40 protein-coding genes and 3 pseudogenes are annotated in these 49,092 nt (G+C 71.0%); 13 read left to right on the top strand and 30 right to left on the bottom strand.

Annotated features, from left to right (window positions below; all coding sequences use genetic code 11):
• Window positions 1-406: 406 nt before the first annotated feature.
• Genes ACIP4P_RS44125 through ACIP4P_RS44115 form a run of 3 tightly spaced genes read right to left on the bottom strand, consistent with a single transcriptional unit; the run spans window position 407 to window position 4,121 of the window.
• Window positions 407-1,540 carry a hypothetical protein gene (locus tag ACIP4P_RS44125; RefSeq protein ID WP_400929883.1) on the bottom strand — a complete coding sequence of 378 codons (1,134 nt, stop codon included), beginning with the start codon at window positions 1,538-1,540 and terminating at the stop codon, window positions 407-409.
• Window positions 1,541-1,581: 41 nt separating this feature from the next.
• Window positions 1,582-2,361, bottom strand: coding sequence for an AAA family ATPase (locus ACIP4P_RS44120; RefSeq protein WP_400929880.1), 780 nt, complete (start codon window positions 2,359-2,361; stop codon window positions 1,582-1,584).
• Window positions 2,358-4,121 carry a Mu transposase C-terminal domain-containing protein gene (locus ACIP4P_RS44115; protein WP_400929877.1) on the bottom strand — a complete coding sequence of 588 codons (1,764 nt, stop codon included), beginning with the start codon at window positions 4,119-4,121 and terminating at the stop codon, window positions 2,358-2,360. Before ACIP4P_RS44115 ends, ACIP4P_RS44120 begins: the two co-directional genes overlap by 4 nt.
• Window positions 4,122-7,751: 3,630 nt before the next feature.
• Between ACIP4P_RS44115 and ACIP4P_RS44110 the strand changes: the two genes are divergently transcribed.
• Window positions 7,752-8,228, top strand: coding sequence for a hypothetical protein (locus ACIP4P_RS44110; protein ID WP_400929874.1), 477 nt, complete (start codon window positions 7,752-7,754; stop codon window positions 8,226-8,228).
• Window positions 8,229-8,407: 179 nt separating this feature from the next.
• Window positions 8,408-9,211 (top strand): SAM-dependent methyltransferase, encoded by an 804-nt coding sequence (locus ACIP4P_RS44105; protein WP_400929872.1) that lies wholly within the window; start codon window positions 8,408-8,410, stop codon window positions 9,209-9,211.
• A 9-nt stretch (window positions 9,212-9,220) separates the two neighbouring features.
• On the opposite strand, the gene ACIP4P_RS44100 is transcribed toward ACIP4P_RS44105, so the two are convergent.
• The 4 genes from ACIP4P_RS44100 to ACIP4P_RS44085 form a co-directional block, all read right to left on the bottom strand.
• Window positions 9,221-10,171, bottom strand: coding sequence for a DUF5753 domain-containing protein (locus ACIP4P_RS44100; RefSeq protein ID WP_400929869.1), 951 nt, complete (start codon window positions 10,169-10,171; stop codon window positions 9,221-9,223).
• 88 nt (window positions 10,172-10,259) lie between these two features.
• Window positions 10,260-10,493, bottom strand: coding sequence for a DUF397 domain-containing protein (locus tag ACIP4P_RS44095; RefSeq protein ID WP_400929866.1), 234 nt, complete (start codon window positions 10,491-10,493; stop codon window positions 10,260-10,262).
• Window positions 10,494-11,832: 1,339 nt separating this feature from the next.
• On the bottom strand, window positions 11,833-12,204 hold the full coding sequence (locus tag ACIP4P_RS44090) for a hypothetical protein (protein ID WP_400929863.1): 372 nt from the start codon (window positions 12,202-12,204) through the stop codon (window positions 11,833-11,835).
• A 43-nt stretch (window positions 12,205-12,247) separates the two neighbouring features.
• Entirely contained in the window at window positions 12,248-13,858 is a 1,611-nt protein-coding gene (locus tag ACIP4P_RS44085; protein WP_400929860.1) for a restriction endonuclease fold toxin-2 domain-containing protein, read from the bottom strand.
• A 703-nt stretch (window positions 13,859-14,561) separates the two neighbouring features.
• Between ACIP4P_RS44085 and ACIP4P_RS44080 the strand changes: the two genes are divergently transcribed.
• From ACIP4P_RS44080 to ACIP4P_RS44060, 5 genes are all read left to right on the top strand, one after another.
• A complete protein-coding gene (locus tag ACIP4P_RS44080) occupies window positions 14,562-14,906 on the top strand; it encodes a hypothetical protein (RefSeq protein WP_400929857.1) in 345 nt (114 codons plus the stop codon).
• A 188-nt stretch (window positions 14,907-15,094) separates the two neighbouring features.
• Window positions 15,095-16,174 carry a beta-propeller fold lactonase family protein gene (locus ACIP4P_RS44075; protein ID WP_400929854.1) on the top strand — a complete coding sequence of 360 codons (1,080 nt, stop codon included), beginning with the start codon at window positions 15,095-15,097 and terminating at the stop codon, window positions 16,172-16,174.
• A 92-nt stretch (window positions 16,175-16,266) separates the two neighbouring features.
• Complete coding sequence (locus ACIP4P_RS44070) at window positions 16,267-16,971, top strand: hypothetical protein (protein WP_400929851.1); 705 nt, start codon at window positions 16,267-16,269, stop codon at window positions 16,969-16,971.
• On the top strand, window positions 16,964-18,088 hold the full coding sequence (locus ACIP4P_RS44065) for a DNA glycosylase AlkZ-like family protein (RefSeq protein WP_400929848.1): 1,125 nt from the start codon (window positions 16,964-16,966) through the stop codon (window positions 18,086-18,088). The genes ACIP4P_RS44070 and ACIP4P_RS44065 overlap by 8 nt, the downstream gene beginning before the upstream one ends.
• Window positions 18,085-19,353: an MFS transporter gene (locus ACIP4P_RS44060; protein WP_400929845.1), complete on the top strand. Its 1,269-nt coding sequence runs from the start codon at window positions 18,085-18,087 to the stop codon at window positions 19,351-19,353. Before ACIP4P_RS44065 ends, ACIP4P_RS44060 begins: the two co-directional genes overlap by 4 nt.
• A 521-nt stretch (window positions 19,354-19,874) precedes the next feature.
• Here ACIP4P_RS44060 and ACIP4P_RS44055 read toward each other — a convergent pair.
• Together ACIP4P_RS44055 and ACIP4P_RS44050 are read right to left on the bottom strand one after the other, a co-directional pair.
• A complete protein-coding gene (locus ACIP4P_RS44055; RefSeq protein WP_400929842.1) occupies window positions 19,875-21,257 on the bottom strand; it encodes a tetratricopeptide repeat protein in 1,383 nt (460 codons plus the stop codon).
• Between the two features lie 76 nt (window positions 21,258-21,333).
• Window positions 21,334-21,663, bottom strand: coding sequence for a hypothetical protein (locus tag ACIP4P_RS44050; protein ID WP_400929839.1), 330 nt, complete (start codon window positions 21,661-21,663; stop codon window positions 21,334-21,336).
• 596 nt (window positions 21,664-22,259) lie between these two features.
• On the opposite strand from ACIP4P_RS44050, the gene ACIP4P_RS44045 reads away from it, so the two are divergent.
• Window positions 22,260-22,679, top strand: a complete 420-nt coding sequence (locus tag ACIP4P_RS44045; RefSeq protein WP_400929836.1) for a hypothetical protein — start codon at window positions 22,260-22,262, stop codon at window positions 22,677-22,679.
• Window positions 22,680-22,851: 172 nt separating this feature from the next.
• Window positions 22,852-22,971, top strand: a pseudogene (locus ACIP4P_RS44040) (AAA family ATPase); the annotation flags it as partial.
• A gap of 13 nt (window positions 22,972-22,984) precedes the next feature.
• Here the strand turns inward: ACIP4P_RS44040 and ACIP4P_RS44035 are convergent.
• Entirely contained in the window at window positions 22,985-23,530 is a 546-nt protein-coding gene (locus ACIP4P_RS44035; protein ID WP_400929833.1) for a hypothetical protein, read from the bottom strand.
• Between the two features lie 160 nt (window positions 23,531-23,690).
• On the opposite strand from ACIP4P_RS44035, the gene ACIP4P_RS44030 reads away from it, so the two are divergent.
• Window positions 23,691-24,332: a dihydrofolate reductase family protein gene (locus tag ACIP4P_RS44030; RefSeq protein WP_400929830.1), complete on the top strand. Its 642-nt coding sequence runs from the start codon at window positions 23,691-23,693 to the stop codon at window positions 24,330-24,332.
• 4 nt (window positions 24,333-24,336) lie between these two features.
• Window positions 24,337-25,203 (top strand): alpha/beta fold hydrolase, encoded by an 867-nt coding sequence (locus ACIP4P_RS44025; protein WP_400929827.1) that lies wholly within the window; start codon window positions 24,337-24,339, stop codon window positions 25,201-25,203.
• A 245-nt stretch (window positions 25,204-25,448) separates the two neighbouring features.
• Here ACIP4P_RS44025 and ACIP4P_RS44020 read toward each other — a convergent pair whose 3' ends face one another.
• The 10 genes from ACIP4P_RS44020 to ACIP4P_RS43975 all read right to left on the bottom strand — a co-directional run bounded on the left by ACIP4P_RS44020 (window position 25,449) and on the right by ACIP4P_RS43975 (window position 34,316).
• A complete protein-coding gene (locus tag ACIP4P_RS44020; protein ID WP_400929824.1) occupies window positions 25,449-26,018 on the bottom strand; it encodes a DUF2165 domain-containing protein in 570 nt (189 codons plus the stop codon).
• Between the two features lie 92 nt (window positions 26,019-26,110).
• On the bottom strand, window positions 26,111-27,502 hold the full coding sequence (locus ACIP4P_RS44015) for an amidase (RefSeq protein WP_400929821.1): 1,392 nt from the start codon (window positions 27,500-27,502) through the stop codon (window positions 26,111-26,113).
• A complete protein-coding gene (locus tag ACIP4P_RS44010; RefSeq protein WP_400929818.1) occupies window positions 27,489-27,728 on the bottom strand; it encodes a hypothetical protein in 240 nt (79 codons plus the stop codon). The genes ACIP4P_RS44015 and ACIP4P_RS44010 overlap by 14 nt, the downstream gene beginning before the upstream one ends.
• 71 nt (window positions 27,729-27,799) lie before the next feature.
• Window positions 27,800-28,738 carry an MBL fold metallo-hydrolase gene (locus ACIP4P_RS44005; RefSeq protein ID WP_400929815.1) on the bottom strand — a complete coding sequence of 313 codons (939 nt, stop codon included), beginning with the start codon at window positions 28,736-28,738 and terminating at the stop codon, window positions 27,800-27,802.
• Between the two features lie 54 nt (window positions 28,739-28,792).
• Window positions 28,793-30,028: an MFS transporter gene (locus ACIP4P_RS44000; protein WP_400929812.1), complete on the bottom strand. Its 1,236-nt coding sequence runs from the start codon at window positions 30,026-30,028 to the stop codon at window positions 28,793-28,795.
• Between the two features lie 83 nt (window positions 30,029-30,111).
• A complete protein-coding gene (locus ACIP4P_RS43995; protein WP_400929809.1) occupies window positions 30,112-30,690 on the bottom strand; it encodes a TetR/AcrR family transcriptional regulator in 579 nt (192 codons plus the stop codon).
• A 10-nt stretch (window positions 30,691-30,700) separates the two neighbouring features.
• On the bottom strand, window positions 30,701-31,672 hold the full coding sequence (locus ACIP4P_RS43990) for a LysR family transcriptional regulator (protein WP_400929806.1): 972 nt from the start codon (window positions 31,670-31,672) through the stop codon (window positions 30,701-30,703).
• 84 nt (window positions 31,673-31,756) lie between these two features.
• Window positions 31,757-32,713 carry a hypothetical protein gene (locus ACIP4P_RS43985; RefSeq protein WP_400929803.1) on the bottom strand — a complete coding sequence of 319 codons (957 nt, stop codon included), beginning with the start codon at window positions 32,711-32,713 and terminating at the stop codon, window positions 31,757-31,759.
• Window positions 32,714-32,874: 161 nt separating this feature from the next.
• Entirely contained in the window at window positions 32,875-33,828 is a 954-nt protein-coding gene (locus ACIP4P_RS43980; protein WP_400929800.1) for a hypothetical protein, read from the bottom strand.
• Window positions 33,829-33,905: 77 nt separating this feature from the next.
• Window positions 33,906-34,316: a peptidase inhibitor family I36 protein gene (locus ACIP4P_RS43975; protein ID WP_400929797.1), complete on the bottom strand. Its 411-nt coding sequence runs from the start codon at window positions 34,314-34,316 to the stop codon at window positions 33,906-33,908.
• A gap of 457 nt (window positions 34,317-34,773) precedes the next feature.
• Between ACIP4P_RS43975 and ACIP4P_RS43970 the strand changes: the two genes are divergently transcribed.
• Together ACIP4P_RS43970 and ACIP4P_RS43965 are read left to right on the top strand one after the other, a co-directional pair.
• Window positions 34,774-35,388: a TetR/AcrR family transcriptional regulator gene (locus ACIP4P_RS43970; RefSeq protein ID WP_400929794.1), complete on the top strand. Its 615-nt coding sequence runs from the start codon at window positions 34,774-34,776 to the stop codon at window positions 35,386-35,388.
• 260 nt (window positions 35,389-35,648) lie between these two features.
• Complete coding sequence (locus ACIP4P_RS43965; protein ID WP_400929791.1) at window positions 35,649-37,514, top strand: hypothetical protein; 1,866 nt, start codon at window positions 35,649-35,651, stop codon at window positions 37,512-37,514.
• A gap of 111 nt (window positions 37,515-37,625) precedes the next feature.
• On the opposite strand, the gene ACIP4P_RS43960 is transcribed toward ACIP4P_RS43965, so the two are convergent.
• The 10 genes and pseudogenes from ACIP4P_RS43960 to ACIP4P_RS43915 form a co-directional block, all read right to left on the bottom strand.
• Window positions 37,626-37,850 carry a ferredoxin gene (locus tag ACIP4P_RS43960; protein ID WP_400929788.1) on the bottom strand — a complete coding sequence of 75 codons (225 nt, stop codon included), beginning with the start codon at window positions 37,848-37,850 and terminating at the stop codon, window positions 37,626-37,628.
• Entirely contained in the window at window positions 37,841-39,058 is a 1,218-nt protein-coding gene (locus tag ACIP4P_RS43955; RefSeq protein WP_400929785.1) for a cytochrome P450, read from the bottom strand. The genes ACIP4P_RS43960 and ACIP4P_RS43955 overlap by 10 nt, the downstream gene beginning before the upstream one ends.
• A 1,991-nt stretch (window positions 39,059-41,049) precedes the next feature.
• Window positions 41,050-41,562 (bottom strand): hypothetical protein, encoded by a 513-nt coding sequence (locus tag ACIP4P_RS43950; RefSeq protein WP_400929782.1) that lies wholly within the window; start codon window positions 41,560-41,562, stop codon window positions 41,050-41,052.
• 303 nt (window positions 41,563-41,865) lie between these two features.
• Window positions 41,866-42,435, bottom strand: coding sequence for a transposase (locus ACIP4P_RS43945; protein WP_400929779.1), 570 nt, complete (start codon window positions 42,433-42,435; stop codon window positions 41,866-41,868).
• Between the two features lie 572 nt (window positions 42,436-43,007).
• Window positions 43,008-43,295 carry an acyl carrier protein gene (locus ACIP4P_RS43940; protein ID WP_400929776.1) on the bottom strand — a complete coding sequence of 96 codons (288 nt, stop codon included), beginning with the start codon at window positions 43,293-43,295 and terminating at the stop codon, window positions 43,008-43,010.
• 19 nt (window positions 43,296-43,314) lie between these two features.
• Window positions 43,315-44,535, bottom strand: coding sequence for a ketosynthase chain-length factor (locus ACIP4P_RS43935; RefSeq protein WP_400929773.1), 1,221 nt, complete (start codon window positions 44,533-44,535; stop codon window positions 43,315-43,317).
• Window positions 44,532-45,827 carry a beta-ketoacyl-[acyl-carrier-protein] synthase family protein gene (locus ACIP4P_RS43930; RefSeq protein WP_400929770.1) on the bottom strand — a complete coding sequence of 432 codons (1,296 nt, stop codon included), beginning with the start codon at window positions 45,825-45,827 and terminating at the stop codon, window positions 44,532-44,534. Before ACIP4P_RS43930 ends, ACIP4P_RS43935 begins: the two co-directional genes overlap by 4 nt.
• Window positions 45,824-46,153, bottom strand: a complete 330-nt coding sequence (locus ACIP4P_RS43925; protein WP_400929767.1) for a TcmI family type II polyketide cyclase — start codon at window positions 46,151-46,153, stop codon at window positions 45,824-45,826. The genes ACIP4P_RS43930 and ACIP4P_RS43925 overlap by 4 nt, the downstream gene beginning before the upstream one ends.
• A 1,416-nt stretch (window positions 46,154-47,569) precedes the next feature.
• Window positions 47,570-48,005 (bottom strand): annotated as a pseudogene (locus ACIP4P_RS43920) (transposase).
• A gap of 276 nt (window positions 48,006-48,281) precedes the next feature.
• Window positions 48,282-48,908, bottom strand: a pseudogene (locus ACIP4P_RS43915) (transposase family protein).
• Between the last annotated feature and the right edge of the window lie 184 nt (window positions 48,909-49,092).

Raw genomic sequence — 49,092 nt, 5'->3', positions numbered from 1 at the left:
TTCGACTTTCCCCTGGTGGCTGCGGGCGAACCGGCCGGCCACTCACCTGCCATTGCATTCTGTTACCAGATTGGCCAACGGTACAACCCCTCCCGCGGGGGGCAAGGTGGCCAGCCACCCGGCCAAGGTGGTCTAGACCCATGGCCTCGATCGGCGACCCCGTGCAGCCTTGATGACGCCACCGATGCAGCATGAGAATCACATCATCGGATGATCTCACCATGTTCTGTCCCCTCATTCGGAAGCAACCATGGAAATACTTCACCGCCCCGGATGTGTCACGGTCAGTTGTGTAACGTCATCAGTTTCCATTCGTTACTTGTCAGGCCGTCAGCTCCCTCCGTATAAAGCGAAGTGACGTTACAGAATCCGGTCCTCTCAGATTTCGGCCCCTCACGGAGATCCGTCATCGGCGCCGCCCCCGGACGGCCTCGGTGAAGGTGAGACCGTTCCATAGCCGCCCGGTCTGCAGTGTGCGCCCGCGGTGTGACGGGGGTGGGGGCGGGCAGCCTCGCATGTCTTCGGTGACGGCCCAGGGATAGTAGTAGCGGGCGGTACTCAGGGGCCAGACGGTCTGTTGCTGCGTCTTGTGTCGTGTGGGGCCTGGGCGTGGTGGCTGGGGCGGGCGCAGTTTGCAGGACTCGGCGAAACGGGTCACGAAGGGCAGGCCGGTGGTCGGGAAGGGCGGAGTGAACAACGGCCCGTCGGGGGCTACGGCGATGCGCCGCAGGTACACGGTCGCCAGAAGGAAGGGGCGGGCCCAGGCCGGCACGGGGTGGGCCATACAGCCCTGTCGCAGGCGGCGGGGGTCGTGCAGGGTGATGGCGGCGGCGTCCGGGGCCAGGTCGCGCGGGTGGACGGTGTTCAGTTGGGTGGTGGAGGCAGCGGTGAAGACCGCGGTGGCCAGCAAGGCCGCCAGGCGCGGGTGCGCGGTGGCGGTGTGGAGGCGGCGCGCGATCTCCTCGGCAACCGTGGAGCGCACCTGCGGGGACCTGAAGCCACGCGCCTCGGTGGTGGGTGCGGTACAGCGGCAACGCTGGTCACGGCCGTCGATCGCGACCAGGGTCGTCAGCGCCGACAGCGAGAGCCAGCGGTTCGTGAGCGGTCCCGGGCCTGGAGGTGGGGGTTGTTGGTCCGTGTCGGGGAGAACTGCGCGGGCCTGCGCGAGGTGGTAGCCGTGTGGGTGGAGCGCGCGGGCCATTGCGACTGGGACGCTGGGGCGGTGGCAAACCAGCATCAGGCGTATACCGGTGCGCGAGCGCAGGGTGAGGAGGTCCTCGATGCGGCGGCGGGTGAGGAAGTGGGCGCGCAGCACGGTGAGGTGGGTGATGCCTGAGGCGAGGGTCCAGGCGGCGGCCGTGGCCCAGGGTGGCTGGGTGCCGGTGAGTGGGACTGGTTTGCCGAGGGTGGCCAGGAGGTCGTAGGCGAGGCAGGTGCTGGAGTCGGTGGCGGGTGTGGGGTGGATGGTGATGTGGCCGATGGCGGGGTGGTGGGCTGCCAGGGCGGCGCGGGTGTGGGGCAGGTCGTCGTGGGGGTCCATGATGACGGTGACTGGTGGTGGGTCGGGGCAGGTCGGCATGGTCAGGCTGCCCGGCGGCCGAGTTTGCTGTAGGCCCAGCGCAGCAGGTCTTCGTCGACGGTGGTGCGTGCTGTCTGCTTCAGGCCGGCGGTGAGGTGGTGGGTGATCTTCGCCCAGGCGCGGAAGTTGCCGTGGGCCGCTTCGCGGTCGCACATGGCGATCAGGTCGGGGTCGGCCTGGGTCCAGACGGGGTGGAAGGCGGGGATGACGGTGAGGACCTCGTCCAGGGCCATGGGGTCGATCTCCTGCCAGGCGTAGACGCGGGATTCGAGCATCGGTTCGCTCTGCAGCATCTCGAAGCAGCCGTTGCCGCCGGTGAAGATGATCGTCAGGTCGGTGCTGGTGTCGTCCCACAGGTAGCGCAGGTACTCGAAGCAGAGTTTGGACAGCCACTGGGCCTCGTCGCAGACCAGGACGCGGGGTTCTTCCAGTGCGCCGCGCAGGGTGCGGTCGAACTCGATCGCGTGGGAGGGCGGGCGGCCCGGGAGGCCCAGGGCGTGGAACAGTTCGTGGCGCAGGTCGCGGGTGGAGGGGCGGGCGCGGAACTGGATGCGGTGGGTGATCTGTGGGGCGAGGTCGCGCAGTGAGGCGTTGACGGCCATGGACTTGCCGTGTCCGGTCGGTCCGTAGATACAGATCATGGCCTTCGCGTCGATCGCGGCGCGGATGTTCTCCCGTACCGCCAGCAGGGCGCGGGTGCCGACCACGTGGGCGCCGCGCAGGCGCATGTAGTGGTCCTCGCGTTCGGCCGGCAGCCGGCCCTGACGGCCTGCAGTGGTCACAGGCGTCCTCCCTCTTCTGTTTCTTCTCCGTTGGCCCCGTCCAGTGCACTGCCGGCGCCCGGGGTGTGTGCCGCCCCGGGCGCCGGCGGGCCGACATCGGCATCGGTTCCGGGTGTCGCCGGACGGGGGCGGCGAACCGGGCGGGCCCACGACGCGGGTGCCTCGCGCGGCGGGATCAGGTCCGGCAGTGCCCGCTTCGCCAAGTCGCTCCGGGCGGTCGCGGCGAGTTGCTCCTCGGCCTCGGCTGCGGTCAGCGCCGCCAGTGGCTCGGGCTGCCCCGGCTCGGTGACTGCGCCGTAGCGGCCCAGTCGGCGGCGCTGGCGGTCCGCGGAGGCCAGTGCCCGCACCATCGTGCGCCGCTGGGCGTCCTTGGCCCGGCGCAGCGCGGCGCGCTGGGCAGCTGTGGCGGCGTTCGCGAGGTGGGCCGGCCCAAGGTGGGCGCCGGTGGCGGTGTCGAACACCTCGATCTCGTGGTCGTGGTGGGGGACGAAGCGCACGCGCACGCGGGTGCCGTTCATGCCGTGCATCCAGGGGCCGACGTAGTAACGCCCTCGCCAGTACACGCCTTTCGTGGAGAGGATCTTGTCGCCTCCCGCGTCCTCGAGGGTGAAGGAGTGCAGCAGGGCGGGCGGGACGTCCTCGATGGGGGTGGGGTCGTCCTGCCATGCCTGGAGCGGTGTGCGGCCGCCGAGTGGCTGCGGGCGGTGCTCGGTGTTCCACCACCGCACCCAGTCCAGAAGCCGTGCGGTGAACTCGGTGAACGGCAGCAGGCCCTCCAGGTCGCCGCGTCGCGCCCGCGGGCGGGTCGTGGTGGTGGGGGCGTGGAGGTATCCGGGCTGCGCGACTAGGAACATGTCGACGACGCAGTGGTTGAGGTTCTCCACCGTGCCCTTCAACTCCGGCCTGCGCGCGGGCAGATCCTGTACCGGGACCGCGAGCGCGCCCAGTGCCCGGGTCACCGTGGCACACAGGAACTCCTTGCCGCGGTCGACCCGTACCAGTTCCGGCAGTCCTCCGATCGGCCCGTACGGGCCGCCGCTCTCGTCGCGTGACAAGGCGATCCGCAGAGCCGCGAGCACCGCGTCCCGGGAGGGTTGGTGCGGGGTGACGGCCGCGCCGGTGATGGCGTTCCTGGCGCAGTCGATGAACCACGTCACCCACGGACGCACCGTCTGCCCGTCCAGCTCGACCTCGACGGGCAGGTGCTTGTGATCGCCCTCCCAGCATGCGTTGCGCCACTTCACCGGACGGGCGAGATGCACATCGTGGGCGCGCCTGGCCTTCTCCCCGTCCTTGAGCGCGGCGCGCTGACCTGCGTTCAGATCCCGGCGCACCGCCCGTTGGACCGTCGCCAACGACGGCACGCCCGCTCCCCCACCATCCCCGGTGCCTGCGGCTGGCTCATCGCCGGCACTCCCGTCCACGGAGCCGTCTGCCGACGCACGGGCCTGTGCGAGAAGCTCCCGGTGGACCGCCGCGGCGTTCCCGCACCACAACGCCAATCGCGCGTGGACCTCGTCCGTGACCGTGAACCGCGGCCGGGACTTGCGCGCTGTCCGGCCCTCCTCGCGTGCCGTCTGTAGCCAGCGCTGGACCGTTCGTACCGACCTGCCCGCCGAGGAAGCCGCAAGGCGCACGTGACCAGGTGCCAGGAGACCGCGTTCCTGAAGGGTCAGGAGCCTGTGCACCACCTGCTCACGCACCACCCACGCCGGAGCGCCGGCCCCTGCCGCATCGCTCCCGCCACCGCCGTGTGCCATCCACGCCCTCCCGGCCCGCCCGACAGCCCCGGGCACCCACCGGACCCGTACCTCGCCCGTCCAGGAAGACAGCGAACGCACCACGATGGCGCCTGAAACCGCATTCCGACGACGCCCGGCAGGACTATCTGGTACAAGCCGGACATGCCATCGGTGCTAAGGAAACCGCACGAACCTGGCCAGGGAACACATCATCTCGATGACGCCGAAAGCTGCACGAAACTGACGCACGGCCAGCCACCACCGCTACCGAGCAGCCAAAACACCTCCACACCCCGCGACAGAAAACCGCCACACCCGACGACAAATAAGCACAGCTTCACACCCGGACGGCGGACGAGCCGGCTGTCCCCGCGGACCGCGGCCCCCACCCGGACGGCGGCCTGGCGAGGCCTGCGGCACCCTCCAGCGAGCACCACCACCCCCCATCCCAGACGGCGACCCGGACGGCAGCGAGCAGGACGGCGGGCAAGGACCACCGTCACCCCAACTCAATGCCCCACGCGAGGCATCCCGGCGACGAGCAGGCCGACCGCTCCATGCCCCACGCGAGCCATGGCAGCGACGGCCAGGCCGGCGACGACGCGGGCGAGAACGCACATCGCCCCCGCGCCCGGCAGCGGACACGGGGGCGACAAGCGGCCGACCTACGGGTGACTCTCGATCACGTCCGCGAAGGCCCCGGCAGCGGTGGCCATGTAGCCGACGGTCACCACCACGGCCGACACCGCAACCACGACAACCCGACGAAACCTGCTCATACATCCCCCTTCGAGCTGACCAGCCCCGCCCTGAGCGGGGCCAGTTCCGATGCTAAGCACCGTCACGCCCCCTACCCCAGAGACGGCGTACAAACTGCCGGTAGACAGGGTTGGGACGACGCCGGAAACGGGCACGGCGGGCCGGCGGGCGAGCAAGCCGACGCCCCCACCCCCAGGACGAGCAGCACGGCCAGCACCACCGCGGCGGCCGCCACCAGGCGGACGCGGAAAGGGAGAAGCACAGCACAGCGACCCACCCCACCGGCCAACGCCCCGGCCAGGGTTGGGGAGCATCCGAACGGCGGCGTGTGGGGGTCTGGATGGGCCACGGGTGGTGGGCGGTGCGGTTGGGTGCGGGTCGACGATGGCTGTGGGCTGGTGAGGCTGGATCAATGGGGTCTGGGCGGCTGGTTCGTGTTCTGACGAGGAGGCGGCGGTGCGTGCGGTGGTGGGATCGGATGGCCGGGTGGTGTGTCGGTCGGGTGGTGGTCGGCGCGGTGCCCGGGTGGTGGCGGTGGTGGGCGCGTTGGCGCTCGGTTGGACGTCGTTGGGTGGTTCGGTGGCGGTGGCGCGGGTCGCCGGGGTGTCGGCTGGTCTGGGGGCTGGGGGCAGCAGGCGTTCACGGAGTCGGGGACGTTCACCGTTCCGGACGGTGTGAGTGCGGTGACGGTCTACGCGTGGGGTCAGGGTGGCCGGGGCGGCCCGGGTGCGGGTGGCGGGGGTGGGGGCGGCGGGGGTCAGGCCGAGCCGCTCGCCTCGACGTCCGTCGGTGGTGGGGGCGGTGGGGGCAGCGCGGGTGGCAGCGGCGGCGGCAGTGGGGGTGGTGGCGGGGGCGGGAGCTATGTGCAGTGCGTGCTCGCGGTGACGCCGGGGACGACGCTGACGGTGATGCTCGGTGGCGGTGAGACGAACGGGACGCCTGGCGGTGGTGGCAGTGGGGGCAGTGGGGGCCCCGACGGAAGCCTGTTTGAGAGCGGGCAGGCCGGCGGTGCCGGTGGCGGCGGGGGGAATGCGGGCACATCGGCCTTGACCGGTTTCACGGGGACCCGGGTCGGGGTGTCCGGGGGAGCCCCCAGGGTCGTGGCTCCCGCCGGTTCCCCGGGAGGATGGGTGGTGGGTTTGTCGGAAGCGGGCGGTGGCTCCGGCTCGGGGGCGGGCGGTGGCGGTGAGAACGGCAAGATCTCCGAGAGCGGCGGTGCCGGCACGGCGGGTTCCGGCGGCCGTGGGACCTGCCTGGGTGGCACCTCCACCGTCCTGCAGAGGGGCGGACAGGGTGTGGACGGGAGCCCCGGCTCGGCGGGCTCTTCCGCCGCCGACGGGCAGAACGGGATCGTCGGACGCGGCGGCTCCGGCGGCAGCGGAGGTTCGGGCGGACCGGGTGGCACCGGCGGCTCGGGCGGGACACCGGCGGTGGGGAACGTGAGTCCGCCGGTCGGCGTCGCGGTCGGAGGTAGCGGTGGCGGTGGCGGTGGCGGGCAGGGCGGCGCCGGCGGGGCGGGTGGCAAGGGCGCGACCCGCAGCGGCCAGAGCGACACCCCCGGCGCTGACGGCGCCCCGGGATCGGCCGGACAGCCCGGCGCCGCGGGCGGTCCCGGCTATGCACTGATCACCTGGTAGACCCTGGCCGCCAGGGTGGTCCAGTACTGAGGCAGGCTCCTCACCACGTCCCTTGACCGGACACGGGGAGTCTGCCTCGCGCAACGGGCTCGGGCCCGGGCCCGGGCTCGGGGCGCGGGCTGGCGAAGGAGCAGGACCCGGACGGCGGCGAGCAGGACGTCCCCGCGCATCGCGGACCACGCCCGGGCGGCGGCGAGGATCTCCCGGACGGCGGCCTACCGAGGCCTGCGGGGCGGCGGCGAGCACCACGGTCACCCCGGCCCGGACGGCGACCTGGACGGCGACCTGGACGGCGGCCCGGACGGCAGCGGGCAGGCATCGAGGAGGACCACGGCCACCCCAACCCAATGCCCCACGCGAGGCATCCGACGCGGCCGTCCCGAGGCCCCGTCGCCGCCCCGGGACGGCCCGTCAGGAACCGCCCCGGGCGCCCTCACCACCCCCTGGCACAACCACCCCGATCTCCCCGAGCACCTGCGCCCCCTCCTCAACCCCACACCCCACCCACACCCCTGACCGGCCACACGTCGACGGCCGACGGCTCGTACGGCGCTCCCCTACCGGCGGGCGAGGCGGAGTGGGGGCGCATGATCCCGGCACGCGCGCCGTCGTACCCGATCGAAATCACGCGGAAGCTGATTGATGGTGACCGGACTGCGGCCCCGCTCGTGGTTCCGCCAGCGTTGCAAATCCGAGCCGCCAACGTGGTTTCCCACGAGGTGAGTTAAGCGTGCCGGACGGTGCAGTGGAGCCGTTCGCGGGCGGTAGCGTTTTCGGTGGCTCTGGTGAGGAGCTGCCTCGGACGGTGGTCGCACACCGTCCGAGGCGTTGGTCGTCCGATCACGTGAAGGTTGGGACCCATGCATGACCGAACTGCCCGCAGGCGGGCTTACCCGCCCTCCCGGGCCCCTCAATCTAGCAGCGGCCCGCGGAGGGCCCTGGGATTGCGAGCGGCTACTCAAGCCGCGTCCGGGCTGCTGTGCGGCAACGCCACGCCTGTGCTCGTCGTCGCCTGGATGGCGCTGCGCGGGCTGCGTATCGATGCCGAACAGGCACTGCTGGTAGCCCTGTTGACCCAGGCCGGCGCCCCAGCGGGCAGGAGCGACAGGCCAACCCCGCGGCGCTGACCAAGGCGCCTGTGCGGCCGGTCCCCAGGAGGGGCCGGCCGCACCCCGGGTATGCACGCTTCCGCGTGCCAGTGGCCCGAGGCACCTGTCCGTGTTCATTGGCGAGTTGACGTGGGGAGGCCGAGATGCCTGCTGACCGAACCCGACCGTCCCGAAACCCGCGCTGTTGCGCCGTCGGCTTCACCGCCTTCGTCGCGCTCCAGGAAGAGGGCTATCTCCGCTACGCACAGGCGAGGTTGGGCGATCGTAATCGGAGCCTGGAGGCCGTCGAGGTGGCGTTCGAGAGCATGGAAGACCACTGGGAGCAGGCTCTGCTGGAAGAGCGCCCGGGCGCGTACGCCTGGTGCATTCTGCGGGCGGCCGTCACCGCGGCCCTCGGAGCCGCTCCCGCCCCGGTGCAGGGGGACAGGCTTCACCCGACTCTGCCGCCGACAGAGGCCGATGTCGCCCTTCTCCATGACGGGCTCGGCATGCCCGTCGGAAAGACCGCCCAGCTGCTGGGAGTTGACGAGCCCCAGGTGCGCCTGGGCCTGTTGACGGCCCGGCGCCTGCTGGGTGCGGAGACCACCGCTCCAGGGAAGGAGTACTTCTCGAAGCTCTAATCGCATACCGAACGGACCGGCGCGTACTCCGGGGCGTGATCGCTCCTGATGGGCGCGCACGTCGCCGTGCAGGCACCGCGTCACCCGATTCGGCGGTGGTGCGCTCGTTGCTGCCCCTCTACGATGGGCTGATCAAGCCGCCGGGACCAGACCGGGGTTGCCGGACACGGAGGGGTGCCGTGGGCGAATCCGATCTGACGAGCCGGGTGAATGTGGAGATCCCGGCCGCAGCGAGGATGTACGACTTCCTGGGGGGCGGGACCAACAACTTCCCTGCCGACCGGCGGACCGTCGAGGACCTGCTCGCGATCGCCCCCAGCAGTCGCGAACTCGTGGGCCAGAACCGCGCGTTCCTGCTGCGCGCGGTGAAGAGCGTCGTCCGCGACTACGGGATCAAGCAGCTTGTGGATCACGGGTCGGGGTTTCCGACCGACCGTAACGTCCATCAGGTGGCCCAGGCTGTCGACCGGGACACCAAGGTCGTGTATATCGACAACGATCCGACGGTGGTGCTGCACAGTCGGGCGCTGCTCGACGAGAACGAGAATGTGCGGATCCTCGACGCTGACATCGTGGCCCCGGCAGTGATCCGTGAAAGGACTGACGGCTTCATCGACTTCGGCGAGCCGGTCGCGATGCTGTTCGTCTCGGTCTTGCACTGCTTCGCGGATGATCTTGAGGCCGCGGCGGTGGTCCAGGAGAGCGTCCGGGGTCTGTGTCCGGGCAGCGTGGTAGTCCTGTGTCAACTGGTCAGTGACCGCGCGGACTTCCGCCGGCAGGTGACCGGTTTCATGCGCGAGCGCACCCAGGGCACGTGGGGCCGGGTCCGGAGCCGGGACGAGGTCGCCGACCTCTTCGACGGCTTGGAGGTCCAGGAGCCCGGGCTCGTGGACGTCAGCGAGTGGTGCCCGGACACCGAGGTGCTCACCCCCCAGCGCAGCCACGAGTGGATCACTTACGGAGGCCTGGCCGTGGTGCGGTGACGGCCGCCCTCAGAGCTGCTTGAGGTAGTGCCCCGCAGCAGCGAGCAGCCGCTCCTGGCTCGCGGCGCGGTCCAGGGAGTGACCCATCAGGCGCCAGAGCATCTCCTTGGCGTAGGTGAATGGCGACGGCCCTTTGGACTGCGCGTCGTCGTCGTCGGCCGGCACCAGGTAGTCGGCGGCCATCAGGCCCTCGTTGTAGATGAGTTCCGGCAGGCCGGTGGTGCGGAAGTCGAGGTGGGTGACGGAGGTGATGCTGGAGGCGGCGGTGCAGGTACGGGGGATGACGCGGATTCCGTAGCCGGGCGTCTGGGTCAGGGCGATCAGCCGCTCAAGTTGCTCGATCATCACCCGCGGAGAGCCCACGGTGCGGGTGAGGACACCCTCGTCGATGTAGTGCACGGTGCGGACCTCGGCGTCGCGCACCCTGTGCTGGCGCTGCATCCGCAGCACCACCCGCCGGTTGATCTCCGATCCCATGGAGCCGGGCAGGTCATCGGTGATCAGCGCACGGGCGTACGCCTCCGTCTGCAGCAGCCCGGGGAGTACGACGCGCTCGTACCCGTACAGTTTCCAGGCCTTCGACTCCAGCGCGACAAGCCGCTCGACGAAGCGAGGCAGCAGGTCCCGGTAGGGGGCGGTCCACTCGGGCTGCATCGCATGGCGAGCCAGCTGCTCGAACTCGCGGACGACCTCCGGGCAGGCCTTGTACGTGCGCAGCAGGGCACGTACATCCTTGAGCGTGACGGGGTTGTTGGCCGTCTCGAAGCGGCTGAGCTTCGACACCGAGAAGCCAGCGGTCCTGCCCGCGACCTCCTTGAGGGTGGCATCGTTGCGCAGAAGGCGGAGGCCGATACCGAGCAGAATGCGGGAAGCGGTCGGACTGTCCGCCCCGGAAACCGCCCTGAGGGCGAATCCGAATACATTTTCGCCAAGGCCGGTAACATCACTTGCGGCCGACACGCGGGACCTCCCCAATGGCGAGCATCGACGCTCGATTGTGGCACAGCGCGGCCCCGCGTGTCGCATGCCGAATTACCGGCTCAGCGGATCACCTGATGTACATGTGGTCGAATTCCCCGGATTTTGCCCCATGGATGAATGTCCTGACCTCGTCAGGCGTAAACACGAGTGCCGGACCGTCCTTGTGCCGGCTGTTCCGCATCGCGACATCCCCTCCCGGCAGTGCGGCGACTTCGACGCACTGGCCCACCCCGTTGCTCGCCGCCGCCTTGACCCACTTTACGCCCGAGATCGTGTCCGCCTGAACCCCATTGGCGATCATGGCTCACCGTCCTTCCCGTCATGACTGAGAGGCACCTCCGCAGGGACCTTGAATATGCTCAAAGCAGCAGCTCAAGAACCCCATGCAATCCCACCGTGCAATTGCGGCGGGTCCCGTGAATCCTAGGCCGGAAAGAATCGAACACGCCTGCCGCCGATCGGGTGAAGGGTGGAATTTCAGATGGGAGATGAATTTGACAGAATTTGCCAAGAATTGACCACTATGGAATTGGTCGATGCCGGTCGCGGCACATCGGAACACTGCCACGCCCCAGCACGGTGTCGGAGCCCGCGCGGAGCAGCCGGTGCGTCATCTCGTCAGCGGCGCGCGTGGGCCGGGCGGAGACCGGGTCTTGGGCCGCTGCCCACGCGACGGCTCGTGCGCTGGTGGAGGCGAGCATGAGAGCCAGAAGGATGCGGAGGACGTTGGGGACCGAGGGCGCAACGGCAGGCACGGCCACGGTCACGGCCAGGCATTGGCAATCCCCGTCGACCCCGCATGGGCACCGACGGATGAGCGGATTGGCAGCCCGCACGCTGAATCGCTGATCTGCGACGAAGTCCAGTTACCTGTCGCCCGAAAGTGCTGCCGCCACCCCGAGGGCAGACGCGGGCAGCCCGGTCCGCAGAAGTTCGGGAGAGTCCAGAACGCTGCCGTCGGCCACCGGGTCGGGCTACCAGCCCGAGTCGACCAAGATGATGCCGGAGTATGCCCGGCCCCAACCGTCTTCCCACGTCGGGTCGACCACGACTGCGTCAGCGGCGACACACCAGGCCAGGCATGGACGGTCGGCACCATCCTGCCGGTGCCGACCGTGGTCAAGGCGAAGCCTTCGATGTGACGAGGCCATGGCGCCGTCGGGCGGTCGCGGAGACTGGCGTCGTCGGAATGGCTTCCATGACGACCCGATCACCGGTCTCCCGAGCGTGTCCGCCGCCGGTGCCGGGCTCCTAACGCGTCCACGTCCGAGGCCGCAACAAGTGCCTTGGCACAGAGGACCGCTAGGGCGACCCGGTGGAGTTCTACCCGGTCCAGGGATGGCCGCGCCCGGTCGCACCGGAGATCCGGCACAAGCTGACCGACCGGCGCAGAGAACTCATCCGCACAGCCTGACAGTCATGGTGCCCGGCCGGTCGGTCCGACCGTACCGCGGATCGACCGGCCTGCTCTGGCAATCGGAAAGCGCACTGCCCCACACTGTCTGGCGTCGAGTGCCGATCCCGCCGTTGCATCCGAGGCAGGAAACGACGGTCGACAAGAGCCTTCCGCCCGTTGGGATCGCGGGGTCCTACGGGCGCTGCGCATCGAGAAGTGACCGAGCCGCGCAGCGGCCAGTGGGTCACGCGAACCCGCGAATGAAGCCTTGCAAGCCGTCGTGAAGGTTCATCCGTGTCAGCTCTGCGTCGTAGTCGATCCACCGCACGACGGGCACGTCGGGCGCCAGGTCGCGCAGCACCTCGTAGATGACGGTCAGCGGCGCGGAGAGCGGTTCCCGGTCCTCGAACGAGAAGGCGCCGTACCGGTAGTTGTACGACAACTCGGCTCGTCGGCCGGGTTCGATCTCCGCTTCGATCTCCAGGAAGTCCTCGAACGCGCTGCTCACCGTCGCATCCGGCCAGTGCCGTTGGATGCAGTCCTTCACCTGCTCGCCGGTGAAGGCCCACGGTTCGACGTGCTCCTGGTCGGCACTGACGTAGAAGCTGGATCCCACGGGGTGCTCGTTTCCTTCGGTCGTGCGGGCTCGGTGAGCCCGGTCAGGGTTCGATGCGGACGCGTCCGGTGACGTTCTCGGCCTTCATGAGGGCCTGGAAGTAGCCGCCGGCCTTGGCGTCGTTGGTGATGAGTTCGAGGTGGGTGACCTTGTTGCGGGGGTCCTGCAGGGCCGATGCGTACTTCTCCAGCTTCTTGGTCTCCCCGGCCATGGTGTTCTCGTAGGCGAACTGGAAGACGCCGTCGGCGTTGTCGAGGCGGAACGGGCTTTTGCAGCTCTTCTGTTGGCCGATGTATTTGGCGTCGATCGCGGCGCCGTCCTCCGGGCGGATGCCGTCGGCGTCCATGCCCAGCTCGCGGCCCTTCTCCGGGTCAGTGACAGAGGTGTACAGCCGGTACTCCGTCGATCCGGCCACCCTCACCTGGTAGGCCCGCCTGGCGTTGATCTTCGGGTCGGGCTTCTCCGGAGGCGCCGGCGCGTGCGGGCCGTCGGCTGGGAACGTACGACCGTCCTGTTCCATCTGCGCCATCCATGCCCGGATCGCGGCCTGCTGCGTCGGCGGAAGCACTGGAAAGGGGCTCGTCGGATCGTGGGGCAGCGGCGGCATCCCGGGGGTGACCGTGAACGGCGGGGGCTTGGGGCCGGGTGCTGCTGCGGCATCGGTCGCGCCCGCGAGGACGACGGCGGTGGTGGCCGTGGCGGCGAAGGCGGCGCCGACCGGGATGAGGTTCGCCGCGGCGGTGTCGACGACGGCGGCGGCCTCGGCGAGGACGGCGAGTTCCGCACTGCCTTCGACCGCGGTGGCCATGGCGACGGCCGCGGTGCCGGCCTCGGCGGCGATGGCGGCCTCCCCGCCCGCAGCCGCGACGTCGGAACCACCGAGGGTGAAGACGGTCAGGAGGAGGCCGGCGCCGGCGATGAGGCCGGCGCCAATGGCGAGATCCTCCAGCTTGTCCTGCAGGTCCTCGACGTCCTTGGCGTAGGCCTCGCAGGCCAGCCCGAGCTTGAAGGCCGCGTTCGTCATGCTGTTGAGCAGCGGCCCCTCGCTGGCGCAGCCGTCGTGCACCTTTGCCCAGTTCTGGGCGAAGCTCGTGACCGCGCTGGAGGTACTGGAGGCGGTGACGCGCTGGACCCGCTTGTCGCCTTCGACGCCGAGGCGGCTGACGAGCTCGGCGAACTTCTTCCACTCCTTGCCGGCCTGGCGGAGCTTGGAGGGGTCGCCCTGGGGCCAGAACTTCTTGAGGAAGTCGTGGACGGCCCCGCTGTCGTTGTGGCCCGCCGCGGAGTGGAGTTTGGCCTTGGCCACTTCCTCATCGCAGTCCGGGCTGGCGCCTTCGGGGAGTTTCTGCGGGGCCATGAACGCGGCCGCGACGTCGGCGTCGCTCTGGAGGTAGCTGAGCGCCATGGTGTAGAGCCCGTTGGCGGTGCCTCCGAGCTGGCCGACGACCTGGGCCATCGCGTCGACGAGTTTCTGCGCCGCGGGGTCGTACTTGGCCGCGAACTTCTTCCCCGCGTCGTCGTCGCCTGCCATGCCCGCGGTGTCGTCCATGGAGAACACCAGGCTCCGGTAGATCTGCGCGGCAGCGTTGTGCAGGTCGGTGAAGCCGGCCGAGGAGAGGATCATGTCCGCCGGCTTGACGTGAAACTCTGTCATCGCACCCCCTGTCGTCCGTGCGCGTTCACCGTAGCAAGGGCCCCGGGGCGCGGTAGGTGCCCGGACAGGTTTGTGCTGGGCACGACTTCCGCGCCCGGGTGCCGGGTTTGCCACCGCGGGACCAGCGGGCCGGGCCTGCACCGCGGTGGGCCGCCGCCAGGCCAGCAGCCGGTGCCCCGCCCTCGGGAGGCGGGACCTCCGGGGCGGCGCACCTTGGCCGCGCTCGGTCCGTCGGCCGTCGACCCCGGGGCGCGGACTCACCTGGTACTTCGTCATGTGCTGCGGGAGACCGGCCGGGCCCACGGCGGCGACCGTACCGGCCCGATGGGTCCCAGCCCCGGACGGGCGGAGGCCACCTGCTCGCTCGTCCGGGTGACTACCTGGCAGGTCACTGGCCGCCCGACCCAACGGGGTGGGGCGCTTGGTGTCGCTCTACCGGCACGGCGCCATCCCCGGTCGCATCGCCGATCTTCTGGCTCGCCCGCATCACAGCCACCGTCCGCCAGGTGCCCTACACCATCCAGCGGCTGCCGCAGCGTGGAACCGGCTCGTCGAGGCCGCTGTACCGGGTGAGCAGGGCGCGGTGTGGAACGCGGCCGGCCCGCTGTGGACGGCACCGAGCTGACCATCACCTACACCCCGACACTGCCGGTCCCGCCACACGCCCGGCAACGGGCAGGTCGCCGAGCTCGCCGACGCCCCGGTGCACGCCGCGCCCGCGGCCGCCCTGGCAGCCGCAGCGACCCGCCACAGCGACGCCACCCCGTGGAGCGCCGGCGCCGAACTCGTCTCGCCCGGCAACGCCTTCTGCAGCTCCGGCTTCGGAGCCTGGCGTGACAAGACCGCGGTGCTGCTCACCACCGCGCGCCGCGGCGCCTCCGGCCTCTACAAGACCGGCACCGGTCCGGACGGGGCGACCCGGCGGGCCGCATGCTGGCTCCGTGACGCTCAGCCCCTGAGGTCGGCGGTGCCAGGACGCCTCGCCCATCGCCTGGCCTTCGCCTCAGCGAAGCTCGCCTTCTTCCTTAGTTCCTTGGCCGAAAAGTAGACGTGCCTCCGCAAGTGCCTAACAGCCCCGCTATCAGCGGCGTTGTTGATCTGTACACGTGTCAAGGGGTTGGGTTGAGACGGAGGGGCCAGTTGGGCATGGACCTCTTCTGTGGCGGCGCATAGCGTCGCTCAGCAATCCCGCCTGTCGCAGATGGCGACGGGCAACCCATGGTTGGAGGCAGCGACGTGAGCGTTGAGATCTACTCGACCGACACCGACTCCGGTCAGATCTCGGTCATCCGAAAGAACGGTTTGTCCGAGTACAAGGTGGTGAAGGAAATAGCCGTCGGCAACGCGCCGCGCGGGAGCGTGAAGTTCACCCGTGACGGGCGCGGCTTCGTTTCCAACACGAGCACCAACTCGGTGTCCGAGCTGGACGCCCTGACCCGCCGGGAGGTTGCGCGGATCACGGTCGGCTTCGGCCCCCGGGGGCTGGGCGTCGTCCCGGGCGAGCGGTTCCTGCTGGTGTCCAACTCCGGTTCCAACACGGTGTCCGTGGTGGACCTGGAGTCCCGTACCGAGCTGACGCAGGTTGCCGTCGGACGGGACCCGCGGCACATGAGCATCAGCAAGGACGGCAGCTTCGCCTACGTGTGCGTCTGGGGCTCGGGCTACATCGCCAAGCTCGACCTGCGCGGCCTGGTCGGCGAGGGCCGCGCCGACTCGATCCGCGAGGTGGCCCGTATCCGGATCGGCGAGGACTCCTTCCCCTACAGCCTGAACATCGACCGCGCCGGCAAGCGCGCCTACGTGGCCTGCAACGCCGGCGACGAGATGCCGGTCATCGACCTGGAGACCGACTCGGTCATCGCCCGGGTCGAGGTTCCGGGAGACGGCGGCCGCGCGATCGCCTTCACCCGGGACGGCCGCTTCGCCCTGCTCACGCTGGAGCGCACCTCCCGGATCGTCGTGGTCGACACCGCCACCCTGAAGGTCACCCGCACCATCCCGGTGGGCCCCGCGCCGCGCGGCCTGGTCGTGGACGAGGACACCGTGTACTGCTCGGTGTTCTCCCGCGCCGTCCCCTCGGAGGACGACCGGATCGAGTTCAGCTTCAGCCCGCACAGCCTGACCGTGGTCCACCTCGACGGCGTCGACCTGTCGCTGCCGGCCGAGGAGGGCGGGAAGGTCCGCTACGACGAGATCAAGGTCGGCTACGGCCCGTGCAGCGTCTCGGTGTTCGACTCGGCGCAGGTCGAGTTCGACGCGGGCAAGCTGAACGAGGCGGCCGCCCGGCTCGGCCAGGCCTCGACGGCCGCGAAGTAGGCACAGCACACCAATCCGGTGTCCGGTTCCCGGCAGGCCTCCGTCGGCAACAGCCGACGGAGGCCTGCCCACCTGGTGAAAGTTGAGAGCTCTTGCCCGTCGAAGTTCGTTTCCACCAGCTCCATCCGTGGTCGCTCCCCCCGCGCCGGATCGAGGTCGACCGGCGGGAGAGCCGCGAGCACGCCGAGGTCCTGCGCGAAAGCTTCCGCTTCGTACGCGCGGACCGCCGGCCCGAGCACTGCGCGCCGTGGGTCATGGGCCAGGAACTGGGATGGCGGGTGCACAGTCCCCTCGACGTCTCGCTCACCCCGCTCGACCAGATCGAGCTGAACGGCGCCGACGAGCCCGAGGCGGCCGGGCGGGCGGTGAACCGGACCGAGCTGTGGCAGCGGGAGAAGTCGCACCTGGCAGTGAAGAAGACGTCCTGGCTGCACCTGTACCAGTTCAGGACGGGACGCGGCTGGGAGAACACCTTCCTGCCCAACGGAGCCGGCACCGTCGAGTGGCGCCTGGGCTGGACGGCGCAGGTTCCCCGCGGCCACTTCCTCCTGGTCCTGCCGCCGGAGCGACCCGTGGCTGGTCTGGACGTGCCCACCGGTGTTCTCAGCAGCACCGCCGTCACGCGCATGAACCGCGACAACGGCCTGAGCATCGCGGTGCGGCCCACCGCACCCCTCACGCTGCGCCGCGGCCAGGAGATCGCCCGTATCGTGCTCCTGCACGCCGACTCCCTCCAGGTCCGCAGCCTCTACGCGGAGACGGCGCAACCAGACGCGAAGGGGGAGCCGAGTGCTTGAACTGTCCTTGCGCCAGGCCCAGGTGATCGCCGTGACGACGCAGGGCCTGCACACCGAGTCGGCGCCGCCGACCGCTGAGGAGACGCTGCGCCGGCTGGGCTGCATCCAGCTCGACACGATCAGCGTGGTCCGGCGCTCGCACGAACTCGTCCAACTGGGGCGAGGCGTCCCCGCGGCGCAGGCCCGCCGGCTCATCGAGGGGGCGGGCGCGCCCGTGCTCTTCGAGTACTGGGCGCACGCCGCCTCCCTGATCCCGATCGGCCTGTGGCCGCTGTTCGCCTTCCGGCGGCGCGGCTACGCGGCCAAGGGATGGACCGGCCCCGTGGTCGACCCCGCCGCCGTCGACCACGTCCGAACCGTGCTGGCCGAGCGCGACGCGGTCACCATCACCGACATGGGCGGCGCCCAGGGCAGCGGCTGGGAGCGCTCCTCGGCCAACAAGTGGGCCCTGGAATGGCTGCTGGCCACCGGCGAGGTAGCCGTCGTGCGCCGCAGCGGCTGGCAGCGCGTCTACCAGCGGGCCGAACTGGTCGTCCCCGCAGCACTGTTGAGCGCCGAGCCGGACGACGCGTACTGCCTGCGCGCGCTGGCCGGTCTGGCGCTTCGGGCGCTCGGCGTCGCCACCGCGGGGGACGTCGCCGACTACTTCCGGCTGCCGCCGCGCAAGGTCGCCGCGTGCCTGGCCACGCTGGAGGACGCCGAACCCGTGCGGGTGGAGGGCTGGGCCGAGCCCGCCTGGCTCTCCCGTGGGTCGGCCGGCGGGACGTCGGCCGACCCGGATCTGTGCACACCTCTGTCCCCGTTCGACTCCCTCCTCTGGCACCGCCCCCGTATGCGCCGCCTCTTCGGCGTCGAGTACCTGCTGGAGGCGTACAAGCCCGCCGCCAAGCGGGAGTGCGGCTACTTTGGCATGCCCGTCCTCGCCGGGACCACGATCGCCGGCCGCATCGCGGTGCGCGTTAGCAAGGGCACCGCCGTCGTCGAAGGGCACCAACTGGCCGACGGCCACGACCCCGCCCACCTGGAACGGGCCCTCGCCACCATCTGCCGGTGGGCTGGCGCCGACCAGGTGCCCGCCCTCGACCAGCCGCCCTCACCCGCCGGAGCGACTCCGTGAACGACACCACGACCCCCGGCTACCGGACCGTCCTGGCGGTGCCACGGGCCCGGCAGGTCCTCGCCCTCGGAGTACTCAGCCGGCTTCCCTCCGGGCTCGTCCCGTTCGCGGTCCTCATCTCCTTCACCCAGCAGTACGGCATCGGCATCGCCGGCCTGGCCGCAGGCGCCCTGCTGCTCGCCATCGCCCTGCCCGGACCCGCCCGCGCACGCTGGTGCTCCACCCGCCCGCCCGCGGCCGTCCCGCTCATGGCACTGGCCAGCGTCCTGCTCTTCGCCGCCGCCGCATCCACCACCGGCCTGCGCGCGTGGCAACTCCCCCTCGCCCTCACCGCCGCCGCCGGTGCCCTGTTCCCCCCGCTCACTCCCAACCTGCGGGCCGCCTGGTCACGGCTGATGCCGGACCGGCAGTACCTGCAGAGCATCCACGCCCTCGACTCCACCGCCGAGGAACTGACCTTCGTCGTCACCCCGCTGCTGGGCACCGCAGCGATGACCCTGGCCGACGCCCGATGGGTGATCGCCGCCGGCGCGCTGCTCCTGCTGCCCGCCGCGGCAGGCCTCATCCGAGTCCTGCGGACCCTCCCGCCCGCCGGCGAGGACCCGGCCGCCTCCACCGGCACCGGCGTACGGCAGCGGTCGATCATCCGCACCCGCAACGGCCGGGGCATCACCGTCCCCGTCATCGCCCTGGGCCTGTGCGGCGGCGCACTGACCGTCGTCATCCCCGCCGCCTGCGCCCGCTACGCCGACGTCATCTCCTCCGGCTACTCCTTCGCCGCCTTCTCCCTCGGCGGCGCCGTCGGCGGACTCGCCTACGGACGCAGGAAGTGGGCCGCCTCGCTCCGCACCCAGCACACCGCCGCCACCGCCGCACTCGTCGCGGGCACCCTGCTTCTGGCCGCGCTCGCCGCCTCCCCGCTCACCATCCTGGCCGTCTTCTGCGTCGGACTTCCCCTGACGCCCGTCTTCGTCGTCGCCTACCTCCTCGTCGACGAACGCATCGACGCCCCGCAGCAGGTCGAGGCCAACGCCTGGCTCGGGTCCGGCTACAACCTCGGGTCAGCGACCGGAGCGGCCCTCGGCGGCCAGCTGCTCGCCCTCACCGGCCCACGCACCGTCGCCCTCGCCCTCGCGGGCACCGCGGCCGCCGCGACCCTGATCGCCCACCGGCTGCCCGACACGGCGACACCAGCAAACCGAGGAGGCGCGATGGAGACGGAGCTGCCCGCCCCCGAGGACTCGCACACAGGCCGGACCGCTTGATAGCCGGGAGAGGGTGAGAGCGTCGACCAGCCAACGGAGCCAATCCCGCCTGACGAGCCTGCTGCTCCCCTCCCCCGGATGCCCCAGGCCGTTGCGGCCCCTCCACAGCAGCGACGGCCTGGGGTATCCGGAGGCGCCGCCATCAGGAGCATCCCCCGCTGGTTCCCGTCTCATGACACGCTGCAAGCCATGGCTCGTTCAGGCCGAGAGCACTGCTCGACCATGATCCAAATCCCTCAAAGGACCCTCCGACGGCCTTGCCACACCCCTGACGGGCATTCGTACCGGCGGGATGCCGAAAGGCGCCAGAAGGGGCCATTCCACAGGCCCACTTTTGCCGTGCGCGCAACAGAATCGTCCCGGCGCGGGCTCCCGGACCTGCGTTCACCGCCCATCGATGGACTCAGACCCCACCAGGTGATCGCGGCCCACAGGGCACGTGGTGGCCGCCCCGGCGGCATTGTGGGAAGAAGGCCGGGGCCCGGGGCCGCGACGCCGGCCATCAGCGCGGCGGCGCGTCCTCACAGCCCCCCGGCGGGTTCGGTCTGCTGCGCCCTGTCCGTCCAGAACCTGCGCTCCTCCTCCCGCCGGGTGGCCACGTCGGGGATCACGGAGAGGGCCTCGGCGTACTTGCCCTGCCGCACCAGCAGACCGGCCAGGTCGGTGGCCGCCCGGATTCCCGGCAGCGGACGCAGGCGGGCGATCGCGTCGTCGAGCCGGCCGTCCTGGGCGAGCAGCCACGCGATGGTGAGCTCTCGGTCGTCGACCTCGCCCTCGGGCAGGGCCTCCACCTCGGCGGTGGCCTCGCGGCAGCGCCCCGACTCCCCCATCAGCCACCACCGGTTGTCCCGGATCCAGAACTTCTCGTTCTCCGTGAGGTATTCGGGGCTGCGCTGTGCAGCGATCTCCAGGGCCCGGTCGTGGCGGCCCTGTTCGGCGAGCAGGATCATGGCCGCCTGCAGGAGGTTCCCGTCGTAGAGGTCGTCGAAGGTGTGCTCCACCACCTGGAGCGCGTCCTCGGTGCGGCCCTGGCGCATGAGCAGCTCCATGAGCCTGCTCTCGTAGTTGCCCGGGTAGGGGGTGGCGGCGATGAGGCCGCGCAGGTAGTCCTCCGCCTCGTCGAACCGGCCTGCGGCCTCCAGGGCGGCGACGTAGGGGCGGACGGCGTTGTACCGGGCCGGGCCGGTGGCGAGTTCGCGCAGCTCCTCGAGCCGGCCGTGCCGGGCGAGCAGCTTCGCGTAGTCGTCCACGGTGTCGCTCGGCCAGCCCCGGTCCGCGACGACGTCTTCGGCCCGCAGGCGGAGTGCCTCGTCCGCGCGGCCCGACCGCTCCAGTACGCGGGACTGCGCGGACGGTGCGGCCCACAGGGCGCGGGCCCGGGGCTGTTCCGGGTCCCGCCGGACTTCCTCGGCGATCGGGGTCAGCAGCTCCAGCACCCGCTCGTCGTGCCCGCGCTCTTCGGTCACCTCCACCAGGGCCCACAGCATCCGCATGTCCCACAGCCGCGCGGCGAACACGTCCACCGCCTCATCGACCCGCCCGGCTCCGACCAGCACCTCGGCGTAGTCCCGCCACGCGTCGTACCCGTCCTCGTCCCCGTCCTGCGGACGCACCAGGTCCAGTGCCTGCGAGGTGCGGCCCAGCCCCAGCAGGACATCGGCCCCGGCCCGCACCGCAGGCCGCCAGCCGGTGGCCGCGAACGGGGCGATCACCTCCCAGGCCCGCTCCCACTCCCCCTGGGCGGACAGCCCGCGCACCGCGGCCTGCGCGCAGGCCCAGTCCCCGCGCTCGCGGGCCGTTTCCACCAGGAGGTCCAGGCAGCCGTGTTCGACGAGCGAGTCCACCAGCTGCGTGAGCACGCGGCCGTTGTGGGTCCGCTGCCACTCAAGATCATCAACGTTCACGAACGGACCCTACGACCCGCTACCGACACCACCCACCGGCGCACCACCTGCCACGACACGTCCCGGTGATCCCCGGTCAGCGATACCGGAACAGCTGATGCAGGCGCAGCGTCTCGGCCTGCCAGTGGGCGTGGACCGCGCCGAATCCGTCGGGCAGTGCCCGGCGAAGGCGGCCCGCGAGGTTCCGGTAGAAGGCGGGCTGGGCGCCGGTGCCCGCCGCGAGCAGGGAGGAGAGCAGCGGTTCGTCGGCCGGGGTGGCGCTCTCCACCTGCAACAGAACTTCGAGCTGGTCATCCGGGTGGAGGTCGGGCAGTGCGCTTCCCAGTTGGCGGCCCAGCTGCTGCCAGGCGGTGGTCGAGCGCTCGCGGGCGGACTTCTTCAGTGCTCCCCGGACTGCGGCCGACACTCGGGTGAGCGTGTCCCCCGGCAGGCGGGGTGGGGCCGTCAGGAGCGACTTCTCCTTCGCGCGTTTCTGCGCGGTGCCGGCCGCCGCCGTGCTCCGGGCGTTGGGCACCGGCGGGGCCTTGTCCCTGCCCCTGCCCGCCCCGACCCGGGCGGCGCGGTGTTCGGGTGTCCCTTCCTCGGGTCGGCGCCGGGAGGCCGGGATGCTTCCGGTCTTCCCCGCTGTCACCGCGGCCCCGGCGGCGGCCGCGTGCGAGCCGCTGCTGGGCCTCGGCCCGCTGTGCCGGGGTCACCCTCTCCCCCGCCGTCTTCACGGTGGTGGCCAGCGACTCCAGCAGGTGCAGCAGGGTTCGTGGCCCCATCGAGGTTCCCAGCCGCCGCAGGTCGCCGAGGATGTCCTGCATGCGCCGGTGCGCGGTGTCGACCGGGTCGAGGGTTTCCGGCGCGCGGGTCGTCGTTTTGCGTGCACGCGTCTTCCTGGCGGTGGCGGTGTGGGAGCGCTTGGCCTCGCGGGCCCAGTAGGTCTGAAGCTGCTGGTGGTCAAGGAACTCCCGCGCGCGTGGCCACGGAGTCCTCAGCCCGATTACGTTCTCCGGCGGCGTGGCTGTCAGCACGCGCGAGCAAGGTGCGAACCGCTTCGGTGTCTCTCTCGTGGAGCGCCTGCCGCAGCTGTCCGAACAGGTCCAGGCGTTCGCCGGCCTGCTGGACCAGCCAGTCCCGTGCCCGTTCCAGCGCGGCCGCGACCTCGCCGTCGGTCGGGCCGACGGCCTCGAGGTCACGGCATGCCGACTGCACCGCGATGCGGAGCCAGACTCCATTGCTGCCTCTAGCCTGCGCGCTGGGCCGGGCCGAAGCGGCTGGACCTGCTTTGGTTCCGGCTGGGACGGCCTCCACGCGCCCTGGGGAGCGCGGTTACGGCGGGCGTGGATAATCTGCTCGACCGCCGGGGTCCGGAAACCGTCCGGTGTCATCGCGCATTCGTCCATGCCGAACCGCTCGGTGTCACGGGAGAAGGCCTGAGTGCCGATCCGGACCCGCCGGGCGGTACCGACGCTGTCGAAGCGCACCCGTACCAGCGGCGTACCAGCGTCTCGTCGTCGACCGGCACAGAGACGCCGAGGACCGGCTCGACATCCTGGTCGTCCCACACGGGAGGCACCTCGGCGTCCAGGTGCAGGCGCAACCCGCGGGCCTGACTTCCCCAATCGTCGACCGCCTCACCTTCAACGGCACCATCCTCGAGACCGGCACCGACTCCTACCGGCTCGCCAGCACCCGCGCCCGAGCCGAACAGCAGGCCGCCGCCCGCTGACTGAATCCGGGGCTCACAGAGCGATCGGACGATACCTGAGAGCCTCGGCGACAATCTGCTCGGCCGAGGCGTCCCGCAGTCCGGCCGGGGGATGGAAGATGAGGTCGCTGACCCGGGGGTCCGTCACGTTGGCTTCGAGGAGCCGCAGGTAGTAGTCGGTCTCCGGGTCGCCGGCCAGGATTCTGCGGACGATCTCGACGAGTTCGTCCGTGGTGACATCCGCGATCCGGGGCCTGGCCGGCCGGGCAGCCTCCAACGCGAAGTCGGCCAGATCCCGGCTGCCGTCGTACTCGGTGAAGTCGAGAACCGCGTAGTCGTGGCCCGTCCGCGCGTTGAAAGCCGTGATCTCCGCATGGGTGTTCTCGGACCCGCAGAGCACCGGGTCGGCGATCCGCAAGATCTCATGGCTGAGCCCGGCCAGCTGCTGCTGGCTCACCGACGGGGGCCTCAGTTCCACTCTCAGATCCACGGCTCGGATTATGCCGCCAGCCTCCGACACGCCGACACCGCCGGCCAGGTGCTGTCGCTTCTCGCCGACATCATCCGCCAAGGCGATCAAGAACCGATGCCAGAACTCACCGACACCTGCTCTCGGTTTTCACCTACACAGCCACCCGCGGGTGGGTTGGGGGAATCGGGTGTCGGCGTGGCGATGAGTTTTGCGGGTGTGGTGGGTCTACATCTCGACAGGGGACGACCAACTGATCGGGAGTACGGACATGGGACTGATCCACATCGAGCTGTTCGCGACGCTTGACCTGGTCGGGCAGGCGCCCGGCGGGCCTGACGAGGATCCGGTGGGGTTTCCGTTCGGCGGCTGGCAGGCGCCGTTGCTGAATGAGGTCATCGGGGCGCAGATCCTGGCGGCGTACGAGGGGATGGATGCCCTGCTGCTCGGGCGGCGGACCTATGACATCTTCGCGGCCTATTGGCCGGGGCAGAGGGAGGGGGAGATCGCCGAGCTTTTCAACAGGGTGCCGAAGTATGTGGCCTCGCGTGGCACGCCGGAGCTGCCGTGGGCCGGGTCCACGCTGCTGGGGCCGGATCTGGCGGGGGCGGTGCGTGAGGTGCGTGAGCGGCACGAGCACGTGAAGGTCGTCGGGAGTCTGGATCTGGTGCAGTCCCTGTTGCGGGAGCGGCTGTTCGACCGGCTCGATCTGTGGGTGCATCCGATCGTGCTCGGTGTCGGGAAGAAGGTGTTCGAGGACGGTGTGGTGCCGATGAACATGGCGCTTCTGGAGCCGCCGGTGGCCGGGCCGCAGGGGACGGTGTTCCTGCGGTACGGGCTTGCCGAGGGCGTGCCGCGGACGGGGGACATGACTCTGCCGGACCGGGGGCTCGGGCGTGATGGGGTTCGGTGATCCGGTGGCCGTGGTGGAGGTGGGACGGGCCGGGGCCGGGGACGGGGACGGGGTTGTTTTGGGGGTTGAGTCGTTCGGTGATGGTGGGGGGCCGCTGGTTCTGTTGGTGGGTGCGCCGACGATGCTGTCCTGGCCCGATGCGCTGTGTGAGCGTCTGGCGGCGGGTGGGCGGTGGGTGGTGCGTTACGACCTACGTGACAGTGGGGAGTCGACGACGGGGGATCCGCAGGCGCCGCGTTACAACTTGCGTGATCTCGCGGCCGATGCGGCGGCGCTGGTCGGTGCGCTCGGCGGGGTGACTGCGCACCTCGCGGGGATCGGTGTCGGTGGGATGGTCGCCCAGGTGGCTGTGCTCGACCATCCCGGTGTCTTCTCGGCGCTCACCTTGGTCGGTACCCGTCCGGTTGCCCCCGGACCGCCGGACGGGGATCTTCCCGATCATGACGAGGTGGTGATGAGTCGGCTGTTCGCGCGTGCGGTGCCGGATTGGGGTGACCGTGCGGCGGTTGCGGAGTTCGCCGCAGCCGGGGCGGAGGTCCTCGGTGACGATCCGGTGGTTGCGCGTACCGTCGCCGGGCGGGTCTGGGACCGCACTCCGGGCACCGCTCCCCCGGTTCAGTTGGCCAATCAGCTGGGGTCGGTGTTCGGCAGGCTGGACTGTACGCCCCGCTGGCGTGAGCGGCTGCCGGGGATCGGGGTGCCGGTGCTGGTGGTTCATGGGCGTGGTAACCGGTTCTTCCCGCTCGGCAACGGTGAAGCGTTGGCGCGGGAGATTCCCGGGGCGCGGTTGCTCGTTCTGGAGGAGGCTGCCACTGCGATCCCTGCTGGGGCGGTCGGTGAGGTGGCTGGGGCGATGCTCGCGCTCGGGTAGCCCACGCTCCGACGGGGTGACGTGGCGCGACCGGCGCGCGGGTGGGACCGTCGCGCTTGCGGGGCCGTTTCGTCTGTCGCCGTCCGGGCGACGGACTCCGCGTCCGGAGATGTCCCGGCTCGGTCTGGTCGAGGGTGGTGAGCAGCACGTGGTCGTGGTTGCTGGGGCCGATGTCGGGCTGGTCGCCTGGGTGTTGGGGGCGGTTGGTCGGTAGTCGGTCGTTCCGGTGGGGTGGGGGTGGGGGGTCACTGTGGTGGGGTGGGGGTGGGGGTGGGGGTGGGGGTTGCGGGGGTGCGGGGCGGCAGGTTGACCGCCAGGAGGGCCAGGCCGGCGAGGGTGACGTTGCGGATCGCGGCGTCCAGGCCGTTCCAGGTCTTGGACTGCCACATGGCGAACCACTCGCCGCCGATGGCGATGAAGCCGGCGCCGAAGAGCAGCAGCATGAGGAGCAGGCCGAGGGTGCTGAGGCGGCGGGCCAGGTGGGGGCGTAGCCACCAGGCGAGGGTGGCTGCGGTCAGGATCAGGGCGGTGAGTGTCTCCCAGGTGATGATCGCGATGTAGGCGGTGTTCTGCAGGACCGGGGAGGTGATGGAGCGCCACATCAGGTTCTGGTCCTGGAAGGTGGTGTCCATGGCGAGGACGTGTTGGACGAACTTTTGGTTGGTGGCGAAGTCGGTGATGTTTCCGAAGGCCACGAGCAGGAGGTAGAGGGCGTTGGTGCCGGTGAGTGCGGCTGCGGCGGTGGATGGGGTGCCGAGGGCGAGTAGGCGGTCGCGGGTGGTGGGGTGCGGGGTTGTGGTGCGGGTGGTCAGCATGTGGTGAGGCTAGTGGGTGGTGGGGGTTGGGTGGGGGTGGATTGGGTGGGGAGGTGGGTGGGGGTGGGTTGGGTGGGTTGGGTGGGTGGGGGTCAGGTTGTGGGGGCGAGGGGGTGGGTGGGGTGGGTCTGCTCGTAGGCGTGGCCGACGTGTAGGAGGGTGGGTTCGCCGAGGGGGTGGCCGAGCAGTTGCATGCCGATCGGCAGGCCTGCCGGGTCGTGGCCGACCGGGAGGGTCAGGGCGGGCAGTCCGGTGATGTTGGCGGGGGCGCTGAGGCGTACGTAGGCGTCGGAGACGCCCTCGGTGGTGCCGTCCGGCCAGGTGATGGTCGTCTGGTCGGTGCGGGCGGCGGTGATCGGGGTGCTGGGGGCGGCGATGAGGTCGACGTGTTGGAGTGTCTGTGCCCAGGCGGCGCGCATCAGGGTGCGGGCGCGCTGGGCGCGGATGTGGTCGCCGGCGCCGATGAGTTGGCCGGCTTCCAGGAGGATGCGGACGTCCTCCTGGTAGAGCTCGGGGGCGGTGCGCAGGTTCTGTGCGTGGTAGGCGCCGGCTTCGGGGACCATCAGGCCCCACTGGGTGGCCTGGATGTAGCGGGTCATCGGGATGTCGATGTCGATGAGCTGTGCCCCGAGGGTTTCGAGGTGTCCGATGGCGTCGCGGACGGCGTTCTCGACGTCGGGGTGGACGTGGTGGAAGTAGTAGGTGCGGGGGATGCCGATGCGCAGTCCGGTCAGGTCTGTTGGGGTGTCGGTGCGGTAGTGGGGGGTGGGTCCGGGCAGTGAGGCGGGGTCGCATGGGTCGTGTCCGGCCAGTGCGGTCAGGACCAGGGCGGCGTCCTCGACGGTGCGGGTGAGGGGGCCGACGTGGTCCAGGGACCAGGACAGGGGGGTGACGCCGTGTCGGGAGATCAGGCCGTAGGTCGGTTTGAGGCCGACGACGCCGTTGAGTGCGGCGGGTACCCGGATCGATCCGCCGGTGTCGGTGCCCAGGGCGAAGGTGGCGCTGCCGGCGGCGACGGCGACCGCGGAGCCGCCGCTGGAGCCGCCGGCGACCCGGTCGGTGTGCCAGGCGTTGCGGGTCTGCGGGGTGGTGAGGCCGAAGGCGAACTCGTGGGTGTGGGTCTTGCCGAGCAGGACCGCGCCGGCCTGGTTCAGGCGTGCGGCGACCGTGCTGTCCGTGGTGGCGCGGTGGTCGGCGCGGACCCGGGAGCTGGCTGTGGTGGGGATCCCGGCGACGTCGATCAGGTCCTTGAGGCCCATCGGGATGCCGTGCAGTGGTCCGCGGTGGTGGCCGTGCGTGATGTGGTGTTCGGCTTCGCGGGCGGCTCGGCGGGCCTGGTCGGTGGTGACCGTGACGTAGGCGCCGAGGTGCGGGTCCGTTGTTTCGATGCGGTCGAGGACGGAGTCGACCAGTTCGACCGGGGAGAGTCGGCGGGTGCGGATCTCCTCGGCGGCGGCGGTGAGGGTCAGTTCATACGGTTGCATGGTGCTGCTCCTGGGCGGTGGGGTGGGTGGTCGCGTGGTAGGCGGTGGCGGGTGGGGTGTCCGCGAGGTCCAGCTCGTGCAGGACGGCGAGGACGGCGTGGATGTGGTCGGCGACCGCGGCCACTGCGGCGTGGCGTTCGGTGGGCAGGAGGAGTCCGGTGCGGGCGGCCCAGCGGGCGGCTTCGGGTGGGGTGAGTGCGGTGGGTGGGGTGAGTTCGGCGGGCACGGGGGTGATCCTTCTTGGTCGGGGGTGGGTGGGGTGGGGCGGCCCGGGGTGATGGAGGCCGGGTGTTCGCTTCAGACGGCTGCGGGGAGCTCGGTGCCCGGTTCGGCGTGCAGCCGGTAGTGGCCGTTCTCCCGGCGGACGGTGCCGGCGGTGGGGTGCGGGAAGTGGGTGCCCATGAGCAGGGCGTCGGTGTCGGCCAGGTGCTCCAGCAATCGGGCGCGGGTGCGGACCGCCTCGGCGGGGTCGACGTCGACGCAGCTGTGCACGTGGGGGTGGGACAGCTGGACGGGGTGGTGGATGCTGTCGCCGGTGATCAGTGCGCGGCGGTCGCTGCCGAGCAGTTCGACGGCGACCTGGCCCGGGGTGTGGCCGGGGGCGGGGACCAGCAGGATGCCGGGGGCGACCTCGTACCCGCGGCCCTGTTCGGGCACGGGCACCCGGGCGTACAGTCCGGCGTCGCGGACGGGGTGGACGGAGTCGCGGAACATCTGGGCGCGGGCCTCGTCCAGGTCGGTGGCGGCCCAGTGGTCCCATTCGGTGCGGCTGGTGAGGTAGCGGGCGTTGGGGAAGGTGGGGACCCAGTTGCCGTCGGCGAGGCGGGTGTTCCAGCCGACGTGGTCGGTGTGCAGGTGGGTGGTGATCACCAGGTCCACGGACTCGGGCGCGAAGCCGGCCGCCGTCAGGCGCTGTGGGAAGTCGGTGTTCAGGCCGTTCCAGGCCGGGTTGGCGCGGGGCTTGTCGTTGCCGATGCCGGTGTCCACGATGATCCGCAGTCCGCCGGCCTCGATCGCGAAGGCGTGGCTGGCCAGGCGGGGGACCTCGGCGTCGGCGAAGTCGGGGCGCAGCCAGGGTGCCTGGTCGAGGATCTCCGGGGTGGCGGCCGGGAGCAGCCAGGGGCCGGTCTGTCGGGGTAGTTCGATCTCGTCGATGCGGTGGACGGTGATGTCGCCGAGGTTCCAGCCCGTGCTGGTGTGGGGGGTGGCCGGGTGGGAGGTGGGGGTGCTGGTCATTGGTGGGTCCTTTCGGTGGTGCGGGGTGCCGTGGTGCGGGAGGGTGGGGCGTGTTCAGGTGGTGGGCGGTCGGCGCAGGGTGCGGGTGAGGCCGGTCAGGGCGAGCAGGAGGACGGTCGCGGCGTAGGGCGAGAGGGCGGTCCGCAGGCCGTAGTGGGTGGTCAGCAGGCCGGCCAGGACGGCGGGGACGCTCATGGCCAGGTAGCTGAGGACGTAGTAGGCGGCGAGGGTGGCGGCGCGTTCCTGTGGGGCGGCCGGGGGCAGCAGGAGTCGTAGGGCGCCCTGGGTGACGGTGCCGAAGCCCGCGCCGGCCAGCGCGGTGCCGGTGAACAGCGCGGGGAGGCTGTGCAGTTGGGGGGCGCTCAGGGTGAGCAGGGTGCCCGGGATCAGGAGCGCGGTGCCGGCCGCGGTCACGGTGCGGGCGGGCAGTGCCCGGGCGGCGTGGCCGGCCAGGCCGGCCGCGGCGGTCAGGGTGAAGAAGATCAGTCCGCCGGTGGCGGGGGTGGTGTGCGGGGCGATGAGGCGGGCGAGGGAGGGGCCGAGGGAGGAGTAGAAGCCGCCGAGTGCCCAGGCGGCGATGATGCCGGGTGCGGCGAGGGCCATGGCCGGGCGGGAGGCGGGGGCGAGGGTGATGGTGGGGCGCAGTGAGCGTCGGGCGCCGGGGTGGGGGTGGGCGGTTTCGGGGGTGCGCAGGACGGCGGCGGCCTGGGTGGTGAGGAGCAGGAGCAGGAGGAGGTAGACGGTGTGGGTGGGGGCGGGGGCGTACTGGGTGAGGGCGGTGGCGGCCAGCACGCCGGCTGCCATGCCGGCGACGGGGGTGATGCCGTTGACGAGGGTGGCCCGGCCGGGGCGGTCGGGGTCCTCGAAGTCGAGCAGGGCGGCTCCGGCGGCGCTGGTGGCGACGCCGGTGGCCAGGCCTTGGAGGATCCGGGCGGCGATCAGCGCGGGTACTGACTGGGCGGTGGCGAAGAGGGCCATCGCGGTGGCTTCGGCCAGCAGCGCCCCGGCGAGGACGGGGCGCCGGCCCAGGTGGTCGGAGAGCGTGCCGGCGGTCAGCAGGGCCGCCAGTAGGGCGAGTGCGTAGGCGCTGAACACGACGGTGAGCGTGAGGGCGGAGAAGTGCCAGGCGCTCTGGTAGAGGGCGTAGAGGGGGGTCGGTGCGCTGGAGGCGGCGAGCAGGGTCACCAGGACCGAGGCGTGCAGCCGGAAGGCGCCCTGACGGCTCAGCAGGGGCAGCCGGCGGGAACGCGGGTGGGGGTGGGTGGGGGGTAGGGCGGTGACGCTGGTCATGGGAGCACCTCGAACCGTTAAGGCGAATGCTTTGCGTTAAGCACTCTAGGCACTCGGGCTCCCATGACGCAAATATTTAGCTTTTAGGCGGCCGGCGGGGGCGGGGGGCTGCCGAGCGCCGCCGCGACCAGGCGGTCGACGTAGGCCTGGGACAGGTCGGAGGGGCGGAACAGGATCCGGTACATCAGCGGGGCGACGACGGCGTCCAACAGGGTCTCCACCCCGGGCACGGCCTCCCCGCGCCCGGCCGCCCGCACTCCGAGGGCCTTCAGCTGATCGGCGGCGTAGTCGGAGCAGCGCACCGCGTTGCCCTGCTCGGGGTCGCCCAGCAGGGCGTCACGGATGTACGTGCGGCCCGCCGTCGAGTCCATCTCCTCCGCGAACTGCAGGGCCCAGGCCTCCAGGTCAGCCCGCAGGCTGCCGTGGTCGGCCGGCGGGGCGTCGGGGCGCAGCCGCTCCACGGCCACGTCGGACAGCAGCTCCCGCAGGTCGCCCCAGCGCCGGTAGACAGTGGAGGGCGTCACCCCGGCGCGGGCGGCGATCAGCGGCACGGTGAGCGCGTCCCGCCCCACCTCCGCCTCCAGATCGCGCACGGCCTGGTGCACGGACTGCTGGACGCGGGCGCTGCGCCCGCCGGGGCGTGTGGTCGGTTTGGCACTCATGGACCACAGCTTAACGCGAAGGAGTTGCGTCTGGCCGGGTGCCGACCCGGAGCGCCCGCGCCGGGCGGCCGGGATCGGCGCGGGCCGCGCGGCGGGCCGTCGACAGCAGGTCGCGGGCCGGGCCCCGGGGCCGGTGGCCGGTGGGCCAGACCGCCCGCAGGGCCCGGCCCAGGTCGACCCCGGCGATGTCGACGGCCACCAGCCGCCGGGCCCGCAGTTCCTCCTCGACCACGAGCCGGCTGAGCACCGCCGGCCCGGCCCCGCAGACCGCGGCGGCCTTCACCGCCGTCGAGGAGGACAGCTCCAGCAGCGGGCCGGCCAGGCCGCCGTACGGCGCCAGGACGCCGGCCAGGACCTGCCGGGCGCCCGACCCCGGCTCCCGCAGGACCAGCCGGGCGGCCGCCAGCTCCGCGGGACGGACCCGGCTGCGGCGCGCCCAGGCGTGCTGCGGGGCGGCCACCACCACCAGTTCGTCCCGGGCCACCACGGCCGCGTCCAGCCCCGGCGGGACGGTGGCGCTCTCGACGAACCCGAGGTCGACCTCGCCGCGGAGCACCTTCTCGGCCACGGCGCGGGAGTTGTCGGCGCTCAACGAGACGAAGGTGTCCGGGCGTTCGGCCCGCAGCCCGACCAGCCAGCCGGGCAGCAGGCACTCGGCCACCGTCTGGCCCGCCGCGACCCGAAGCCGGTCCTCGCGCTCGCCGCGCAGCACCTCGATGCCCGCGTCCAGGGCCTCCGCGGCCTCCAGTACCCGGGCCGCCCAGCCGGCGACCAGGGCTCCGGCCGCCGTGAGACGGGAGCCGTTGGGCGAACGCTCCAGCAGACCGGCCCCGATCTGCGTCTCCATGACCCGGATCCGGGCGGAGGCGGCCGGCTGGCTGATGCCGGCCTCCCCGGCGGCCTTGCCGAGGCTGCCGAGCCGGGCGACCGCGAGCAGCATCTCCAGGCTGGACAGGTCGGGCACACGGTGGGACAGCGGCATGGCGGCTTCGCAGACGTCGTGGCGGTTCGGACGGGTGGGCCGAGTGCCCTACCGTCCGGGCGGGTTCGGGCGTCGGCGGGACCGTCAGTGCCGTCGCCGTCGCGCGCGGGCGGCCCGGGCGGCGAGGGCCAGTGCCGCGCCCGCGCCGAGCGCGACCAGGCCGGCCTTCAGTGGCGTGCCGACGGAGTCCGCACCGGTGCGGGCCAGTTCGCCGCCCGGCGCCGGGGTGGCGGGTTCGGGGTCGGCGGGCCCGGGATCGGCGGGTTCGGGGCCCGGGGTTTCGGAGGGGCCGGGGGTTCCCGGGCTGCCGGTGGCGGTGGGGGACGGCTCCGGGCTGCCGGTGGCGGTGGGAGTGGCAGTGGGCGTACCGGTCGGCGTGACTGTGGGGGTGCCGGTGGGGGTGGCGGTCGGGGTGGGGGTGCCGCGGACCAGCCGGATGACCTTCAGGTGCTGGATCTTCACGACCTCGGTGGGGCCGTAGCTGGCAATGAGGCCGATGTCGACCCGGTCGGTGAGCGGGGCGTCCGCGCGGAACTTCAGCCGGACCGGTATCTCGGTGACGTCCGCCGGGACCGGTCCCTCGTCCAGGGGGATCGGGAAGTCATACCAGTCGTCCGTCTCCGGGTCGTTGAAGGACTCGGTGGAGCACCACCGGCCGTCCCAGAAGTACTGGACCTCGATCTGACCGACCTTCAGCCCCGCCCCCTGGGTGTCGTGGACCTGGAAGAACAGCGGCCGGAACTGCTTCGCCGGGTCCCCGTGGTGCAGGACGGCGGTGAACTCCCGCCAGTCCGCGCCGGGGACGAACTCGCCGGGCAGGCCGCGCAGTTCCAGCGCCGCTTCCGCCGCGGCCGGCTTCCGGGAGGCGGTCGGGGTGGCGCTCGGGGACGGCTCCGCCGCCGGGCCGGACGCGTGCGGGGCGGAGGGCGACGGGCGACGCTCCCCCGCCGTGGCCGGCGCGGCGGGGGCGGGCGCCACCGCGACGATTCCGGTGACCCCGGCGGTGACGACGGTGGCGGCGGCCATTCTTCTCAACTGCACGTGTTTCCCTCGTCCGTTGCTGAGTGGGTACACAGGGAATCCTCCGTGCACCCACCAACTCCGGGTAGTGGGCGGCCCCCTATGGGGTCATAGCCCGGGCCTCTGGCCCTCCCCCGGGTGACGGTCCGCCGGCCCGCCGCGTCCGGCGTCGCTGTCCGACGTCAGTGCCCGGTGTCGGTGACGGACCTGGCGATGGCGAGCATGGCGTCGTTGTCCTGCTTGATGCGGGTGAGTTCCGGCAGTTTCTGCTGGATGGCCTGGGCCTCGTAGGCGGACTCGACGGTGTACCAGACGCCGACGACGTTGGTGGCGGCCTTGCAGGCGACGTCCGCGGTGGCGGTGGCGAGTTCGTCGGGGGTGGGCTGGGGGGCGGACTTCCAGCGGGTGTCCTTGGCCGCGTCGGCAGGGGTGGCGTAGCCGAACCCCTTGGCCTTCATGCAGGCGGACCATTTCTGGAAGACGTCCTTCACCCGGGGGTCGGTGGTGGACTGCTGGTAGCCGCCGAAGTTGATGCCGACGACCAGGTCCGGGTCCCGGCCGGTGCCGCCGTGGGCGGTGAGCCGGGCGTGGGCCTGGCCGAGGCAGCCGCCGGGCGGGACCGCCTTGCCCCGGTAGCTGCGGGGCGTGGCGGACGCGCTCGGACCTGCGCCGGCGCCGGCGCCGAGGACGGTGGCCGCGTCGGGGCTGATGCTGGGTTCGGCGGGCTTGGCGCCCGCGTTGGGGTCGGCCGGGTGGTAGCCGTGGGCGGCCGCGACCTGGGGGTCGACCGGGTCGTAGCGGTGGGTGGTCTGGCCGGTGGGCGCGGCGTCCGGGGCGGGAGGGCGTTCGTAGGGGAGGCCGAAGTCCTGCATGCACTGGCCGACGAGGACGTCCTCCGCGGCGGAGAGCTGCCGGTACTGCGCGCCGCTCAGCAGGTAGGTCTCGACGGGCAGGGACCGGTCGGCGACCTGGGTCAGGACGGGCGGCTCGGTGATGGCCGGGGGCGCCATGGCGTGGGCCGCCGCGGGGCCCGGTGTGCCGGCGCAGCCCGCGGCGAGCAGCGGAAGCGCGGCGAGTGCCGCGATGAGCGGGGCCGACGGGCGCCGCGGCAGGGCTGTGCGGGTGAGGGCGGGCATCTCGGGGCTTCTTCCACGGTCGGGGTGCCGCGCCGCCCCTGGGTGCGGGGACGGCGCGGCCTGGTGCACGAGGGGGGTTAGACGTACCAGCCCTGGGAGTGGTTGTTGTTGCGCATGTCGACCGAGCCGCCGTTCCACGGCACGGGGCCGAGGTTGACCCACTGGCCCTTGGGGACGTACTGGTTGGGGCCGGACAGGTCCGGACCGTAGTAGACGCGCAGGTTCCACCAGGTGCTCAGGTTCTCCACCGAGGCCGCGTTGTTGATCACGGCCTGGCCGTTGCCCGCGCCGCCGCCGCCGAAGTAGGCGCCGTCGTAGTTGCCGGTCTCGCTCTTGCCGAAGAACGCGCCCCCCTTGTTGGGGCTGTAGTAGAGGCAGGCGTCCCCGCTGATGCAGCCGCCGCTGCTGGCGAGGGCCGGGGTGGCGCCCATGAGGATGCCACCGATGGTGGCCGCGGCCAGGAGTGCGGCCGCCTTCTTGACGATCATGCTGAGCCTCCGTGCTGTCGATGCGGGAGGGCAGTGCGGACGCGTGAAGGCACCTGTGGGGCGCGGTACGCGGGTCCCCTGCCGGCGGGAGGCGCCGGTCGGCGTCCCGCCTGCCAGGAAGCTGCCATCCGGTCGCCCGTCCCACCACGCCGGGACGGGATCTGGGATATCCCACGACGTCCCCGCAGGTCCGGGCACCCCTTCCCCGCCGGCCCGCTCGTCCGTCCCCGTGTCCCCGGCCGTACGGTGGCAGCGGATGGTTCGTGGGAGGCTGTTTGTTGCGGCCGGTTACGCCGGATTCCTTGCATGGAAGCGGAACTGACGATTCGACAGCTGAATGATCATCCTCTCTGGCGTGAAGGAACGCGGATGCGGACCGAAACCCGGCGGAGCACCGACGATGGCGGGTGCCCGTGGCCGGACAGCCGGCGCCGCGGGCCTTGGATAGGGTGCCGGGATGGCCTTCGACTCGCCCCGGCTGCTGCGCGCCGACGCCGCCCGCAACGTGGAGAGGATCGTCCGGGCCGCCCGGGAGGTCTTCACCGAGCAGGGGCCCGACGCCCACCTGGACGACGTGGCGCGCCGGGCCGGGGTCGGGGCCGCCACGCTGTTCCGCCGCTTCCCCGACAAGGCCGCGCTGCTGCGGGCCGTGCTGGACGCCCGTTTCGCCGAGAACGTCCGGCCCGTCATCGAGGCGGCCGCCCTGGACCCCGACCCGGCGGCCGCGCTGGCCCGGGTGCTGGGGACGGCGCTGGAGTCGGTGGCCGGCGACCACAACGTGCTGGCCGCCGCCCGGGCCGCCGGGGTGCTGACCCCGGCGACCGGCGAGGAGTTCTTCGCCGCCCTCGACGACCTGCTGGCGCGCGGCCAGCGGGCGGGCGTGCTCCGCGCCGACCTGGTCTCCGACGACCTGCACCGCGTCGTCGTCATGCTGGTCTCGGTGCTGTGGACGATGGACCCGCGCGAGGACGGCTGGCGCCGGTACCTGGCCCTGGTCCTGGACGGCCTCTCCCCCGCCGGGGCCCGCCCGCTGCCCTGCCCCGCCCCCGCGCTGCGCACCCGCACGCCCTGACGCGCCGGCGCCCCGCCGCAGGAGTGAATGCGAACGGGTTTTCCCATGATGACGACCGGTTCGATTTCACGGCCCCCGACCTGCCACAAAAGGCCGATCTGTATAAAAACTGAGTTTTAATCAGAATGGCCAGCGACTTCGCGTTGGTCCAATTCTTTCGGCATTCCCTTATTTATTCTCGGCCTAACCACCCGGCATCACGAAGGAGATGCAGTGACCAGAACCTTGGGAGTGCCCGCCCCGACCGGCGAGGTACGCCGATGAGAGGCGCTCGCCGCTGGGTCGGCCCGCTCATCGCACTCTGTCTGTCGGGCGGCGGCCTGCTGGCCGCCGCGCTGCCGTCCAGCGCGCAGGTGGACCCGCCCGCCCGCGCGGCGGCCGCGAACCCGCCCGCCGCCGTGGCGCCCGCCGCCCCGGCCGCGGCGCCCGCGCCGGCGCGCCCGGCCACGAAGGCCCTCGCCGCCCCCAGGGGCGACAACAACGATCCGCAGTACTGCCACCTGCAGATCGTCAAGACCGCGGACCGGGACTACTACCTCCCGGGCCAGAAGATCACCTACACGATCACCCTCACCAACGACGGCAACGTGCCGATCACCGGCGCGGTGGTGACCGACGACCTGGGCGGCGACCTCGCCGACGCCGTCTACGACAACGACGCGACGGTGGGCACCGGCAAGCTGTCCTACGTCCAGCCCGTCCTGACCTGGGTCGGTGACCTGAACCCCGGCGACAGCACGAAGATCGTCTACACCCTGACGGCCAACGACCCCGACAACGGCCCGAAGATGCTGCGCGACGCGGTCACCGGACCGAAGTTCAGCAACTGCCCGACCGGCACCGAGCCGGGCTGCCACGTCGAGCTCGGCTCGCCGCACTGGACGGTCTCCAAGGTCGAGGACCGCAGTGACGTCGAGATCGGCGACACCATCCACTACACGATCACCGCGACCAACGACGGCACGGTCGACTTCGTCGGCGCCCGCCAGGCGGGCCTCGAGGACGACATGTCCCAGATCGTCGGCGAGTCCAAGTACGACGCGGACGCCCAGGCGGACATCGGCACCATCAGCTACGTGGCGCCCTCCTTCGTGGTCTGGCGCGGCGACCTGCCGGCCGGCGCGACGGTGACCATCCACCTGTCGATCACCGCCGAGGGCCTCAAGCCCGGCAACACCGAGCTGGTGAACATCGTCCGGGCGCTCTACCCGCACCACGGCGGCACCGACCTGAGCAACCCGCTGCCCCCGGCGAACCGCTCCGCGCTGATCCCGGACTCCTACCTGCGCGACCTGCCCCGCCCCGACGTGGCGCGGCACCGGGCCGGCAACGGGCAGATCACGGCCTGCACCATCGACCCGGCGACCGACGCCTGCTTCGTCGACGCCGACGAGCCCAGCTTCGTGGTGGCCAAGTCGGTGGACCGCACCACGGCCAGCCCGGGCGACGTCGTCACCTACACGGTCTCCTACGCCAACACCGGCAACGACCAGTTCCCGGACGGTGAACTCCCCTCGGTCACCGACGACCTGAGCCAGGTGCTGCAGCACAGCAGCTTCGTGGACGGCTCGCTGAGCTCGACGGTGCCCACGGCGACCTTCGACCCGGTGGCCAGGACGATCACCTGGACCGGACAGCTCACCTCGGGGCAGCACGGCAGCTTCACCTACCAGGTGAAGGTCAACAACCCGTACTCGGGTGACCAGTTCCTGGACAACCCGATCGTCTCGGCCAAGTCGACCGACTGCCAGGCGGGTTCCACCGACGCCCGGTGCCGCGCGCACGTCGACATCATCCTGCCGAGCGGCTCGCCGTCCCCCAGTGGCTCGCCCTCGCCCAGCGGTTCGCCCTCTCCGAGCGGCTCGCCGTCCCCCAGCGGGTCGCCCTCCCCGAGCGGCAGCCCGAGCGGCAGCCCCAGCGGTAGCCCCAGCGGTAGCCCCAGCGGCTCGCCGTCGCCCGGCGGCAGCCCGAGCCCCTCGGGCGGGCACCCGGGACACGGCCGCCCGCCCGGAGGCGTGCTGCCGCACACCGGTGCCGGCACCATCGGCGAGATCGCCCTGGTGACGCTCCTGCTGGCCGCCGGTGGCGGGCTCTTCTGGCTCTCCCGGCGTCACGGCAAGCACTGACCCCCCACCGGGACACCCTCCCGGGCATGACCCGACAGCACCACGATGACGGCCGGACCCCCACTGCTCACCGGGGGTCCGGCCGCCGCCGTTGCGGTACGGGCCTCCCCGTCAGCCCGCCGGGCGCAGCCGCAGCGCCGAGACCGGGCACCTGGCGGCCGCCTCGCGGGCCTGCTGCGCGGCCGCCCCGACGGGCTCGGCGGTGAGCACCACGACCTGCCCGTCCTCGTCCTGGTCGAACACCAGCGGCGCGGTCACCGCGCACTGCCCCGAGGCCACGCAGCGCGCGGCGTCCGCCTCCACCCGCTGGTTGCGCCGTCCCCCGTTCACCACCACCGGACCGGGACCTCGCCGAGGCCGCCCGCCAGCCGTTCGGAGTGGTCGCGCAGGCTGTGCGGGTCCACCGCCGGCCGCAGGCCGGGGAAGCGGCGGAACAGCGCGGTCAGCGCGGTCTGCAGCTCGGTGCGGGCCAGCGAGTTGCCGATGCAGTAGTGGCCGCCGTGGCCGAAGGCGAGGTGGGCGTTGGGGGAACGCGACGGGTCGAAGGCGTCCGGCTCCTCGAAGGCCCGGGCGTCCCGGTTCGCGGCGTTGATCGCCACCAGCACCGCCTCGCCCCGGGCGATCGCCGTCCCGGCGACGGTGAGGTCCTCGCGGGCGAAGCGGGTCAGGCCCAGCCCGCCGGGCGCGGCCATCCGCAGGATCTCCTCCACGGTCGCGCGCACCGTCCCCTGCGGGTCGGCGGCGAAGCGGTCCCGCCGGGCGGTGTCGCCCAGCAGGAACAGCACGCCCAGGTCGATCCGGGCCGAGGTGGTCTCGTGGCCCGCGAACAGCAGGCCCACCGCCAGGCGGGTCATCTCCTGTTCGGTGAACGAGGGGTCCTGCGCCTGCACGGCCAGGATGTCGCTGAACACGTCCTGCCCCGGCCGCTCGCGCTTGTCCTCGGCGACGGCGGCCACGTAGGCCTCGAACTCGGCCATCGCCGCCGCCGCGTCCTCCCCGCCGTACAGGGCGGCGATCCGCTCGGACCAGCCGCGCAGCAGGTCCCGGTCGGCGATCGGCACGCCCAGCAGTTCGCAGATCACCATCACCGGCAGCCGGAACGACAGGTGCTCGTGCAGGTCGACGGCGCGGTCCGGGTGGCGCGCGTGCTCCGCCTCCATCGAGTCCAGGCAGGACTCGGCGAGTTCGCCGATCCGCTCGCCCAGGCGGCGCATCCGCGGCGCGCTGAACGCGGGCGCCAGCATCCGCCGCATCCGCGCGTGTTCGCGGTCCTCCTCCTCGGGGGTGCCGGCCGGGCGGGTGTGCAGGGCCGAGGTGGAGATCCGCGGCCCGTCCTCGGTGTCGGGGCGCTGCCGGGAGAACCGGGTGTCGCTCAGGACCTCCCGGGCCTCCTCGTAGCGGGTCACCAGCCAGGCCGGGTCGCCGGCGGGGGTCGTCACCCTCGTGATCGGGCCCTGTTCGCGCAGCCGCGCGAGCAGGGGCGCCAGGTCCAGGGCGTTGGGGCGCTCGAAGGGTAACCGGGGTGCGGGTGCGGGGGCGGTCATGGTCTCTCCTCACCGGCCGAAGGCCACGGGGCGGTGCGCGCTCGGCGGAGCCGCTCCCCCTCCCGGCCGTCCGGGCCGCGGCCGTGGGCGGGGTTCCCGTCCCGGGCCGACAAGTGAGAGCTGACTCTCCTTTCTGCGAGCGTAACACCGTCGGCACGCACCGTCAGCCAAGTCGCGGGGTTGCTCGGCTACCGGGTCGGCGGGGCCTCGTGCAGCCGGCCCGGGTCCAGCCGCAGGAGGGTGCCCGCCCGGGCCTGGGACGGCGCACCGGGATGCCGAATCCCTTTCCAGTTCGGCGAGTTGGGCCCTGGCCAGGGCCAGGAAGTCGGCGGCCGACGGGTCGCCGACCTGCCCTGCAGGCAGCGTCCAGTCCGAAAGCCGGGCCAGCGGCACCGCCTCGCGACACGCGCGCAGCCTGGTGCGGGCCTCGGTGTGCGCGCCAGCGCGCAGGAAGGGCCGGGCCAGCCAAAGCTGAAGCAGGTCCGGCCGGGGCACTGGCAGTCCCGCCAGGGTCCGCCCGGGCGGGAGGTCCGGCTCCAGGCCAGCGAGGAAGGCAGGCGGCCCCGGTAGAACAGCCGCTCCGGGCCGAGGATCGGATGCACCTCGCGGACGGCCGTCAGGGCTTCGCACGCCCGGGCCCGGTCGGCCGTCCCCCACCCGCAGGAGGGCGAGGTAGGCGACCCGCTCGCGCACATGCGGGTCGCCGAGCTCATTGGGCCCGGCGAAGTTCCTTTGCGCCCAGCCCAGTTGGCCTTCCTTGATGGCGTGACGCCCGAGGTCGCACCACCGCTGCGGGCCGATCAGTTCCACAGGCGGCCGCGCCGGGTGGGAGTCCGTCAGCGTCCGGCGGATTCGGCGGCTGCCCTCCCCCGGCCGGGCGGGGTCAGTCGTGCGGTACAGGCCAGTCAGCCGCTCGGTCAGGGATGGCCCAGCCACTGGTAGACCTCGTGTTCCAGCCGGTACGTCGCACCGTCGCGGATCCATCCGGTCGGCCCAGCGGTACGTGCGTTTGCGGCGTTGCAGATGGGGGCGATCCAGGTCCCGGAACATCGCCTTGGTCCGCCGCACCCTGAGCCGCGCCATGCCCGGTTTCCTCCACATCCGGCCCAGGGTAACGACCTTGCCCAGACGGGGCGTTCCGGTGCGGCTGGGCCTACAGCCCGAAGGCGGGCGGTGTCGCCGTCAGGGCCGGGGCGGTACAGAAGCGCCAGGCCCCGATGTCGCGTCAGTGGATCGGTTCCGGGTCGCGGCCGGCGTTGCTGCCGATCAGGTGGAGGCGTTCAGCTGGCCAGCGGCGGCCCCGGAAGCTAGCCAGGCCGCCCGCGGGACGCTGGCGGGGTCCCACCGCAGGCGCGGGCCAGGGTGCGGTGAGGGCGCAGCGAGCGGTCGTTGAACGCGATGCTGTGGGAGCCGACGAGATCGTGGAGGTGTCGTTTGGGCTTCAAGTCACCCTAGGGAACAGGGATTTCACGACAACAGCCCACTGCCGGAAACCGCGCCTACTGGGCTGGATCGGGCCATGCGACACGTACAGTTGCTGCGACATGGCCCTGGGTCACCAATTCGGGAAGCACTGGCGACGGCGACATTCGGCGACCAGCTCTGCACCATGGCTGTGATGTCGATGCTCCGGGAGTCGCCGCTCCGAATCACCCTCCGTCCCCCTAATACCCCCTCCAGTTGTGTGTCGTCGCGAAGATCCAAGTAGCCGCCGGACAGATCGAAGAGGCCGCAGGTACCCTCCGCCGCACCGTCGACCGTGCAGGTGGCTGCCTCCAGGACTCGCAGACCAGTTCCGGCACAGCCTGGCCTCCCACTCCAGGAATCCGTACGCGCGAGAGGCACTGGACTACCCAGCCGAATGGTCCTGACGGGTCTATACAGTCCTGGATGTGAAGCGGTGCGAGCGGTTGGGTTGAGTTGGCAGCGGCCGGCGGAGAGTCGGTCGTCGAAGGTGATCTCGAAGGCGTTCAACGCGGCCCTCCATCACGTCATCCAGCGCTTTCGGCCGTCACCGGTCGGGTCGGGGGACATAGGGGAAGGTCTATGTCCTTGACCTCGGCGTCATCGTTGATCGGACTCCTGGCGAAGAAGGAGTTTCCCACCACAGACAGGACCGCTGACTTGATGTCAGCGCTGACCAACCAGAGGAACCGGTCGATCGCCTTTACGAGTTCGCTATCCGAACCACTGCATCGAATTCCTCGTACGTTCTGACAGAATTGCTTGTCTGCATCCCTCCGCTCGGCCTCCCATTCTGCCCGAAGTGTGACATTCGGGCCGATAGTGTAGCGAAAGTCATGCTGCGCGGCGACATTCCAAAGAATGTCCGGCTGAAGTGACTCGAATATCCCGGTCACGCCATTGGAAAAGAAACTCGCTTGGAGCGCCCGCGTGTAGTAGTCATCAGCCTGGCGACTCAAGATCGAATTGCGGTAGGCGATGAAGTCTTTGATCTCCAAGTTAGCGATCCGCCGGTAGTCGGATCGCCTGAACTTCGCCACACGGTTACAATCGGACGGCACCGCCGAATTCAGACGCGACAACGTCTCACATCCATTCTTTTCGGAGAACCTCAGGAGTTCGGGCACACAGCCGACCGGCCTGGACATTCGGACCCGAAGCACGGCCTGACTGCCATTCGAAGCTACCGCCCAAACCCACGCGACATCCTGCAGTTCATCAAAAACGGAAAAAAATCGGGCATCGTCCTGTCCCACACAGCGAGAAACGACCCGAGCGCGCCGGTCGCCGGGACCGGGCCTAGAACGCTGATGAAGATCTTGGTGTGATCGGGGCTGCCGCCGTCAGGCGGCGGCCCCGATCTGCCAGGTGGTGCCGTTGTGAGTGAGTCCGAGGTTGATCAGGGTCCGTAGGTTGAGGGCGGCGGCGCGGGTGTGGAGCCAGGCGTTGTTCTTGATAGTGCCGATGTGCCGTAGGCGTCGGTTGCCGTGAGCGACGAGCCAGGCGACGGCGCGTTCGACGGGCGGGCGCCAGCGGCGGTAGGTGGCCTGCCATTCGGGGTCGTTCGCGCTCTGGCGGGCTTGGGCCATGAGGTCATGGTCGGGACGGATGGTGACGATCCGCCCGGCCTTGGCCCGGCTGCATCGCTTGCGCAGGGGACAGTCGGTGCACTGACCGGTGAAGACCGCCTTGCGCTGCAAGTGTCGGCCGGACGGCTCCGACAGCGCAACGGTGTGGCCGGCGGGACAGGTCACCGTGCCGGCGTGGGTGTCAATGGCGAAGTCGTCGAGGCTGAAACCGCCTGGGATGACGGTCGTCGCCGGAGTGGGCTTGAGGAACAGCCGGTGACGGGCCTGCCGCATGGCCCGTCGGGTGGGTCCGGTGGAGTAGGCCGTGCCACCGAAGGCGTCCACCGGCTCGGGCTCCTCGGCGAGCAGGTCGAGGACGATCTGCGCCCAGCGCCCTGGCCGACTCCGTGGACGGCACGGGCGTGACAACCTTCGCGACGTCGCCCTCGGTGGTGAACACCCGCTTGCCGAGCCAGATTTCGAAGAGCCCCCTGCAGCTCACCCCGGCCCCTGACGCCGATCCGAAGTCCCCCACGGACTAATGAACTTGGTTGAGCGATGTCGGAGCCGTTCGCCTGACAGCTGGACGTCGACACCAGTAGCCACGGTTGCCTGAGGTACGCGCAGGGCGGCGGGCTGACCGGCGCCGAGAGAACCGCGCGGGAGCGGTTGCGCCTCCTGGCCCGTGGAGCGTTTCGAGGGCTGGCAGAAGAACGCGGAGTTTGCGGCCGCTCTGCGGATCAGCGTACGGTCCGTCGAGCGGAGGCGCCGTGCCTGGCGCGAGCTTTGCGAGGCGGGAGTCCTGTCGAAGGGGTCAGCTACGCGGCCGCAGCTCAATACTGTCGAAGCGGCGCGCAGCAGCCACTGGATATCCTGCGGCGCGGTCCGGTAACCAGAACCCACCTTGTCGTCCTGCGTCATGTCGCCACTTCTCCGGCCGGCAGATCGAGGTCTCGGGCGACGTGCGCGGTCAGGTGCGCATTGACGGCGTCGATCAGACCTGCCGGTGTGCGGGCGTGGCCGAGGACGTCCTCATTGAGAGTGATGCCGTACTCGCGCTCGATCCGGGTGAGCGTCTCCAGCAGCGCGAGGGAGTCGTAGCCCAGGTAATCGAACTCGGCGTCGGCGGTGAGCGGTTCGGCCGCACCAGCACCCTCCAGCAGGATGCGTTCCAGGTCAGCCAGCGTGAACAGATCGGTGCTCATGGGGGTCTCCTCCGTTGGGTCAGTGAGTGGCGGCGCGGACGACGACGGCCGAGTTGAAGCCGCCGTACCCGCGGGCGATCACCAGCGCGATGCGTACCACAGCCTCCCGCGGCGCGCCGGTGACCAGGTCGAGCCCATAGCGCCTGGCCGGGTCGGTGTGGACGGTCGGCGGGATCACGCCGTCCCGGATGCTCAGCAGGGCGGCGGCGACGTCCAGCGGCGCGGCGCCCGAATACAGCCGTCCGGTCATTGTCTTCGGAGCCGTCACTGGCACCCCGCGCACACCGAACAAGCCGGTCAGGGCCTCGACCTCGGCCCTGTCCAGCTCGGGCACGGCAGCCGCGTCAGCGAACACCACGTCGATATCCGTGGCGCTCACCCCCGCGTCCGCCAGGGCCAGTTCGACGGCCCTGCGCAGGCCGGGCGGGCGGGCGCTGCCCGGTGCCGGATCGATAGTGGCGCCATGGCCGGCCAGCTCGCCGTACACCCGACCGGCGCCCCGAGCCCGGGCCTTCCCGGCGTCCTCCAGCACCAACAGGGCGCCGCCCTCTCCCGGCACATGCCCGGACGCAGCGTCGTCAAACGGCACGTATGCCCGCCGCGGGTCCCGGTTGACGGTCAGCCGGTCGCTCGCAAGCTGTGCCACCCAGCCCCACGGGCAGATCGCGGCGTCGACCGCGCCGGTCAGCACCAGCGGCGTGCCCCGGCGGATCTGGCGGCGGGCCTGGGCCAGCGCGTCGAGCCCGCCGGCCTGGTCTCCGACGACGACGCTGCTCGGGCCGCGCATGCCGTTGCGGATCGAGATCTGGCCGCTGTTCACAGCGTAGAACCAGGCGAACGACTGGTACGCACTGACGTACCGTCCGCCCTTGCTCCACAACGCCCGCAGCTCGTTCTGGCCGAACTCGAAGCCGCCCGAGGCACTCGCGGTGATCACGCCCATGTCGAACTCGGGCAGCTCGGCGGGCACCACGCCCGCGTCGGCGAGCGCCCAGTCAGCGGCCACCAGCGCGAGCCTGGTCATCCGATCAGTCTGCGGCAGCAGCCTCGCCTGGAGGTGTTCCTCTGCAACGAACCCGCGGATCTCCCCGGCCAGTTGAGCCGGATACGAGGACGGGTCGAAGCGCGAGACCCGGCCGATCGCGCTCCGCCCGTCCAGCGTCGACTTCCAGTAGGCCTCCAGGCCGAGGCCGGTGGGCGAGGCGATGCCCAAACCGGTCACCACGGGGCCGCGGGTCATCGGATACTCCGCTCCGCGTCAGCGAGCACCACTGCGCTCTGGAACCCGCCGAAGCCGCTGCCGACCGACAACACCGCGTCGGTGCGCCAGTCCCGTGCGACCAGTGGTGTGTAGTCGAGGTCGCACTCCGGGTCGGGGGTGTGCAGGTTGGCGGTCGGCGGCACGACGTCGTACTTAATCGCGAGCACCGAGGCCGCAACCTCGATCGAGCCGATCGCGCCGAGCGAGTGCCCGACCATCGACTTGATCGAGCTCACCGGCACCCGGTAGGCGTGGTCGCCGAGGCTTCGCTTGAAGGCAGCCGTCTCGTGCCAGTCGTTCTGCTTGGTGCCGGAGCCGTGCGCGTTGATGTAGTCGACATCTTCCGGGTTGAGCCGCGCCTCGTCCATCGCGACCCGGATCGCCTCTGCCATCTCCCGTCCGTCGGGCCTCAGCCCGGTCATGTGGAAGGCGTTAGAACGCGTCGCGTACCCGGCCACCTCCGCGTAGACCTGCGCACTGCGCCGCCGGGCGCTCTCCAGCTCCTCCAGCACGAACACCGCGGAGCCCTCGCCCAACACAAAGCCGTTTCGGCTCGCGTCGAACGGCCGGGAGGCATGCGCCGGGTCATCGTTGCGTGGGGTCGTCGCTTTGATCGCGTCGAAACAGGCTACCGTGATCGGCGAGATCGGCGCGTCCGTCGCCCCGGCCACCATGACGTCGGCAGTGCCCTCACGGATCAGCTCGACGGCGTACCCGACGGCGTCCAAGCCCGAGGTGCACCCTGTCGAAACGACCGTGCTCGGCCCCTCGGCGCCGACCGCCCACGCGACCTCCGCCGCGAACGAGCTGGGCACCAGATAGTTGTACAGGTGCGGCACGGCGTACTTGTGGTCGGCGAGTTCCAGCCGGCCGCCGTCGCTAACCGTCCGGTACTCCTGGTCCAGACCCATCGTCGCGCCGACCGCGCTGCCGATCGTCACACCGATCCGGTGCGGCTCGACCGCGCCGAACTCCAGACCGCTGTCAGCGACCGCCTCCCGGGCAGTCACCACGGCGAACTGCGCGGCCCGATCCATCCGTCGGATCTCCTGCGGGCGCAGCCCGTGCAGCTCCGGATCGAAGTCCGCCTCGGCGGCAACCTGGGAGCGGAACGGTGAGGCGTCGAAGAAGGAGATCCGCCGGGTCGCAGTGCGGCCCTCGGAGATCAGCTGCCAGAAATTCTTCGTACCGATGCCGCCGGGGGCGATGACCCCGACCCCGGTGATGACTACCCGGCGCCCGGCCTCGCCGCGTCCCGGTGCGCCGCTCACTGCGCCCCCGAGTGGTAGGAGCACTGCGCCACCACGCCGGCCGGGGAGCGCCAGGTGGCCTGGTCGTATGCCTGGACGAGCGGCCTAAGGTCCTCGCTGATCCCGGCGAAGCCCGGGTCAGTCTTGGCGGCCTCGCTGCGCTCGCTGCCGTTCTCCGAGTCGAGGCCCTGACAGTGGAAGTAGAGCCCGCGATGGGAGAAGAGCTGACAGCGCCGGATGCCCATGAGGTGTGGCATCTTGGTACCGTCGTACTCGCCGAACAGGCTGGCAACGTTGGTAGCCGTGCCACGGTCCGTCCGGGCGACGATCAGTGTGCTGTGCTGCATCGGTTCCCTTTCCGATGGTCGGTACGTCAGGTGGGCAGGGTTCGGCCAAGAACACGAGCAGTGATGCTCTGTCACTGCAGAGCTAGCCCAGGCTTGCTGGGTCAAGAAGTTTGCTGGCCATTGCTACTGGTGCCCCTGAGCTTGCGGCGTGGACGCGCTGCGGCATCCTCGCGAACGCTCACCGGGACAGGGGGGTGACCAATCGCGGACGAGAACGGGCCGGCGCTGACGAGAAGCACGGGCCTGGGACAGGTAAGACTCAGCCCGGTCTGATCGGCGGTAACGCTCGCAGGCCAGCCTCCCGGCGACGCCTCAGACCGCGTTGACCTCAGCCCTGAAGCCGCCACTTGAGCCTTCGGACAGGATCAGCCCCGGCATCCCCTGGTCTCCTCGGAGCCGATTGTCGTGCGCCTCTGGTGACGCTTCCGAATACAGGTGAGGATCTCTCCTTGATGTGTTCAGCTACTACGTAGCTGTAAGAACGCGGATCTCGTGGCAACCAGACGGGCCGTCATCATCGCAGCCATGTGGCCACGCACATCGGAGACGCTGCCGACGGCGCGAACGGCAATGATCTCGGTGGCCGCCACATCGTCCACACCCATGTCCTGTTACGGGGCCGAGAATTGGCGGGCGACCGCGACCATCCCCGAGACCGCGTCCGCGTGGAAGTTGTGCACCAGCCGTCCTCCGGCCGCTGATACGTATGCTGAAGTAATAGGCGAGCCAACCATCTCCGTCCGGCGGGACGACCGGTCTGTGATCCTGGACAGCGCCCCCAACCTGGCCTTCTGACCGTGGAGCGAGTCGAGCGCCTGTTGGCGTCATCAGGGAATAAGCTAGCTGCCCGACGAGGACGTTCATGGACTGTAGCCTCCCCAGAGATCGGCACTAATAGCGGCGCCACTGTGCTGTTCCCCTTCACGGCAACTCCTCGATAGGATCTGGCGATCCCTACGAAATCCGACCCGGATTAACCACGCCCTGACCAGCACAAAAAAGAAGGCTACACCGCCTTTGCTTCATCGGGCCGGGAAGGTGTTTCTTCGGGACTCCGACGAAGGAACTGGGAGCTTAGACAGGAGTTTTCGAGCCCGCACCGCCTACAGTGATGGCGCACCGCGAAGTACCTGTTGGCAGAATGCTAGGCCACACTCCCCTGAATGCAAGATAGGGTTAGGAGTGCTTCCTTCGTGCCTTGACTTCGGCTTGTGAGGGTGACGTTGAGGTGTCGAGAGTCAGGCCCGTGTCCGGCTACGAAGCCGTCGGTGGTGTCGGGTCGGTACTGAAGACGTTTGAGCCGTCTGCGGACCGGGGCCTCGAGTCGGTCGAGGGTGGCCGCCGCGAGGTGGCACTATCCCTCCCACCACGACACCGGCCTGGCCGCTTTCGGTCCGGCCGTGATGGCCAGGTCCTTCACGCTGTGGGGCTTGTCCGGGTGCTTGGGCGCCTACAGGCGGCCGGTACCGCTGTAGGTGGGCATAACCCGGCCGGGCCTGGACGGGGCGTGGGCAGCGGCTGCGACGGTCGCCCTTGTCCGGATCCGCATTCGCCGGGAGAAACCGGCTGCCAGTCGACTGGCACGCCAGCGTGGTCGCGGGCTGGGTGGAGTGACATGCCCACTTGGCAGTTGGTGACCTCGCCCGCGGTTCCGCTGTACTGCCGCGACACGCACGCGGACACGTTCCCCTTTGAGGAATCCAGTGTCGTCGATACTCCGCACCGTCGGTGCGATGGCGTCCTGCGTCCTCCGCGTCACCCGGGCACGGAGGCGTGCCGAGGCCCACGGACTCGTCGCGGCAAAGTGCGCCAGAGCCTGCCGATTACCGTCCTCACCGAGCCGCGCGGCCATCGGCTCCACCGACTTATGCCGGCCGTCCAGCAGCAGGCCCCGCGCATCCACCTGTCCCCCAACAGTGCTGGTCAGCACGGGTGAACGCGTCGAGCATCTCCGCCGCAAGCGCCTCCAACCCCCGGCCCTCGGCCATCTCTCCAGCTTGTCAAGCCCCAAGCAACGCACCACCCGACAAAACGACACGCCATTCCGAGCAAACCTGACCAAGCCCTACTAAGACTTGTTGAAGAAGATTGGGTGCTGGCAGGCCGGAGTCTGCTCTGACCTGCTGATTCAGGTGGCCCGGACGAGGTTGTGCACGTGGGCGACGGCCTGCACCGCGTGGTGCCGACCGTCGCCTTTCTGTCGGCAGTCGCGGAGGATCTTGTAGTTCTTCATGGGGGCGAAGGTGTGCTCGACACAGGCGCGCACCTGGCGGGAAGGCCGGAGGCCCACCACGCGTGGGCGTCAGCCTTGTTCCCCGGCGCCGGGTGGGCGGTGGCGACCACGAACCGAGTGTCGGCGCCGATGACGACCTTCACGTTCGCCGAGAACCGATAACGCCCCGACACTGCGGCCCCGCACCGGGATCAGGATGTCGTCCACGATCAACAGTCGTTCCACGCTCGGCCGCGGGCGTAGAACGGCTTCGAGGGTCAGGAGTAGGCCGAGGCGCTGAACGATGCGGCACACCGTCGCCGAGGAGATCCCGAACAACGGCGCCTGTCACATGGTCAGATTTGTCCGGTGGTAGACGGCGATCAGCAGGATCCGGTCCAGCAGCGGCAGGCACCACAGCCGGCCTCAGCTCGGATCGTTGCCGCCCTGCTCACGCACCACGCGCACCAGGCCCCCGAACTGCCGCAACTGCAGCCTCGTGGACGTCTCCACCCACACCGGCTTAACCCGAAGCGCCCCCACCCATACCGGAGAAATACTCTCCCCCCCCCGACCTTCCGGAACAAGCTTTAGAAACCGGCTCAGCCCGCGGCCGACGAGGGGGCCGGCGGCGCCGCCGGGGTGCCGAGGAAGGCCTCCCAGCCGCCGGCCGGGGACTGGCCCGGGCCGAGGCCCTGCAGCTTGCGCAGCACCGCCGGGTCCTGGG

It is taken from the genome of Kitasatospora sp. NPDC089509, from assembly GCF_044749365.1.
In the GTDB taxonomy this organism is placed as follows: domain Bacteria; phylum Actinomycetota; class Actinomycetes; order Streptomycetales; family Streptomycetaceae; genus Kitasatospora.
Note: the sequence above shows the minus strand (reverse complement) of the source record. Positions and strands in the feature narration are given on the sequence as shown.

Coding starts and splice junctions, on each gene's coding strand:
- ACIP4P_RS44125 (WP_400929883.1), bottom strand. CDS start 1,540: ATGGACCCCCACGACGACCTGCCCCACACCCGCGCCGCCCTGGCAGCC.
- ACIP4P_RS44115 (WP_400929877.1), bottom strand. CDS start 4,121: ATGGCACACGGCGGTGGCGGGAGCGATGCGGCAGGGGCCGGCGCTCCG.
- ACIP4P_RS44110 (WP_400929874.1), top strand. CDS start 7,752: ATGCCTGCTGACCGAACCCGACCGTCCCGAAACCCGCGCTGTTGCGCC.
- ACIP4P_RS44095 (WP_400929866.1), bottom strand. CDS start 10,493: ATGATCGCCAATGGGGTTCAGGCGGACACGATCTCGGGCGTAAAGTGG.
- ACIP4P_RS44085 (WP_400929860.1), bottom strand. CDS start 13,858: ATGACAGAGTTTCACGTCAAGCCGGCGGACATGATCCTCTCCTCGGCC.
- ACIP4P_RS44030 (WP_400929830.1), top strand. CDS start 23,691: ATGGGACTGATCCACATCGAGCTGTTCGCGACGCTTGACCTGGTCGGG.
- ACIP4P_RS44020 (WP_400929824.1), bottom strand. CDS start 26,018: ATGCTGACCACCCGCACCACAACCCCGCACCCCACCACCCGCGACCGC.
- ACIP4P_RS44015 (WP_400929821.1), bottom strand. CDS start 27,502: ATGCAACCGTATGAACTGACCCTCACCGCCGCCGCCGAGGAGATCCGC.
- ACIP4P_RS44005 (WP_400929815.1), bottom strand. CDS start 28,738: ATGACCAGCACCCCCACCTCCCACCCGGCCACCCCCCACACCAGCACG.
- ACIP4P_RS44000 (WP_400929812.1), bottom strand. CDS start 30,028: ATGACCAGCGTCACCGCCCTACCCCCCACCCACCCCCACCCGCGTTCC.
- ACIP4P_RS43995 (WP_400929809.1), bottom strand. CDS start 30,690: ATGAGTGCCAAACCGACCACACGCCCCGGCGGGCGCAGCGCCCGCGTC.
- ACIP4P_RS43990 (WP_400929806.1), bottom strand. CDS start 31,672: ATGCCGCTGTCCCACCGTGTGCCCGACCTGTCCAGCCTGGAGATGCTG.
- ACIP4P_RS43980 (WP_400929800.1), bottom strand. CDS start 33,828: ATGCCCGCCCTCACCCGCACAGCCCTGCCGCGGCGCCCGTCGGCCCCG.
- ACIP4P_RS43975 (WP_400929797.1), bottom strand. CDS start 34,316: ATGATCGTCAAGAAGGCGGCCGCACTCCTGGCCGCGGCCACCATCGGT.
- ACIP4P_RS43970 (WP_400929794.1), top strand. CDS start 34,774: ATGGCCTTCGACTCGCCCCGGCTGCTGCGCGCCGACGCCGCCCGCAAC.
- ACIP4P_RS43965 (WP_400929791.1), top strand. CDS start 35,649: ATGAGAGGCGCTCGCCGCTGGGTCGGCCCGCTCATCGCACTCTGTCTG.
- ACIP4P_RS43955 (WP_400929785.1), bottom strand. CDS start 39,058: ATGACCGCCCCCGCACCCGCACCCCGGTTACCCTTCGAGCGCCCCAAC.
- ACIP4P_RS43940 (WP_400929776.1), bottom strand. CDS start 43,295: ATGAGCACCGATCTGTTCACGCTGGCTGACCTGGAACGCATCCTGCTG.
- ACIP4P_RS43935 (WP_400929773.1), bottom strand. CDS start 44,535: ATGACCCGCGGCCCCGTGGTGACCGGTTTGGGCATCGCCTCGCCCACC.
- ACIP4P_RS43925 (WP_400929767.1), bottom strand. CDS start 46,153: ATGCAGCACAGCACACTGATCGTCGCCCGGACGGACCGTGGCACGGCT.